Genomic DNA, 56,217 nt, shown 5'->3' on the forward strand with positions numbered 1-56,217 from the left:
ATTGGAGATACTAAGCATGGTTTACCTCATGGTCATTGCTCTATGGCTTCACTCAAGGCTAACACATCGCCTTGACGACTTTCGGGTGTGCGACGACGCTTGATGGGCGCGCGAAAAGGAATTCTTATACCGAGCTCCCCATAGATGAACCAGCGGCACGCCGAAGGGAGCGTGAACTGGACGAAGCCAGTGAAGAGTCCTTTCCTGCCAGTGACCCGCCCAATTTCACCTTGGATGAGGAGGGAAAGGGTGCCTGAAAATATTCCCAGGGTGATTTCAAGATTTAGCTGATCTACACATTGCAAGAAAATTATCGTTCAGAAATTGATTAAAGTTAATGTGAGGGTGTTCGGTAGCTTGGGATACTAATTTCCACGGAGCAGTAACATCGGAACAAGCCAAGGACGGCTGCCATGGAAGACAGGCCAGGACGGCACTGCATGGAAGACAAGCCAGGACGGCACTGCATGGAAGACAAGCCAGGACGGCGCCGCATGGAAGAGCGACGAGGTGGTAGCCCAGCCTTTGTAAAGGTTGGGCTATTTTTTTATTTTTGTAATTATGCGAAGCATTCGATTGCCTGCTATCCTAATCTGAGTTAGGATTTTTTATTAGTTTATTAGTTTATTAGTTTATTAGTTTATTAGTTTATAAGTTTATAAGATTATAAGATTATAAGATTATAAGATTATAAGATTATAAGATTATAAGATTATGAAGTGAGAAATTTATTAAAAATATAAGGTGCCTAGTTAATAAGCTGCAGAATTTTCAGGAGCATACTTCTCAAGAAATTAAAATTCTTGAGAAGGCCATTGTTAGTGAGAAGTTTTTTGCTAGGGATGAAGACATTATCCGGCAAGGTGAATCCCCCAAGCACGTTTACCTTGTGATGGAAGGGTGGGTGAGTCGCTTCAGAAATAACCATGCTGGAAAAAAGCAGGTGCTCAATTACCAGCTTCCAGGGGATTTCTGCAACCTCCATACGACATTGGCCAAGAAGATGGACCATACTATTTCCGCTCTGGTTCCTTCAAAGATCGGTTTTATACCCCATCATGAAATTTATAATATCTATGAAAATCATCCGCATCTTGCTCAATCCCTGAATTGGACATCATTGATCGATATATCAATTCTTCAGGAATGGCTGGTCAATCTAGGCCTGCGCTCCTCCGATCAACGCCTGGCACATTTGCTCTGTGAGCTCCTTATACGTGCGCGTGCCGCCGGTTTGACGGATGACCATCGTTTTGAATTACCTTTGACACAGGCGCAACTTGGCGAGGCCATAGGTATCACGCAAGTACATACCAACAGGGTGATGCAGAGGCTTCTTAAAGAAGGACTAATTACTTTCAAGAATAAGAAGTTTCACATTGATGACTGGAATGGCATGAAAGAGTATGCGGATTTCGATGCGCTTTATCTGCATCTGGAATGTGCCGATTCCAGCTTGGAAAAAGATATCTGAAAAACAAATAGTCTTTGGCCCTGCAAGCAAGATGGTAAAGCAGAAATTTTTAATATTCCCTCCGGGCCATTCATGACGGTGGGGCTAGCTCGATTTTTCACGCCAACCGCTCTTCCAGTCTTTCCAGAAATGCCTTGATACGCGCGGCGTTGGTTCCCATATCGCTACGGCCGATACGCGAGGCGGATCGCATGTCGACACGTACCCCGTCGTCGGTTTGGGTCAGGCGTATGACCACATCGTCTTGAAAGCCGAACCAGGCCGTGGTGGCGGTGGCTTCGATTTTGTCGTCGGTGACGGCGGCTAGTTGCCAACCGGCATTTTCGACTTCCGCCTGTGCGGCACCAAGTACCGTTTCCATCGAGGCTTGCACCACTAACGGTTCGACATTCGGATAGGCCTGGCGCTGCTGACGCGCGGTGGCCTCGCCGGGGTAGTCCACTGCATTGGGGGCTTCTTCCCGCGCCTGAGCCAGTGCCTCGAAGGCGGGCGGGTCTTGGGTATCGGTGGTAATGTCATGGATCGGCGGCACGGCCTGGGCACGCTGCCAGTGTTGCCAAGGTACGCTCAATAGGGCAATAGCCCCGAGAATGGCGAGCCCGCTGAGTAGCGCCGGTGCCGTGCGGCGACAGATCGCCGCGATAAGCAGTGCGACCAGGCCTATTGCAGCGGCGCCAATAGTGGCGTAAACCCCGAAGCGCAGCGTATTGAAGGCCTCTCCCAGCGTGAATAGCTCCAGCCGATAGGCCGGCCCGGCCCCGGCTATCAATAATCCGCCAAGCAGTAACGCCAGCAATGCCAAGCCTGTCGCAAGCGTCGGCAAACGACCCCCACGGTTGGTTGTTTTCATCGATTTTCCTCTCTCAGAAGCCGCCGCTAGCCGGTAGTGGATGACAGCTGCCCCAGGCCGCTGATTCGGGTGACTTCACGGGTAACGGCGTCATCCAGCATGCCGCGCCCGCTTTCTACCAGCGAAAGCCAGTGGCGCGCGCGGGTAATGCCAGTGTAGACCAGCTCACGGGTGAGAATAGGGTTGGGGGCATCGGGGAGCAGCAGGGCGGTATGCGTGAATTCCGAGCCTTGGGACTTATGCACGGTCATGGCGAAAACGGTTTCCACCGCCTGTAGGCGCGAGGGCAATACCCACTTGATGCGTCCACTGCCGTCGTTGGCGGAAAAGGCCACACGCAATAGCTTGCGGGCAGGCGCTTGAGGGTTGGGCAGCGCCAGGCTGATGCCGATATCCCCATTCATCAGGCCCAGGCTGTAATCGTTGCGCGTGACCAGCACCGGGCGGCCTTCATACCAGCCGTGCTCGAGCTCATGGTCGCCGGCTTCGAACAGCCTTGCGCGGCGCAGGGCTCGGGCGATACGTGGGTTGAGTCCTTCCACTCCCCAAGGGCCCTTGCGCAGGGCGCAGAGTAGCTGAAAACTGCCGTGGGCTTTCAGTACATCCAGTGCCCAGGCGTCGAACAATGGGCGCTGGTGTTCGAGCGTTGCCAATGGCGGCGGCCGCTTGGCGGACAAGGTTTCCAGATAGTGGCGGTAGCCGGTAGGGGGAGAAAGTAACGAGCCCTTGCGATCATGCCGCCCTTGCCCATGGTTGGGAAAGCCGCCGGGGTTGCCGTTGACCACCAGCCGCGCCAACGCCGGATCGTCCGCATTTTCGAGGCGCAGCTGGCTGATATCCACGTAGCTTTTATGCTGCTCGTCGGGTTGAAATACCTTGCGCACCGCCCGGCGTTTATCCGCTGGGCTGTGGCTTTCATCCAAGGGGCGATTGACTGCCTGGGCAAGGCGACCTATGCCGCTGTCCGCATCGAAGCGGTGGCTGACCCGCAGCATGGCAATGGCCTGGTCCAGCGCCTGGCCGTCTTTCGCCCGATAGGCGGCGGGAATCGTGGTGCCGGTCATCTGTTCGAGCCAGGTACAGGTGTCGGGGGTGTAGCGAGCGCTTACTGCGTTCTGACATAGATCGCCCAGCACGGCACCCGCTTCCACCGAGGCGAGCTGATCCTTGTCACCCAGCAGTACCAGCCGAGCGCGAGACGGCAAGGCATTGAGCAGGGCGGCCATCATCTCGATATCCACCATCGAGGCCTCATCGACCACCAAGACATCCAGTGGAAGAAGGTTACCCGCATGGTGGCGAAAGTGGCGGGTATCGGGGCGTGAGCCGAGCAATCGGTGCAAGGTGCTGACCTGGGTGGGAATGGCCTGGCGCAGCCGGTCGACGCCTTGCTCTACCCCTGAGGTGTTGCCGCCAAGGCTTGCCAGGCTGTGTAAATCAAGCTCCTCGACCTGCTTGGCGATGGACTCGTTCAGGCGTGCCGCGGCCTTGCCGGTGGGCGCGGCAAGCTTGATGCGCAGTGGGCGCTCACTTTCCTCTTCGCCCAGCTGCAATGCCTGAAGCAGGGCCAATAGCTTGACCACGGTAGTGGTCTTGCCGGTGCCCGGACCGCCGGTGATCACGGCGAAAGGCGAACGACAGGCCAGGGCGCAGGCGAGTTTCTGCCAGTCGAGCGCCTCAGCCTGGGCCGAGGGAAACAACGCCTCCAGCGCCGCCGGCAAGACGTTTGAAAAGCTGGCTTGGGTAGGGGAGTGCGTCCAGGAGGGCTGGTCAAGCCGGGTACTGATCTGCCCACGAATATCCTGCTCGTATTGCCAGTAACGGCGCAAATAAAGCCGGGTGGTGCCGGCGATATCCCGGCGCACCAATGGCGTGGTACCGCTGCCTTCGGAAACGCCATGCTCGATCAGGACGGGATGTGCCAGAGCTGCCTGCCAGGTTTGCTGGGTCAGGCTGCCGAGCACTTGGCTGGGCAGCGGCGGTGGGTCGTTGAGGTCGTCACCTTCCGGGGGCAGCGAAAGCGCCAGGTCCGGGGCGGCCAGCGTGGTCGCAAGGTCCAGACACACATGGCCGCGCCCCAGCTGATGGCTGGCGAGCGCTGCGGCAAGTAACAACAGCGGCGGGGCGTCTTGCACTTCGCGATGCAGAAAAACCACCAGCGCACGGTCCAGCGCCCGCAACCAATCGCGCTCCACCCAGCGTTCGAGCAGGGCGAAGAGTTCATCGACGCTGTTCAATGCCGGGTGGGGCACGACGGGCTCATCCAGGCCTTCGAACAAGTCTCTCATGCGCTTCTCTCCGTGAGCTCTTCCCGGCCCTGAAGCGACGCCTGACCTTGAAACAGTGCATCGAGCCGTTCGATCAACGCCCGAGGCGGACGCTCGGCATAGACACCGCGGCTTTCGGGCTGGTTGGTACCGCGCAGGAATACCGTCAGCGAGCCACCGATGTGGCGGTCGTAGTCATAGTCGGGCAAGCGCGACTTGAGCAAACGATGCAGCGCCAGCAAATAGAGCGCGAACTGCAGGTCGTAGCGTTTCTCGGCCATGGCGGTAAGCATCGCGGCCCGGCGGTAGGCGTCGTCATCCACGCCCAGGTGGTTGGACTTCCAGTCGGCCACGTAATAGCGGCCCTGGTATTCGAATACCAGATCGATGAAGCCTTTGAGCATGCCGTTGAGCGTATCGGCATCCAGCGACGGGCGTGGCGTCCCCGAAAGGGTGTGAGTGCTGACGATGGCATCGAGCTTTCGCGTGTCGACCCGGTGCGAGGCGAACCAGAATTCCATTTCCACCTGGTAGGCGCTGAGTTCGCGCAGCTGCAGCGAAGCGCCATCCGCCACACCGGGCAGCGGCAGGGGGGTGGCCGGCAGGGCTTCGAACCAGCCATCGAGGGTGGCGAGCCACGGGGTCCAGCCGCGCAGCTGGCAGCGCCGGGCGAGCATGTCGCGGCGTGCGGCGGGGTCGCCTGCCACCTGAGCGAAGCCTTGGCGGCCGGCCCATTCCAAAAGCCCATGCAGGAAAGTGCCGGGGCCGGGGCCGCGGGGGAAACGATGCAGCGTGGGCGCGAGCGGCCCGGGGTAACGGCTGCTGTCCTGGGGCTCTTCGAGCACTTCGAAAACATTGGCTTCCTGGGCGGTGGCGGGCTCCAGCGAGGCGGAAATCCGCAATGCCGAGTAACTGGCGATCCACCAATGCTCGCGGGCGGGGCGCAGGGGAATCAGGGCGTCGCCCAGCAGAGTGTCGTCCTGGCTGAGATCGATCCGCTGTGCCGTGACGGGAGGCGCCGCTGAGAGAGTGATGGCGCCGCAGGCCTTGTCTTCCCCTCCCTTGAGCGCGGCCAGCGCCTCGCCGAACTTGTCTGCCGCGATGGGCTTGCCGTCGTTGAGCATCTGGCCGATGGCGCTGTCTTCCAGCCCCTTGAGCGGCGCCATGCCCAGCCAAGTGGCGTGGCGGGCGCGGGTCAGGGCCACGTAAATCTTGCGCAGATCCTCGCCCAGGCGCTCGCGGTCGGCAATCGCCACTGTCTGTTCATCGGCCGATAGGCTGATTTGCAACCGGCCCTGGGCATCGTGCCAGCGCAGCGGTGAATCGCTCGCCTTGGTGGGGCGTTGATTGCAGATGAACGGCAGGAACACCAGCGGGTATTCCAGCCCCTTGGACTTGTGAATGGTGATCACCTGCACCAAGTCGGCATCGCTTTCCAGGCGCAGTTTGTGGGCGTCGCCTTGGCCTGTCGGATCGGCGATGGCCTCGGCCAGAAAGCGGATCAGCGCATGTTCGCCGTCGAGTTCCTGGCTGGCGTGCTGCAGCAGCTCCCCCAGATGCAAAAGGTCGGTGAGGGCGCGCTCGCCTTCGCCTGAGGCACCGCTTTCCAGCAGCCGTGCGGGAACCGCGAAGTCGTTCATCAAGCGGCGTACCAGCGGCAACACTCCCTGGCGTTGCCACAGCTGATGGTAGCCGCGAAATTGCATGACCCGCGCTTCCCAGGCCAGGTCGTCCTGTTCCTGGGAACCGCTCAAGGCATCCAGGGTTGCCAGATCTAGCCCTAATGCCGGGCTTGCCAGGGCGGTTCTCAACAGGCGGTCGTCACTGGGATCGGCGCAGGCGCGTAGCCAGGACTCGAGCTGAGCGGCGATGGGGGAGGTGAATACCTTGTCCTTGTCGGAAAGATAGACACTTTTCACTCCGCGACGGGACAGTGCCTGGCGGATCGCCCGCGCCTCACCCAGGCCGTTGACCAGCACCGCCATGTCCGAAGGGGCAAGCGGCTGGAATTGTTTCTCGCCGGTGAAACCGGCCCGACCCTGACGGCCTTGAGCCAACAGCTCGACCATGTAGGAGGCACAGCGTTCGGCCATGGCCGTTTGATAGGCACCCTTGGCCAGGGGCTCATCGGCGTCCAGCTGCCACAGGGTCATGGCCGCCAGCGGCTTGCCGTCCAGGGTAAGCGAGTCCTTGCGCCCCTTGGCGGTTACCGCATGAAAGGGCACCGGGTTGGAGGCGTCTTCCTCCTTGAACAGAAAGGCCCCGCTGGGGTGCTGGTCGGCATGGCTGAAGCAGTGATTGACGGCGTCCACCATGGCCGCGCAGGAACGGTAGTTGGTGCCCAGGGTGACATGGCGCCCGGCGGTATCGCGCCGTGCTTGCAGGTAGGTGTGAATATCGGCGCCCCGAAAGGCGTAAATCGCCTGCTTGGGGTCGCCGATCAGAAAGACGCCATTGTCGGGCCGGTTTTCACCGATGCGGTAGACGCAATCGAAAATCCGGTACTGGACGGGGTCGGTGTCCTGAAATTCATCGACCAGCGCCACCGGGAACTGCCGGCGTATCTGCTCGCTCAAGGCGTCGCAATTGTCGCCTTCAAGAGCGCGGCCAAGGTGGAGCAGCAAGTCATTGGGGCCCATTTCGGCGCGGCGTTGCTGCTCGTGGTCGAGGCGCTTGCGACACCATTGCACCGCATGCGTCAGCAAGTCGGCATGGGGGTCGGGCAGCGCATCGAGCTCGGCGGGCAAGGTGGCCAGCGCGACGAGCGCCGGATGGGCGGGTGGTTCGCCCTTGAGCCAGATTTCCGCCATGCCCTCGGGGGTCAGGCGTTTCCAGGCGGCGGGGGTCAGGCCTGGCCAGATAGCCTCACTCGCGCTCCAGTCGCGCAGCGCGCCCAGCCAGCTGCTGCGGCTTTTCACATTGAAGCTCTGCCCCTTGAACGCCTTCTGTTGGGCGGCCTGTTCGAATAGCTCGACAAGCTGCTCGACCCAGGCGGCCCAGGGTGCCTTGAGGGCGTCCAGACGTGCCTTTATCTGCGCTTGGCTGGTGGCGATGGCCGCGTCGGGAGGCGGCGCCTTGGCCCCCAGGGCCGCGCATTCGGGCAGCAGGTTTCGCAAGGTGGCGTGCAGGGCTTCCGGCGACTCCCAGTAACGGCAAATCACGCTCAATTCGTCGCTCGCCAGGGGGTAGTAGAAGCTGCGCCAGTAGTCGCGCACCACCTCCTGTTCGAGTTCGTTCTGATCGTTTTCCAGGTTGAGCGAGAACAGGCTGCCGCTGTCGAAGGCGTGCTCGCGCAGCATGCGATAGCACCAGCTGTGAATGGTGGACACGGCGGCTTCGTCCATCCATTCGGCGGCGAGTTGCAGGCGCCGGGCACAGGCCGACCAGCCGGCCGGATCGTAGTCCTGACGCAGTGCCAGCAGTAGCTCGTCACCTTCGGGCTCGCGTTCGGGTTGCAGGAAGACCTCGGCGGCCTCGACGAGCCTTGCCCGAATCCGCTCACGCAGCTCCTGAGTGGCGGCATTGGTGAAGGTCACCACCAGAATTTCCGGGGGGGTAAGCGGCCGGGCATAGGCGGCTTCATCGTCGGCATGGCGGGCGCCGAGCACCAGGCGCACGTAGAGCAAGGCGATGGTAAAGGTCTTGCCGGTACCGGCGCTGGCTTCGATCAGGCGGCTGCCGTGCAGCGGAAACCTCAAGGGGTCGAGTTGGCTGATCTCGCTCATTTCCCCCCTCCCTTTACCGCCTGATAAACCGGCGCCAGCAACCGCTGGGTCAGGCTGGCGAAATCGTATTCGGCAAAATCGTGACCGGCAGGGCTTTCCGGGTGACGGTTGGCTTCGGTCAGCGCCGAAAAACGCTGCCAGCGGTGCGCCAGGTAGGGGTTACGGGCGACTTCGCCGGAAGCGAAATCATCTCCCTCATAAGCCTTGGCGGCGGCGCGCCAGGCATCGCTCTGGGCATCGCTGTCCGGCGTGCCTTCCTTGGCCAGCCAGGCAAAAGCGGTGGCCGGTGCCAGAGGCAGCGGCATGCGCATACCAGACTGCCAGGTGGTGATCAGGCTCTCAAGATGCCGGCGAGCGGCTTCGGCTTCCAGCGGTGCCAGGGTGACGTTTCCTGCCTTAGAAAGAAGTTGCGTGGTCATGGGGCTTTCCAGGTTACCCGCCAAATGCGAAACCCAGGGACGCAGCAAGTGATGCCAGTGGTAGGTTTTTTTCTTGATCAGGCTGCTGCTGAGTAGCAGCAACCGGCAGCGGTTGCCGTGACTATCGGTGCGTATGGCGTCCAGCCAGTCCTCCAGCGGTGGCGAGCCGGGGTGCGAATAATACACCGGCTGTGGTTCCTCCATGGCATGGGGCCACTCTTCCAGGGCGTTCGCGTAGTCCTCGAACAGCGCCGCCATGGGGTCGGCGAGCTGCTGGCGCATACGCTCGGCGAAGGCGCCCATGGCCAATACACCCTGGCCTTGCAGGCGTTCGAGTGTGTCGTGCAATGCCTGCTCACGCGGCTGGCCGTTGTCGATGGCGTGGCGCTGCGCCTGGATCAGGGTATCTTGCAGCTGCCAGTTTTCCAGGCCGTTCAGGGTGAAGGGTTCCTGGTCGAGGCTCAGGATATCCTGCTGTTCGAGGTAGATCTTGAGCCGGGTGGTGAAAAACGCCTTGGTCGGGTCGCGCAGAAAATTGCCCAGCTGGCTCAGCGTCAGGGGGTTATCCTGCTCGAAAGCGGCCAGAGGGCCTTCGGTTTCCGCGTCTTGCGAAAGCTTATTCGGAAGGTCGCTGAGTACCAGAGGATCGCTGTGTACCTCGCGCCATTCATGGGCATAGGTGATCAATCGCTGGGCGGCGACATCGCAAGCGGCGTGTTGCGCGGGGCTGGGGAAGTAGACACGGCTGAACGGCTGCAAGGGGTGTTCGGTGGTCAGGGCCGCGAGCAACGCTTCCCCGGCGTCTGCATCTGCCTGGCTGTCTCGCCAGCCCGCCTTGAGATGGTCGCGCAGCTGGCCGACCAGCACCGAAGGCGGCTTGTCGGAGTTATCCACGATGCTACGTCCCACCCAACTGAGATAGAACTGGTCACGCGCCGAAAGCAAGGCCTCCAGAAATAGGTAGCGGTCATCCTCGCGGCGCGAGCGATCGCCGGGGCGGTAGTCGACGTTCATCAGATCGAAATCCAGCGGGGGATGGCTTCTGGGGTAGTCGCCGTCGTTCATGCCCAGCAGGCAGACGCGCTTGAAGGGAATCGCGCGCATCGGCATCAGGGTGGCGAAGTTGACCGCCCCGGCCATGAAGCGCTGGGAGAGACTGTGCTCATCGATCTGTTCCAGCCAATGTTCGCGGACGATGGCCAGCGGCAGCTCATTCACTAGCCCGGCTTCCTCGGTGCTTTCCTGAAAACGTTGCAGGGCGTCTTCGAGCTGGGTCAGCATCAGGCTGTCGCGCGCGTCCTCGGCGCGAAAACAAGCTTCCAGTAGACCGCGCAAGCGCTGTGCCCACTGTTGGGCATCGCTCGGGCTCTGAAGCTTTTCCCACCAGTCCTCCAGCGTTTCGAGCAAACCGGCCAAGGCGCCGGCCAGGGCGGCTTCCAGGCCGCCGATATCATCGAAAGGCTCGATGCCTTGCCAGGCGCCGCTTCCGGCATTGCCCAGGGTGTAGCCCAACAGCAAACGGCGTAGGCCGAACGCCCAGGTGTTCTGTTCCATGCCCTCAGGCAGGTCCAGGTTGTGACGCTGGCCGCTGTGCAGCCCCCAGCGAATGCCGGCGCCTTGAATCCAGCGCGCGAGAGTCGGGAGGTCACTTTCCTGGATACCGAAGCGTGCACGCAGTGCAGGTACCTCCAGCAGGTCCAGAAGCTCGCTCACCGACAGGCGCAGTTCGGGTAGGCGCAGCAGGGTTTCCAGGGCAATCAACAGCGGTAAACGGTGGCGGCTACCCTGGTCGGAAAGCGTAAAGGGAATATAGCGCGGGTCGTCGCGTTCGAGCCGGCCGAAGACCGCCCGTATATGCGGGGCATACTGGTCGATATCCGGCACCATCACGATGATGTCTCGGGGGCGCAACTCGGGGTCGCCACTAAAGGCGGCGAGCAGCTGGTCGTGGAGTATTTCCACTTCGCGCTGGGGGCCATGAGTGACATGAAACACGATGGACGCGTCCTGACGGGGATCAGCGTTCGGCCAGTGCTCGCGGGTTTCCGCTAAGGGGCGCAGTTCGCGGATGTCGTCCTGCAGTTGATGCAGCAGGCGGGGCTTGTCCGACTCATCGACGAAGGGTTCGAACAGATCGATACGCAGCGCCTGATGTTCGAACAACCCCTGATAGGCACCGGCGTCGTCGTGTTCGTCGAGCAGGCGCAGGTAATCGCGCCCCTGCTTGCCCCAGGCCGCCAGCAGCGGTTGGGCGTGCAGGTGCAGATCGGCTTCGCCATCGCCTGCGCCCAGCACATCCAGGCGTTCGGGCATACCGCTCTTGCGCCGTTGGCGACGACTTGTGGCTCTCAAAAGCTCCTTGTGCTCGATGATATCGGCCCAGTAATACTGGCAGGGATTATGCACGCACAGCAGCACTTGGCTGAAGCGGGCGATGGCGGCCAGGGCTTCCAGGGTTTGCTGGGGCAGTGAGGAAATGCCGAACACGATCACCCGGCGCGGCAGGCCGGGCGGAGGTTGAGACGCGCTGAATGCCTGGGTGGCGTCGAGAAAGCGCCGATGCACCTGGGCACGGCTCGAAGAAATGTCATCCTGGGCGATGTCGTTGGCGACACTTTCACAGACAGCCCGCCACAGCGCCGGTTGCCAGCGCTGAGCATCGTCCAGGGGCTTGGGTTCGCCATGGGCGCCGAGCAAGGTGTCCTGTCCTTCGGCCCAGACTTCCAGCCAGTCGGCGCGATAGACCTGATATTGGTCGAAAAGGTCGGCCAGGCGCTCGGCGAGTTGATGGTGCTTGCGCAAGTCGTTATCACCATCCAGAAACTGGCGCAGCGCAGCGAACTCTTCGCGTTCGACCAATTCCGGCAGCAGGCGCAGCAATCGCCATACCAGGCGAGACTTGTCGAAGGGCGAGGTGGTGGGCACGGCGTCTGTTTCGCCCCCACCTTCATGGGCGTTGAGCACCGAGCGATACGCCTGCCACAGAAAGCGTGCCGGCAAGCTGATATCCAGTGCGGCGGCGATACCCGCCCCGCCCTGGGCCGCGTCTTCGGCCAGCGCCAGTTTCAGCCACTGGCCGATGCCGTTGCTCTGTACCAGGATGGTCTCGTTTTCCAGCGGGCCGAGAGGATGGCGCTGCATCCATTCCACCGCCAGGCCGCGCAGGTCTTCCATGCGGTTGCCATGGATGACCATGAAACCGGGTGTAAGAGCGGCGGCAGTGCTGAGCATGGCGGTTCCTTCGCGAGGTTTCGGGGCTAGTCAGGCAGTTTCGGGGCTGGTCAGGCAAGGCGTATGGTGCCATAGCATAAGGGTCGAGTCTGCTATCAACTCGATGCCTCTTGGGACGAGTGGCAATTGGATCGAGTGGCAAGCGGCGTTGCAAGACCAGCGGACTTGGCTAAGGTGAGAAGTGACTACGTGCTTTTATCGAGACAGAATTTTAACAGGAGTCAATATGCCTAAGGCGAACAATAAACAAGCCCGTATCGAGCCTATCTATGAGGCCGACGATCTGCATCAGAACGTGATCGGTTGGCATGTGATAGATGAAACGGAGCCCGAAAACGAGGTGGTGGTCAGTGAACATGAAACACAACAGGAGGCGATCGAGGCGGCCAAGGAATTTGAACAACGCGAAATTTGAAAGCGCTAGGCTTCATCAATCCGCAGTCTAGGCCATTCAAGGCACAGAATAACAAGCGCGCCATAGGCGCGCTTGTCGTTCGAGATAGGTGGGTATAGCAACGTCGCACTGGTCTTATGGTGGCGTGAGCTCCGGTTCGATGGTGCGGCGCAGGATGAGCAATTCATCGAGGCTCAAATGTTCCAGGCGACCGGATAGCAGGTCGCTAATCTTCTGCACGGGAAGGCCTGCACGCTGAGCGATTTCACGGCTTCCCAATTCCGAGGCGGCAATCAGCCGGGTAAGAATGCGCATCAAGCGCGTGCGTTTTTCCAGTTCCCTGACGTCGAGGTCAGGGCTGCTTCGCGGAGGATCAACCAGATCCGTGCCAGCGAACGAATGTGCCGTACTCATGGTGCTCCAATAGGCAATTGCGACAGGCACAGAATGCCGCTAATCGCAGCGCATTTTCAATGGAAAAATGATGAAAATTTCATTGCCGAGGCAAATGCCCTGCGAATGGCTGGCTCTGGTAGACTGTGCGCCTTATTTTTCGGGTGTCATTGCACCGCGTTTTCTCGATTGGCCGCTTGGCCGAGGAGTTATGGATGTCGTCGAACAGCTCGCCCAAGGTGGGTGTGATCATGGGGTCAAAGTCGGATTGGCCGGTAATGGAACATGCCGTCGCCATGCTGGAGCGTCTGGGCGTGAGCTATGAAACCCGTGTGGTATCGGCACATCGCACCCCGGATTTGCTGTTCGACTATGCCAAATCCGCCGCCGACCGTGGCCTTCAGGTGATTGTGGCCGGTGCCGGTGGTGCAGCGCACCTGCCGGGGATGGTGGCCTCGCAAACGCCGCTTCCTGTCTTGGGTGTGCCGGTGGAGTCCAAGGCGCTCAAGGGACTGGATTCATTGCTCTCGATTGCTCAGATGCCGGGAGGCATTGCCGTGGGCACGCTGGCGATTGGCAAGGCAGGTGCCACCAATGCCGGACTTCTGGCAGCGCAGATCGTCGGCTTGCATGATAAGGCCGTGCGCGAGGCCGTCGAGGCGTTTCGTTCCGAGCAGACGCAGAACGTGCTTGATAACCCGGACCCGCGTCCCACCCCCGAGTCACAATGAGCCTGAACCGCAATGAGGATAGCACCATGAATATCGGCATATTGGGAGCTGGCCAGCTGGGCCGGATGTTGGCACTGGCCGGTTATCCTCTGGGTAATCGGTTCACGTTTCTGGACACCACTGGCAACCCCAGCGTGGGCATTGGGGAGGTGATTGTCGACCCGGAAAACACCCAGCTCGAGACCTTTCTCGACCAGGTGGACCTAGTGACCTACGAATTCGAACATTTGCCCGTCGAGCTGGTACGCGAGATCGAAGCGCGCAAGCCGGTGTATCCAAGCAGCCGTGCGATTGCGGTATGCCAGAACCGGGTGGAAGAAAAGACGTTGTTCGAGCGCCTGGGCATTCCCACCCCGGCCTATCGGGTGGTGGAAAGCGCCGAGCAGCTGAAAGCAGCAGCCCTTGAACTGGGTTGCCCGGTAGTGGCTAAGTCGGTCACCGAAGGCTATGACGGCAAGGGGCAGGCGGTACTCAAGACGCCCGAACAGGCCGAGCAGGCCTGGGCCGAGATCAAGCATTCCAAGCTGATCGTCGAGGCTTTCGTCGATTTTGTGCGTGAGGTCTCGATGATCGCCGTGCGCGGCCGCGATGGCGACGTGGTGTTTTATCCCATGGCGGAAAATGTCCATGTGGACGGTATTCTGCGCTACTCCCTGGCGCCGCTGCCCGATCTGGACGAAGGCGTTCAGCAAACCGCCGACAGCTATATTCTGTCTTTGCTCGATGAACTGGATTACGTCGGCGTGCTGGCGCTGGAGTTGTTCCAGACGCCTGATGGCGGACTTCTGGCCAACGAGATGGCACCTCGGGTGCATAATTCGGGCCACTGGACGCAGAACGGTGCCGTCACCAGCCAGTTCGAGAATCATTTACGTGCCATTCAAGGTCTGCCCCTGGGCCAGACCGCCGCACTGGCACCGACCTGCATGGTCAATGTCATCGGTCGTGAAGGTGACAGCGCTGACATCCTGGCGTTACCCGATGCCCATCTGCATCGTTACGACAAAAGTGAGCGCCTCGGTCGAAAGCTGGCCCATATCAACCTGGTGGCGCCCACCCATGGTGAGCTTCTGGAGAAGGTGCGTCGCTGCGCCGCTTTATTGCCGGAGGCTTCCGCGCCGCGCTTCAGCTTCGAGTAGGCCTAGGCTGCTATTTTAGGCGCCCATCTTTAAGCGCCTATGATACCGCCGTCCTCACGGCTGATGACCAAGGTGGCCGAGCGGGGAAGGGCCTGTCCGCCTTCGGGCCAATGACTGGATAACTCGCCACTGGCGAAGGCTTCGGCGCTGGTGCTTGCGCCGGGGTACTGGACATTGACGAACAGGGTGCGTTGGTCGGGGGTCATGATCACGCCGGTAATTTCCTGGCCGACTGGGCCGGTGAGAAACCGCTTGATCTCACCGGTTTCAGGATTGGCTGCATGGTGCAAAAAGCTCGCCTCGGAGTCGTCCGATATGATGACAATGCAGACCGTATTTCAGGCAACAAGGCCCGGATTTCTGATCTTGGCCCCGCTTTGTGCCCTGCTGGGAATCTTGCTGGCGGTGCACCAGCCTATCTTGCTGGCTCCCTTGGAGATCGTGTTAGTCATGGTGGGCGGGTTGTTGGCTCATGCTGCCGTCAACCTGCTTAACGAATACGAGGACTTCCATTCGGGGCTCGACCAGATAACACAGCGCACGCCATTTTCAGGCGGTAGCGGCGCTCTGCCAGCCGAACCCACGGCAGCACCGGCGGTATTGAGTGCGGGGGTGGCAGCGCTAGTTGGCGTGGTGGCTATCGGGGGCTACTTTTTCTGGGTGCGAGGTTGGCCGGTGCTGGCTTTCGGGACTATCGGGCTGGTGCTCGTCGTTACCTATACGCGCTGGATCACGCGTTCAGCATGGCTTTGCCTGCTGGCCCCGGGAGTGGGATTCGGCTTGGCAGTGACTCTGGGCGCACTGATAGCGCTCGGTGGCCGAGTCGATTTGTCGGCACTGATGGTATCTGTGGTGGTCGGGCTGCTGGTAAGCGAGTTGTTGCTGCTCAATCAGTTCCCGGACAGCGAGGCTGACCGACATATTGGGCGCCGGCACCTGCCGATCGCGATTGGACTGCACCGCGCCGCTTGGCTGGTGGTCGTGATGCTGCTTGGGAGCTATGCAGTGACAGGACTGGCCGTGCTGACCGGATGGCTACCAGTGGCAGCCATGTTGTCCTGGCTAACACTTCCTGGTGCGCTTTGGCTGGCCTGGCAACTGCCTGGGGCACTGAAAGATCGGTCGCGTCTCGAGCCTTTGATGGGGCTCAACGTGGTGGTGTTGCTGGTGACTCTTGCTTTGCTGGCGGCAGGGCTTTGGTTAGGTTGGCCCTGACGCTCGGGTTCGTGGAGGGCGAAGATGGCGTAGGACATCGACGGCTACAGCGGCGCCACCCTGCGCGGCAACAAGGTTCGCTCGGCGTTTCGTGACGCGCTCAACCGCAGGGTCTACAGCTGACCTTTCACCGCGATTGTTGGGCGGCTATCGAGACAGGTAGCCACCATCAATCAGCAGTTCGCTGCCGGTGACGAACTTGGACTCGTCTGACGCCAGGTACAGCGCGCCATAGGCGATATCGTCTGGTTCGCCCACATGGCCAATGGGGTGTAGCGCATCCAGTTGTTTACGAAATGCCTCGACCCCTTCCGGCGATTCCTTGCCCAAATTTTCCACCAATGGTGTCCAGATAAACCCTGGATGAATCGAATTGACGCGAATATTATCCTTGGCATAGAAGAGCGCATCGTTCTTGCTCATCACCCGTACCGCCCCCTTGGAGGCATGGTAGGGCGGAAGGTCGGCAGCCCCTACAATGCCGTAGATCGAAGACAGGTTGATGATGCTGCCTTGCCCGGCTTTCTGCATGAAAGGAATCGCGTGCTTGGTGCAGAAAAATACCCCGTTGACGTTGATCGCCATGAGGTTGTTCCACTCTTCAGCCGTTACCTCATGCGTCGGCTTGTTGGGTCCCGAGATCCCCGCATTGTTGACCAGAACATTGAGGCTGCCGAAGGTGTCGGCCACCTCAGAAAATACGTTTTTCACTTGTTCTTCGCTGGACGTATCGAGGTGCCAATACTCGGCGGTACCACCGGCGTTGTTGATCTCCTCAACGACTTTTTTACCTTCTTCATCCTGAATATCCGTGACCGCCACCTTGGCTCCCTCGCGTGCCAATAGCAGGGAAATAGCGCGGCCAATGCCAAATACGCCACCAGTGACCAAAACTACTTTATTTTCCACACGCTTATTCGAACTTGCGTTGCTCACGGTCTTCTCCTTTTTTCAGCAACGAAGCGAAAGGCTCCATTTTAAACTGTTTTTAAAGTTCTGCTTTTGTAACGCAGTGCTATGTATTGATGTGATTCAAGTCTAGTCCAAACCGTTGGTCTTACAAAAAATTGGTCTTACAAAATAAAGCGTCAGCCAGCCGTAGGCTCTGGACTCATGCGATACGGACTTTCCAATACGACGCTCTCAACTATGCTGGAGTATGCATTGCAGTTGTTGTGTGAATGAGACCCTGCTTGAGGGAGGAAAGGATGCAAGACACCAATGAAGGTAAAGGCACCCAGCGTGGGCCGAAACGTCGCGAAGAAACCGGTGCGTCTAAACGTCCCTTGGCGCCGCGGCCAGTGACATCGGAGCTGCCTCTCCGCAAGCGCCGCCATGCGGCCAGTGGCGGACAATGGGAGGCCAAGGGTGAAGGCGATATTTTTAGTGTCACCGACCGAACGGCACATGCCGCCCTCGGCCGAATGACGGGTGGGGTTTCGCCGGTGGCTCTCATGCAGTCCTTCAGCGATTGGGCCTGGCACTTGAGTCTCTCCCCGGGAAAACAGGCCCAGCTGGGTGTCAAAATGGCACGCAAAGCAGCCCGGCTATGGGGATTTTTACCTAGCGCTGTACAGGGCGAAGGATGCAAGCCTTGTATTGAACCCCTGCCCGAGGATGATCGATTCGAGAGTGAGGCGTGGCAGAAATGGCCCTACAATGTCATTTACCAATCATTTCTGTTAAATCAGCAATGGTGGTACAACGCCGCCGTGGATGTGGATGGCGTCACACCGCACCACGAGGATGTGGTGGAGTTCGTGTTTCGGCAAATCCTTGACGGACTTTCACCGAGCAACTCGCCATTGACCAACCCCGAAGTGACAAAGCGGGCTCTGGAAACCGGGGGCAGCAATTTCGTCAGTGGCTATTTGCATTTCCTGGAAGATGCGCGGCGCCTTTCGGCGGGTGAACGACCGGTCGGCGCCGAGAAATACCGTCCCGGCGAAACGGTAGCGGTGACGCCGGGCAAGGTTATCTACCGCAACCGCTTGATGGAGCTGATTCAGTACAGCCCCACCACGGACAAGGTTCAAGCAGAGCCTTTGCTGATCATTCCTGCCTGGATCATGAAATACTACATCTTGGATCTTTCACCGGATAATTCCCTGGTGCGCTGGCTAGTGGGGGAGGGATACACGGTGTTCATGGTGTCATGGAAGAACCCCGATGCTGAAGATCGCGATATGGGGATGGAGGATTATCGCAGCCTCGGCGTGATGGAGGCCCTCGACGCCGTCAATGCCGTGGTTCCGAATCAGAAAGTTCATGCCGTGGGGTATTGTCTGGGAGGAACCTTGCTGTCGATTGCGGCCGCCGCCATGGCACGTAACAAGGACGATCGTCTGGCCTCGTTGAGCCTGCTTGCGTCAGAAACGGATTTCGAAGAGCCCGGCGAGCTGGAACTGTTCATCGACGAAAGTCAGGTGAGCTTTTTGCAGGACTTGATGTGGCAGCAGGGCTATCTGGACAAATGGCAGATGCGCGGTACCTTCGTGTTCCTGCGCTCAAATGACCTTATCTGGTCCGCTTGGGTGAAGTCTTACTTGATGGGAGAGCAGCTGCCGATGTTCGATCTGATGGCCTGGAGTACCGATGCCACTCGCATGACCTACCGCATGCATTCGGAATATCTGGAACGGCTGTATCTCGAAAATGCACTGGCTGAAGGCAACTACTGGGTAGACAACCACCCGGTGTTGTTAAGCGATATTCAGGTACCGCTTTTCTCGGTGGCCACTCGCACCGACCATATAGCCCCTTGGCGCTCCGTCTATACTATTCATTTACTGGCAGACACGGACATTACCTTTATCTTGACCAGTGGCGGGCATAATGCCGGCGTCGTCAGTGAGCCGGGAAAAACCCATCGTGTCTATCAAATTGCCGATACGCCTAGCGATGCATCTTACGTGGATCCCAACACCTGGCGAGAATTTGTTCCAGAGCGCCGAGGTTCCTGGTGGCCTGAATGGAAAGCCTGGTTGAGGGAACGTTCCAGTGGTGAAACCACGTCGCCACCCTCCATGGGGGCGCCGAAATTTGGCTATCAACCAATGGACGATGCTCCGGGGCGGTACGTGCTGCAGGAGTGAGCGCTTTGGAATATCTCGAACAGCCCGCTTCAAAACTTGGCTGAAGCGGGCTGTTGTATGGCAGAACAAGTACGAAATAGCTAATTTGAAGGGGCTAGGCGCTTATTCTTCCTCACCGAAATATTTCTGGTGGATTTCGTCGTAGGTGCCGTCTTGCTGCACCTCGTCCAGGGCTTCGTTGAAACGCTCGGCCAAGGCTTCATCGCGCTGACGGAAGGCGATGCCGAAACCGTCACCGAAGTACTCCTTGGGTTCGGTGATCTTTTCGCCGACCACTTGATAGTCACGGTTCTCGCTATCGATCAAGGTGGCTTTTCCTACGGGGTAGTCCAGAAAGACGATATCCAGGCGCTCGGCTTCCATATCCAGCACCATATCATCAGCGGTGGAGTAGCGGTTGATATCGGCCACGTTGCCATACATGTCAGTGACGTAATTGTCCTGCAGGGTGCCGCGTTGCACGCCGATGGTCTTGCCTTCGAGGCTTTCCTTGGTGGTTTCTTCCAGTTCGCTGGTTGCCGGAGCGAACCAGGCGGAAGGCGGCGTGAAGTAAGGGTCGGAAAACAGCACGGTCTGGCGGCGTTGATCATTGATGGTCATCGACGACATGATAGCGTCGTAGTTACGCGCCAATAACCCGGGAACGATGCCATCCCACTCCTGCTCGATCCATTCGCAGGTCACCCCGACCCGCTCGCAAAGCTCGTTACCCAGGTCGATGTCGAACCCGGTCAGCTCACCCTCGGGAGTACGGTATTCCATCGGCTCGTAGGGAACATCGACGCCGATACGTACATGATCATAATCGCGTGCCTGAGCGGTGGTGGCGGCAATTGCCAGGCCGAGTAGAGAAACGGTCAACAACTTCTTCATTATTTGACTCCTGTCGAGAGAGGTTCACCTGATGGTGATCAGCATTAACCTAACCCAGGATGCGAGCGAGGCAAAGTATTTGGTTAACGCGGAACCAACGTTTGTTTGAGCCAGGCGCGCTCGGCTCAGCTGAGTGGCCTGAGGTGTGCCAGCAATTTTTTCTCCAGAAAGCGAAAAAAATACAGGATCGCGAAGGTCAGGCACAGGTAAATTGCCGCCACGAACAGGAAGGCTTCGAAAGGCGCGTAATACCGTGCATAGACGAAACGGGCCGCCCCGGTCAGGTCCATCAGGGTGACCACACTGGCGATGGCGCTGGCGTGCAGCATGAAGATCACTTCGTTGCCATAGGCAGGCAGCGCCCGCCGAAAAGCGCTGGGGAGAATTATGCGGCGCATCATCAGATTCTGTGACATGCCATAGGCGCGCGCGGCTTCAATCTCGCCGCGGGCGGTAGCCTTGATGGCGCCGTGAAAAATTTCCGTGGTGTAGGCCGCCGTGTTCAAGGTGAAGGCAATCAGTGCGGGATAGAAGGCTTCACGCAGCAACGGCCAAAGAAAAGATTCCTGAATACCGTCGACGAATACCACGCCGTAATAAATGATATACAGCTGAATCAGCAGCGGTGTGCCGCGAAACACATAGGTGTAAAGATAAATCGGCAGACGAATCCATTGATGCTTCGAGCCGCGTAGTACCGCCAGTGGCACCGCCATTACCAGGCCTATTACCAGGGATAGAAATACCAGCTGGGTGGTGGTTACCAGGCCTTCCCAATAATAGCCCAGGGTTTGGGCGGTAAAGATTAGGTTGCCGGCTAGAATATCGTTGAACCAGGTGGAAATGTCCAGCATGTCAGTGCCCTCCGAAGCCGATGTTGTAGCGCTTTTGTAGCCGCGCGAAGATCCATTCGGAGACGCTTGCAATCACCAGGTAGGCCGCGGCCACCGGCAGCAGAAAAACAAACGGTTCATGGGTGGCGCGTGATGCTTCTGCAGCTACTCGCACCATATCGGTCAAACCGATGACCGAGACCAGAGCGGTGGTCTTTAGCAGCACCATCCAATTGTTGGAAAGCCCGGGAAGGGCGTGGCGCATCATTTGCGGAAAGCGAATGCGGCGAAACAGCAGCCAGTTATTCATGCCATAGGCACGGCCAGCTTCTATCTGGCCGTTATCCACCGCCATGAAGGCGCCCCGAAAGGTTTCTCCCATGTAGGCGCCGAAGATGAAACCAATGGTGAGCACCCCGGCGGCAAAGGCGTTGAAACTGATGTAATAATCTATCCCAAAATTATCGTAGAGCATGTCACTGATGACATTGACCCCCATCTGGCCGCCGAAAAATAACAACATCATCAGCACAAGGTCCGGTACACCCCGAATCAGTGTGGTGTAAACGGTGGCGGTTGCATGGACCAACCGGTTGCGGGACATCTTGGCGCTGGCGGTAACAAGCCCCAATACCAGTGCCAGCGCCAGTGACAACAGCGCCAGCTGGATAGTGACCCCGGCACCTTCGAGCAGGCGGGGGCCGTAACCTTGCAGGTCGAGCATGCTAAGCCTCGCAGGAGTCAGTATTTAGGTGCCAGAAATTGTTTCAGGCGCGGGGATTGAGGGTTATTGAGTACTTCCTTGGGATGGCCGGCTTCTTCGACGAGCCCCTGGTGCAGGTAAATCACCTGGCTGGATACATCGCGAGCAAACCCCATCTCATGGGTGACCACCACCATGGTGCGGCCTTCATCGGCAAGGTCGCGCATGACTTTGAGCACATCCCCGACCAGTTCCGGATCAAGGGCCGAGGTAGGCTCATCAAATAGCATCACTTCGGGATTCATCGCCAAGGCGCGGGCGATGGCACCGCGTTGTTGCTGCCCACCTGACATTTGGGCAGGGTAGGCATCGGCACGCGCAGTCAACCCGACACGTTCGAGCAGGGCGCGAGCGTGCTCGATAGCCTCTTTTTTAGGTTGGCCTAACACATGAACCGGAGCTTCTATGATGTTTTCCAGAAGCGTCATATGAGCCCAGAGATTGAAGCTTTGAAATACCATGGAAAGCTTGGCACGCATGCGTACCACTTGTTTCCAGTCCGCTGGTTCGCGGCCGTAACGCGTCTGCTTGAAGCGAATTTCTTCTCCGTGAAGCAGCAGGTCGCCTTCATCAGGTTGTTCCAATAAATTCATGCAACGCAGAAAAGTGCTCTTGCCTGATCCCGAGGCTCCGATCAAGGTGATGACATCACCTTTATGGGCTTTCAGTGAGAGACCCTTGAGCACCTCTGTCTCGCCGAAGCGCTTCTTGATGTTGCGCACTTCAAGGGGAATAGGCGTAGCGGCCATGACATAGGCTCCAATACGGGTGGTTGGCGCGAAAAGGAGGCGATTCTAACAGCCATGGCGTCAGAGAGGCGTCAACGGTAGCATTTTGATTATTCGACTTTAGTGGTAGACGTTGCCAGCAGTGCCGCGCGTTCGCCAAGCGCCACTCGAGCGTTGGGAAATACCACATGGAGCGGTGCTCCCTCCACACGAAACTCACCTGTCGCACTATCCCAAGCCAGACAGGCACCTGGTGGAAACGCCGTAAAGTTGGGAATAGCCTCGGAAAAACACAGCTGAAAGTCCACTGAATGGCGCCTTATCTCGTGGGTCACCTGGAAGAACGCCATGCTCTGGGGGTCTGCGGTGGCGGGCGGCTCCCCTTTTACCAAGGCCTTTAATAGCCCAAGGAAGGGCTGGAGAGACTGGAGGTCATTGTCGCCGAAGGGCGCAACACGGCCGAGTTCAAGAGTAAACGATTGGGCGCCGTGGTAGTGTCGCGAATAATGAGAAAACGTCCAGCTGGGCTGATGTTGACGCAAGACGGCCTGGATGTCGGCCGCGGCCAGCCATTGCCATTGCTCAGGCTGAGTAGGCGTTTCGGCAAACGGTTCAACCACAAAGCGCGGGTAACGGCTCTCACGAATGGCGGTATGCAGATCATAGTGCAGGGCAGGAAAACCGACATGTGATTGATAGAATGTATCCACGGCCGCCATGAGTTCCCGAGCGCGGTTGGGTTCCTCCCCAACATCTTCAAGACCGCGTTTAAAAAGACGGTTGAGGTTAGTGGTAATAAAGCGTTCGTTGTTCACCAGCGCTGTCAGGTTGCCCAGAATGATCAGTACCGGCGCCCCTAGAGAAAGTGTGCCGGCCTCAAGCCCTGCCAGCAATTCGCCGACAAGCTCCACCGGGGCGGTTTCATTGCCGTGAATGGCGGCGGAAATGATACAGGCGTGTGCGTCAGGGCGTGGTTGAGTAGGGATAAGTTCCAGAATGCCCGGGGCAGGGGAGTAATAACGCCCCAAGGGCAAGTTGCCGCTCAAGACGCTGGTCTCATCGCCACCCAAGGCTGCATCCAGCCAATCGTTTAACATTCAGGCATCTCGTTGTCGCTGCATTTCTTGCTGGTATTCGTCGGCCAGCGCTGTTTTTTGGTCGTCGGCAATGCCACGCCCGGCTAGCTGGAATGCTTCCTGTTCTTCCTCATCGAGATGATGAGTCACCAGATGCTGAAGCTGCTTGGCGTGGGTCAACCAGCTGGTGGCGCTGTAGTCAGTCTCATCCAGGCATTCGAGCAATTCATCGATTTCGTGATGCTCGGCGATGCTGTGACGGGCCTTTTCCTGAGTCAAGTCAACTTCCAGCATGGGTATGTAAAGCGCCCGCTCTTCGGCTGCGGCGTGGGAGTGCAGCTCTGTGCGTATTCTTTTATAAAGCGTATCGCGTTCCTCGCTGGCACCCTGAGTGGCAACCAGCTGGCTGAGCAAGTCTCGCTGAATCTCGTGGTCTTGGCGTAGCGCTTCGAAAATCGTCATGACTGTGCCTCCCATTGAATCAACGTTCTCTATTAATAGCGACAAGGAAGAAAGAGCGCAAGCCGGGCACATATCACTGGCTGGGCGAGTTCTATCGAGAAAATCGCATCAAGGCATCGAAAACCTTCGCTTTTTTCAGCCGTTAACTCGTCTATCTTGAAAGCTGGTGTTTTGGCCATTTGCCTATGAGCACCCTCTGATATCCACAACAGCTATCTATCACAGCTTTCCATTACAGCAAGGAGTCAGTTCATGACTAAGGTTCTGGTACTTTACTATTCCATGTACGGGCATATCGACACCATGGCAAAGGCCGTAGCGGAAGGCGCCAAGGCCGTCGAGGGAGTGGAAGTGACGCTCAAGCGTGTACCGGAAACCATGGACCCTCAGGCTTACGAGAAGGCCGGCGGCAAACAGGACTTTGATACTCAGGAAGCCACCCCTGCGGAACTGGCCGACTTTGACGCCATCATCGTGGGAACGCCCACGCGCTTTGGCAACATGACCGGACAGATGCGCACCTTTTTCGATCAGACCGGCGGGCTGTGGTTCAGCGGTGCACTGCGCGGCAAGGTGGCCAGTGTCTTCACGTCCACCGGTACCGGAGGTGGAGAGGAGATGACCATTACCTCCACCTGGACGACGCTGGCCCACCACGGCATGGTGATCGTGCCGATCGGTTATGGTATCGAGGAGCAGTTCGATATTTCCCAGGCCAGTGGCGGAACGCCCTATGGAGCCTCCACCATGGCCGGCGCCGACGGCTCGCGCCAGCCCGATGAACGCGAGCTCAAGATCGCCCGTTTTCAGGGCGAATATGTGGCAGGCATTGCCGCAAAGCTTGCAGGCTGATGCCGACCTGCCGGGCGGGCCCATCCTGTCAATGACCGTAGCCACGCAGGTCCCGATCCGCTGGGCCATCATGAAGGCTGCCACCAGTGCCAAGGGCGCCAGGATGCCGGTGAGCATGGGGTAGCGCCGATAGGGCACCGTGTCTCGATTGAGCTCCTTGGTCCGTCAAGTTGACTTGCATTTGACTTGTATCAAGGTGCTCCCAGATGACCCGGGCAGACAATACGACAATACGACAATACGACAATGCACTAAGCTCTAGGTGTTGTGAAAAAAGTTATTCTCTTAGAGGTTTAAGTTATGAAAATGACGCATTCATTGGCGGGTTCTTTGCTGGCGGCAACGCTCTTTTCCGGCCCTGCCTTGGCTGAGGAAGACGTCCCCGCCTACCGGGAGACGCAACTGGGACTCTACGTCACGGCGAGCGAGGCCTATGAACTGATGCAGGACAAGGAGCGAGCCGTCCTGATCGACGTGCGCGATCCCATCGAGATCAAGTTCACCGGCTTCGCCGAGCCCACTGATATCCATGTGCCTTGGGTGCTGGCCGACCGGAGAAACTTCGATGAGGAAGCGAAGACCTGGCCAATGGTCAGGAATGTCGATTTCGAGACCCAGGTGCGCGACGAACTGGAAGCCTTGAACGTGGCCGAGGACGACCCGATCATCGTCATGTGCCGCTCCGGCGCCACTCGCAGCGCCCCGGGCGCCGACATTATCACTGAGATGGGCTTCAGCCAGGTCTATTCGATGACCGATGGTTTCGAGGGTGGCAAGCTCGAGGAGGGCGACTCCAAAGGCGTGCGTGCGGTCAACGGCTGGCGCAATTCCGGCCTGCCCTGGAGCTACGAGATCGACCCCGACGTCGCCTGGCGCGCGGCTGAGTGAACGCCATCAGGAGGCCTTAGCCGCCGCTGGCTACCGGCTTGTTGGGTCTGCTTTGTCGCCAACTCGGGTTTCAGGGCCTGATGGTTAGAGATGGTGACGCCTTGTCGCTTGGCAAATTGGGAAAGACTGACTTCCGTCCAGGCGCTGGCGAGCCTCAGGAATGTTGGCGCTGATGTATCTTGTGCTGGTATTGCCGGCGCTGGCCAGCACCGCAGACCACCATGAATTCGAGACACTGCAGGGGCCTTTCGAGAGGGGTGAGGAAGTCACCAAGGCTTGCTTGAGCTGTCATACCGAGGCAGCACAGGAGGTGATGCAGCGGTGGACGGCGGAGACTTTCGCTGCAGCACCTGTCATCAGACCGAGAATCATGCGGTGCCCGGTAGCCGCATTCAGGTTTCGGCGGTGGACCACAATCGGGCGATCCGCCGAGGTGAGGACACCGATCGAAACCCGGCCACCTGCCAGGCGTGCCATGGCAATGCGCCTCACGAGGAGGGCGCAATGGCTTCGCGCCTCAACGAGCATACCCGGGCGCTGGCCTGCCAGACCTGCCACATTCCCACCTTCGCTCGCGGTGGGGTGCCTACCAAGATGGGCTGGGACTGGAGCAGGTGGCCGGGCTGCACGCCCTGGGCGCCTTCCTGATGCTCGCCTTCGTGATCATCCACGCCTACCTGGCCACCGTGGGCCACACGCCCACAGCGCATATCAAGGCGATGATCACCGGCTGGGAGGATGTACATGACAAGGAGGTGATCAAGCGCAGATCCTGAAAGTGAGAGACGTGAGTGGAACGACGACGGCCACCACCAAGGTGGTGGCCGTCGCGCCATGACAAGGTAAGCCCGCTCAGGCAGTGATGTGCTCGGCGATGGCGCGTCCCAGGCTCTGGGTGGTGCCTTTACCGCCTATGTCGGGCGTCAATAGCTGGGCGTCCCCGCTTTCCAGTACCGCTTCGATAGCCTTTACCAGCGTATCGGCGGCCTCCTGATGACCTAGGTGCTCAAGCATCATCGCCCCCGACCAGATTTGACCAATGGGGTTGGCAATGCCCTTGCCGGCGATATCCGGGGCGCTGCCGTGAACCGGCTCGAACAGGCTGGGGAAATTGCCTTCCGGATTGATATTAGCCGAGGGAGCGATGCCGATGGTACCGGTACAGGCGGGGCCGAGATCCGAGAGAATATCGCCGAACAGGTTGCTGCCCACCACCACATCGAACCAGTCCGGGTGAAGCACGAAGTTGGCAGTGAGAATGTCGATATGGAACTTGTCCACAGCGATTTCCGGATAGCCCGCGGCCATCGCCTCCACGCGTTCATCCCAGTAGGGCATGGTAATCGAGATGCCGTTGGATTTGGTGGCCGAGGTGAGCTTCTTTCGAGGGCGGGTGGCCGCCAGTTCAAACGCGTACTTGAGCACGCGGTCCACGCCCGTGCGCGTCATGATCGTATCCTGAATCACTACCTCGCGTTCGGTACCCTCGAACATCTTGCCGCCCACGCTCGAGTATTCACCTTCGGTGTTTTCGCGTACCACGTAAAAGTCGATATCGCCCGGCTTACGTCCGGCCAGCGGGCCCTTGATGCCAGGCATCAGCTTGCAGGGGCGCAAGTTGATGTACTGGTCGAAGCGCCGACGGAACTGTAAAAGCGAGCCCCATAGCGAGATGTGATCGGGTACTTTTTCCGGCCAGCCCACGGCCCCGTAGAACAACGCATCGAAGTCCTTGAGCTGCTCGAACCAGTCGTCCGGCAGCATCTTGCCGTGTTCGAGATAATAGTCGCAGCTGCCGAAGTCGAATGTCTGAAACTCAAGCGCAATATCGAAGCGTTCGGCGACTGCTTTCAATGCGCGCAGCCCTTCGGGGATGACTTCGGTACCGATGCCGTCACCGGCGATCACAGCAATACGGTGACTCATAGAGGGGCACTCCTTAAACTGGCACCCAGGCCAGCCGTTATATTAAGTTCGCTGAAGGCCATGAATCGAGGAGTCATGACATTTTGGTGGAATCGAATATCTTGTCGGCGCTAGCGGCGACAAAACCTTGAAACAGCGTGCCATCCGCTTTTGGATAACGCTTGGCGAATTCGTAGTAGCAGGTGGCGATTTCTTCTACCTGGCCGTCGGCAAAGGTGAACGGCTGACGGTCGGCAAGTGTCGATCCCTGCTCCAGTAACGCCTCGGGTGACCCCTTGACCCGGCCCCCGGATTCGTTGATTTTCAACCCCAGCGATTCGACCTTTTCGAGCAGCTTTTCCACGCTGTCGTAATGCGTTAGATGATTGACGCTGATGGTGAAGTGATTGGCCCTTAGCCCGATGATCGAAAGCCAAGCCGCGTATTCGCTCTCTCCCATCAAGAGGCGGTATTCATCGAAAGTGGGCGCTTCCCATAGGCGACCGCTCCACAGAATCTCGGGCGTGTTGACTGAATCCGGATCGACCTGCGCCACTAGGCGGTCGATGACTGCTTGAGACTCCAGAGAAAGTTCATCGCACTTCAATTCGGAAAGAAATACCCTCGGCTGGTCCTGCTGGGGTGGAAGGTAGCCCCAGGCACGCAAGTACTTGGCTTCGAAATCATAAGGCTCAAGCGGCGTATACCCCAGTGCCAACAGATGAGGTTCGAGAGCCGCCAAGGTGATCGGGCCGCGGTCGAAGGTGCGAAAGGCCACGTGATCGTTGACGATGGTTTCACCGTCTTCGATCAAGGCGTCATGGATACGCTTGGCCTGGGGCGTCATGGCGGTGTAGTCGTGCCAGAGGTGCTGGAAAAACTCATCGATAGTCATAAAAAAATAATCCTTGAGGTATCCGGTCTAGTCGAGTCGTTTCGGGTCTTGGCTGTCTGGCTACCGCTTAGCTTGTTCTATAGGAAGCTTGTTCAGCGAAAGAACACGTCAGGCGGCGGAGGCTGGAGGATTTGGGCATGCATTGCCTTGCTCCACCTCGATCAAGTCGTCTATCGGAAAGTCCAGCTCGGCGGCACGTTGTCGCAATCGCTGCTCGACTTGGGGGTCGAGTTGCGGAGTCCGCGAGAGTATCCACAGGTAATCGCGATTGGGTCCGGCCACCAATGCCCAGTCGTAGTCTTCATCCAGTTCAAGAATATTGTACCCACCATAGAAAGGGCCGAAGAAACTGACTTTCAACCTTCCAACGGTCTTGTCTTCTATGAAATAGGCCCGTCCTTCCGCTTCGTTCCAAGTACCCTCCTCCAGATTGTAGCCACGATTGATGACGCGCACCCCCTCGTCATCGCGCAGGCTGTAATCTGCAGTAACGCAATCCAGCCCCCGCTCGAAGGAATGATCCAGGCGGGCGATCTCGTACCATTGGCCAAGATAGCGCTCGAGCTCAAAGCCAGTGACCGCCTCGGTGCCCTTGGGGATGCCGGTACATCCGGAGAGCGTCACCCCGGCGATACTTGCGTATAACAATTTGCGCATTAGCTGGTCTCCTGACTCAAAAAATTAACGAAGGTGATGAATGACGGCGTAGGGTCAGTCGCGGGTCTCGCGTAACAGAAAGCTCAAGGGGTGCAGGTAGAGATAGGCGATTACCGCCACCCAGAATGCGCAGGTAGCGAGCACCACCCAGCCGAAAAACGAATCCACGTAGGCCAATTGCGAGTCGACCAGTAAAGGAAGCCACCAGAAGGCGGAGGCGCCCACCAGCAGTGAGGCGATAATCGCGCCATAACAGCGATAAACCAGAAATTGGTAGCCATGAATATAGGCGGCCAAGTGCAGTCCCAGTAGAATAATCAGCGCAATCGCAAGCGGCCATACATAGGGCTGAAACGTATCAATAAGAGAGTTCAAAAAATAAAGGTTCATCGATTTACGCGGGATACTCCCGGCTTTTAGCCGGGCAGGGGTAGCGCAATGTACGTCAGTACGCCTTGGCTACCGCCTTTCCCACGCCTCCTTGTGTGTTTTGAGTGGCGGATGTCAGGGAATGGTGGTGGGTGTCGATGTCTTTGATTCTTTTATCGCCTATCTTGAATATGGTAATCAGGATAGTCACCCTTCATCGTCGGGCACGCAAGTGTTGGGCGATAAGGGTGGGAAAAAGCGACAACCAGGGAGCCAATCGTTTGAACATACTCATGTTTACCAATACATATTGTCCAATCGTGGGTGGCGTCAGTGAGTCGGTCAAGCGGCTTAAATCTCGCCTTCAGGCGCTGGGGCATCAAGTATTGGTGGTGGCGCCCAAGATGACAGGGCAGCCGAGGCATGAATCCGATGTGATTCGAGTGGCAGCGGTTCAGCATTTCAACGGCAGTGATTTTTCACTGCCGGTTCCGATTCCCGGCCAGCTTTACGAGGCGATAGAAGCGTTCGCCCCCGATATCGTGCATTCCCATCATCCCTTCCTGTTGGGTGATACTGCGGCGCGAACTGCCGAGACCTACGGCTTACCCTTGGTATTCACTCATCATACGCTTTACGAACACTATACCCATTACGTGCCTGGGGATTCACCGCGCATGCAACGCTTCGCTGTGGCGTTATCCACGGAATACACCCACCTATGCGATGCGGTTATCGCACCCAGCGAGAGTATCAGGGATTTATTACACAGGCGTGGGGCAAACCCGGCGGTGCATGTGGTGCCCAGTGGCGTCGATACGCAGCGCTTCTTGCAGGGAGATGGCGCCGGGTTTCGCCGACGATACAAGATTCCAGCAAAGGCTTATGTGGTCGGGCATGTGGGCAGGCTGGCGAACGAAAAAAACCTGCCTTTTCTGACCGAGGCCATTGTGCAATTGCTGCGCAAGCAGCCGGAAACCCACTTTCTTGTGGTGGGGGAAGGCGATGCACGCCTGGCCATGCAGCGTGCGGCCACCGAGGCTTCAGTGGTCGAACGCTTTCATTTCACCGGTAAGTTGCATGGCCAAGCCCTGATCGATGCCTACCATGGTATGGATGTATTCGCTTTCGCCTCGCATAGCGAAACCCAGGGAATGGTGCTGGTAGAGGCGATGGCTGCCGGGTTGCCGGTCGCTGCGATCGATGCACCCGGCGTACGTGAAGTGGTGGAACAAGGCCGAAACGGTTGGCTTCTACCCAGTGACGACGCAGGCGCTCTGTGTGAAGTGCTCGCCGGCATGAGCGAAAAGGCTTCGTGTGAAATGTTGCGCCAGGGCGCGCTGAATACCGCACGAGGTTTTGATGAAGCCTGCTGTGCGGCGCGCTGTCTGGACGTCTACCGAGAGGTGATCGCTACGGAGAACACCACCCATCAGCATGTCGATACTGATGCCTGGGGGCGGGTGCGGGGCCGGTTGGAAGCGGAGTGGCAACTGCTTTGCCACCGCGGGCGAGTACTGCGCCTGGTGTTTCAGGACAAGCCCGAAAGCGACCTGCTGGCGCCTTCCAAAACGCCGGAAACCTTTCGCAAGTAGTCGGCTGGCCTCCATCCATCTCAATGACGCAATCGCCGTTGACGACGACGAGCGGCGTAACGGTTCAGGCCCCACATCGCCACCACGGCCAGCGCCAGACCGCCCACGGCAAGCCCCAGTTCGAAACGGTTTTCAGCGGTAAGAAGCGCTTCAAGCTGGCTACTCAGTAGCATGAGAACTGCCAGGCCCGGCACAATGCCCAGGGTAGAACCGATCATGTAGGCGCGAAATTTCAGGTGAAAGGCGCCGGCCATCATGTTGGTCAGGGTAAAAGGCGCCAACGGCAAGAGGTTTATCACGATCATGGTGCGAATGCCGCGCCGCGATAAATAGCGTGACATACCCCGTAAATGGCGGCCGCCGTAATGCAGCAAGGCGTCGCGCCCTAGCCAACGGCCTACCCAGTAGGAAGCCGCCGAGGACGCCAGCGTACCCAGCAGAGCGTAGCCGAACCCCCAGGTCGGACCAAAAAGCAAGCCGGTGCCCACCACCAGCAAGCTGAGTGGCAGCATGATCAGCAAGGCAGCGGCATAGATGAGCATGACCACCAGAAACATCCAGGGTGCATTGCGCCAGCGAGAAAGCTGACTGGCAAGCTCTGCCAAATATTGGGCGGTGAGAAAATCATGACGACTCAGCCACTGCCACATAACCCCCAGCAGTAGAAGCGCCAGCCCTCCAATGATTACCTTGATTAATCTGCCTTGCATGAAAATGACGCCTATACGCGCAGCCGAAGCCATCAGGATACGCTAACGTATCCTGAGCTGAACTTTTCCTCAATAGTTGGGGTGCTTGGCCTCAGGGACTGGGTTTGACAGCGGGGTTAATCAGTTTATCAGTCAGTGAACGTCGCCTGAATCACCGGCCAGGCGGGCCGGCCGTCACGGCTGGTGACGCCGTCGAGCATCGCTTCGACCTGGTCGAGATTGCCGCGAATCCATTCGTTGGCCACGGTGTCTGAATCTCGCTCCTCCTGGCCGAACTGCTCAATCATCCAGCTTTGCTCTTCGGCCGTGAACGCGAAGCCTTCAAAAAATGCTTCCAGGTTCGGGTGCTCATCGGCGAACTCGCTGCGCATTACCGTCAGGACGTCGCTCTCGCCGTTGTTCTCGCCGAACAGGTCTTTCGGATCGTCCAGATAGCGCATGGGTAGTTCAAGGTTCATCCAGTGTGGTGTCCAGCCGACCCAGACGATCGGTTCTTTGCGTGAAATCGCATCTTGCGCGGCGGACAGCATGCCGACCTCGCTGGTATCGACGAGGCTCCAATCGCCCAGGCCCCAGACGTCGTTGTCGATAGCATCGTGTAAAATCTCGCTGGCGGCGGAGCCTGCACCAAAGCCGTGAATCTGGCCGTCAAAAAGGCCTCGGTTGGCATCCAGGTCGGCGAAGCTTTGCACGCCCGCCTCGTAGGTATATGCCGGTACCGCGAGGGTCATCTGAGCGCCCTCTACATTATGCCCCGCATCGCGGATGACCCCGGATTCCTGGCGCGGATAAAACATCTCGCGCTGAGCGGGCAGCCAGGCGCCCAGGAAAACGTCGATGTCGCCGCTTTCCATGCCTTGATAGATCACCTGCAGGCCAATCTCATGCAGGCGTGTGTCGTAGCCCAAGGGAGTCAACAGCTGTTCGGCAATGGCGGTCTTGACGGTAATGCCGGGCCAGGCCGGTACGCCGAAATCAAGGGTGGCATCGTCGCCGTAAGCGCTGGTCGTGCTCAAGCCAGCGGCACTCAGCGCTACGGCTAAAGTGGTTTTCGTCAGGGAATGTTGCATGTGTCTCTCCTTGCGTCGTCGTTATAATGGGGCGCGATCAATGAAGTTGGCGAGCGAGCACCCGTAACCGTGACTCAAGCATGTCGCGGTCGAGGTAGGTGCCCTGCAGATGGCGCTGGCCACTGTTGGGGTCGAAGGCACGCCGGCCGTGGAGCACGCGGCGGTTGTCGAAGGCGATCATTTGCCCGGGCTCCAGGGTGAACTCCAGCTGGTGCTCATCGCTGTGGAACAGCTCCCAGAGCGTGCGATAAGCGCGGTACCAGGCGTCCATTTGCTCGGCCGGCAGATGCAGGGTATCGCGAATCCAGTTGTTGAAGCGCAGCTCGCGCAGGCTGCCGTCGGCGTTGAGGTCAATCAGCGGGGCGCGCATGGCGATATCGTGGGCCTCGTCCTGAAAACGAAAGTCGATCGGCGTTTCGCTCAGGGTTCGCAGCGCGCTCGGGTCCTGCGCGCGCAAGGCTTCGACCACGCGAACGCCGTCGGCAAACAGCGATTCGCCGCCGCTTGCGCCGTTTTGCAGGCAGTAGAGCAGCTGAATATCTGGCGGATGATGCCAATTGGGCAAATCAATGTGCAGCGCCAAGCCCACCGCCGTATAAGCGGCGTTGTTGGGATTGGGTTTGGAACGTACATCAAAGCGGTCACCGAAATTGGTGGCACGTTGGGGGCCGATTTTTTCCGCCAGGCGGCTCACTTCTTCCTCTACCAGCGGCCCGTCGGTGAGCAGCGCCAAGCCGTCACGCAGTATCGCAGTGAGCCAGGCTTGTTCGCCTTTCTCGGTCAGAAAAGCCGCATGCTCGATGCGTTCAGGCGTAAAGTGGTCGCGCCAGGCGCTAGCTTCAGGCAGCACGTTCGGCAGAGCGACTTCCGGACGGCGTTGGTGAAGCCAGCCGCCATGAAAGGCGCTGCGATGGCCGTCGGCCCAGGTTAACCGCAAATGGCCGTTGATCACGTTCATTTCAGGGGCGACCGCAATCGGTACCAGCGGGATATACAGTCGCTCGCGGGTTTGCGGATGGCGGCACTCGGCGCAGGCGCAATGGTCGCGCAGCCATAGCCAGGGGAGCTGTGTGGTATCGCCGTTTTGCCACTTAAGCTGGATGCTGCCTGTGTCGGGTGTCGCTGAGGCCAGACGGGGGCCGTCGGCATAGGGAAATAGCTCCTGCATGTCAGGAGCGCCAGGTGTCGCCACGCTGTTCATTGTTGCTCTCCGAGAGAGATCGATCCCGAAGGAGCAATCCCGAAAAGGTCGGTTAAGTTGGCACGGCGCCGTAGTGTGATGACTAGGATGCGGATTGACAGAGGTGGTGACAAACAATCAATCTGGCAGCTAAGGCCGAGCTCAGCTTATAGGTAACTTTTTCATGAACAGTCTTCCGCCCTTGATATGGCTACAGGCGTTTGAGGCGGCGGCGCGAACGTTGAGCTTTACCACCGCTGGACACGAGCTTGGCGTGACACAAGCGGCCATTAGCCAGCGTATCCGATTGCTGGAGGATCGCCTGGGACAAAAGCTGTTCGTTCGTCATCCCCGGAGCCTGTCGTTAACCCCTGCCGGCCAGGCGTGGCTACCGAGCATTCACGATGCCTTTGCGCGGCTGCAGGAAGGCACCTCGGAAGTGTTCGGACATACCAGCGGACAGCCGGTGACGCTACGCGCGACGCCGGTGATCCAACAGGCGTGGTTGGCGCCACGTCTGGTGGTCTTTCATCGCCAGGCGCCACAGGTGGCGATTCGCACCGTCAGCGCGATCTGGCCGGATGATTTTGGCCCGGAAGGCGCGGACATCGAGATTCGCTACGGTCGTGGCGACTGGTCGGGGGTGGAGATGTGCTCGCTAGGGGCAGAGTCGCTATTGCCTGTCTGCTCGCCGGCACTTGCCAAGACGTTACCCAAACCGGAAGCCTTGGCGGGGCATACGCTGATTCACGCGGTGGGGTTTGGCAGCGGCTGGGCTGCGTGGCTTGCGCAAGCGGGAGTGGCTGAGGTAGAACAGCATTGTTTTGCGCTGACCTGCGACAATCAGGTGATGACACTGGCTCTCGCGGCGCAGGGCGGCGGTGTCGCGTTAACGCACCGACGGCTTTTGCAGCAGCGTGCTGACTTGGTCGCGCCGTTCGATTTGCCGCTGCCCAGCGACGAGGGCTTCTGGCTGGTGCGCCCCAGCCGCCGTCACGTGAGCGACGAGGCGCAGCAGCTATGGCAGTGGCTGTGCCATGATCTGTCGTGACTTGTCATACGAGAGGCAACGCACGGAACGCGAGGAGAGCAACGATGTCGCGTCCTGACCTGCTTGAGCAGATTTATACGATTGTCGATCAGATTCCAGCGGGACGGGTGACGACCTACGGGCGCATTGCGGCAATGACCGAGGGCGCCACACCGCGAATGGTGGGAACGGCGATGCGTAAACTACCCGAAGGAAATACGCTGCCATGGCATCGCGTGGTATCGGCGACACGCCGCGTGGCGGATCATGGCGGCGCGCAACGTCAGATGGAAAAACTGCGCGAGGAGGGCATTGTGGTCGATGCTCATCGCCGCATCCCCACGCATCTATTCTGGCCTTAGGTGATGGCTTGTTACTGGTCGTCGAGATTGGCCCCGGACTTCCACGACCAGTCACGCCAGCGCAGATCGAACAGATCCTTGCGGCGATCCTTCAGGTTGGTCACCGAGCCTTCGGCCCGCACCACAGTCAGGCGGGTAAGATCCAGATCCGAGAAGAAGATCATTTCGGTGTTGGGGGTGGTTTCCGCCAATACCGCATCGTGGGGAAAGGCGAAATCCGATGGCGAAAATACCGCTGACTGGGCGTACTGGATATCCAGATTTTCGATTGACGGCAAGTTACCCACGCTGCCGCATAGCACCACGTAACATTCATTTTCAATGGCGCGCGCCTGAGCACAGTGACGCACACGCAGATAGCCGTTCTTGGTGTCGGTCCAGAAGGGCACAAACAGGATGTCCATGTCCTGGTCGGCGAGCAGACGGCTGATCTCGGGGAATTCCACGTCATAACAGATGGTAATCCCCACGCGCCCGGCGTCGGTGTCGAAGACCCTCAGTTCATCGCCACCTTCGATCACCCAGTCGCGTCGTTCCTGCGGGGTGATATGCAATTTGGCTTGGCGTTCAACGTTACCGTCGCGATGGAACAGATAGGCGATGTTGTAGAGACGGTCGTCGTCGCCTACTTCGATCATCGAACCGCCAATAATGTTGATGTTGTAGGAGATCGCCATGCGCGAAAGTTCAGTCTTGAAGCGTTCGGTGAAGCCGGCCAGAAAGCGGATGGCCCCCAGTTGGTCCTGTTGGGCGGAACGGTCTTGCAGCCCCATCAGCGGGGCGTTGAACAGCTCGGGGAAAACGGCAAAATCGCTCTGGTAATCGGACAGAGCATCGACGAAGTATTCAATCTGTTGCAATGCCGCTTCGACCGAGGCGAACTCACGCATTTGCCACTGCACCGCGCCCACGCGCACCTGAGTGGGGCGAGTTTCGAGTACGCTTTCGGCGGGCTCGTACAGAATGTTATTCCACTCGAGCAGGGTGGCATAACCCCGCGACTGTTCATCTTCCGGCAGGTACTTGTGCAACAGGCGCTTGACCTGAAAGCCGTTGGCCAGTTGGAAGGAGAGAATCGGGTCGTAGATTTCCTTGCGCGAGACTTTTTCTATGTACTCGGCGGGGGAAAGTGAGTCGGAGTGCTGGTGATAGCCGGGAATCCGCCCGCCGGCGAGAATCGCACGCAGATTCAGTGAGCGGCATAGCTCCTTGCGCGCTTCGTATAAACGCCGTCCGAGACGATAGCCGCGATAGTCGGGGTGAATCAGTACATCCAGCCCATACATGGCGTCGCCATCCTCGTCGTTGAGGATGATTTCGCGGTGGCCGATCAAGTCGTCGTACTTGTGCGGATTGGAAAAGTCGTCGTAATCCACCTGCACGGTCAGGGCCACGCCGATCAGCTTGCCTTCGTCTTCGATGGCGATCTGGCCGTCGGGAAATTCCTGGATCAGCTTGTCGATGGTGCGTTTGGGCCAGGCGCCCCCGATGTCATGATAGACGGCATCCATCAGAGCCTTGAGCGGCTCGTAATCTTCGGGGGTCAGGTTGCGCAGATTGAGATGCAGTTCTTCGAGGGACATTACTCACCCCTTTTTCGAAAATAGATCGACCATCCTAACATGTCGCATCCCTTCGACCGGAAGCCCGTTGGCACTCTTTACCCGTTACGGCTCCCCAGCTTTACGCATTACAGTCTTAGCTTTACGCAACAAAAAGCCCCGGCGGCCGGGGCTTTCTCGCATTGCAGGGGGTTAGCATTAAAGATCAATCATCGGGATCATTGGCCGAATCCACGCCGCTATCCGGTACTACCTCCCCATTCTCTACCTTGCTTTGGGGATCGATCATGGCGTCGTCAGGGTCATTCGCGCTATCGACGCCACCTTCTGGATCGAGCACAGGCTCGTCGGGGTTCACTTCACCACGAGCCTCGGGATCATAAGGGACGTCGGTAGGATCATTGGCCGAATCCACACCACCGTTCGGGTCGATGTCTTCACCGGGCTGCTCTGCAACCGCCATGCCTGACAATAAACTGAATGTGCCAACCAGTGCCGCAGCCTTGAGGATATGTTTCATGACAACCTCGTATCGTTTGGGTTAAGGGGCATTAGCATCCATTCATTATAGTGACGACTTTTTTTGGATGATGATGTAAACCTAGCTGGCTTATCTGGCTTTTCAAGTATTGTTGCATCATCAAGAAAGAGACGTTTCCTCATCAAGACAGAGACTCTCGGGTTCGAGGCAGGCGGTTCAGTGGCTGGGTCAGCAGTTGCGCCATGATTACGCCGGCAAGTATTAACAGGCCACCGACGAGATGGAAGCCGGCCACGATTTCGCCAAGAAATGCCATGGCAATCAAGGCGCTGAACAACGGCATCAAGTTGATGAAGATGCTCGCCTGGTTGGCACCTATCTGGCGTACCGCCCGCATCCACAGGAAGGTGGTAATGATGGAAGCCGGGATGCCGGCATACAGGATCAAACCGATATTAGCGGTACTGACGGGCGTCATCGGGCCGAGAAGATAGCCTGGCAGCAAGAAGAGTACGGCAAAGCACACCTGGGCATACAGCATTACCCAGGGTGGCAGTGCCATCGGCCAGCGTTTCAGCATCACTCCATACAGGGCGTAGCAGCTGGCGGCCACTACCATCAGCGCATCACCGAATGCCACTTCAAAGTGCAGCAACGAAAGCGGGTTGCCACGCCCCAGCAGCACCGTTACCCCGATAAATGCCACTATCCCACCGGCGATGCCGCCAAGCGTCGGTGCGACACGCAGGATCAGGGCGCTCAGCAGTACGGTGAGAAGGGGTACCATGGCGGCCAGGATGCCCATGTTGGTCGCGCTGGTGGTTTCCGCCGCCACGTAGGCCAACCCTTGCCACAAGCCCATGCCGAGCAAGCCGAGAAAAGCCAGTTTCGGCCACTGGCGGCCGAGTTCTTCCCGGTGACGCCATACTGCCGGCAGCACGAAGGGCGTCATGACGGCAAGGGCCAACACCCAGCGCAGAAAGGCGATACTGGTGGGAGCAATGGCACCGACGCTGAGCTGGTTGATGGTCATGTTGCCCGACCAGATCAGTACGGTGGCCAGGGGGACCAGAAAGTAGATCAACGGCATGGGATGTTCCTGTTGGCAAGCTTGGCAGGGGCTGTACGTCACACTCAGGATGGCATACGCTTGTTTGAATTTCGATTGGACGCTACCAGTATCGACTGGTTACTTCGATTGGTTACTCTACTAACAAAAGAGACTCTATCATGTCGCAAGCGTCTGCCTACCCCCATCTGTTTCGTCCTTTGAATGTCGGGCATCTGACACTGCCCAATCGTATTCTCATGGGCTCGATGCATACCAATCTGGAGGAGGTGCCGGAAGGCTTCGAGCGCTTGGCGGTGTTCTATGCCGAGCGGGTGCGCCATGGGGTGAGCCTTATCGTAACCGGGGGTATCGCCCCTAATCGGGAAGGTGCGGTATTCGAGAACGCCAATGCCTTGATAGATAACGATCAGCTGCCGCCTCATCAAGAGATGGTCAAGGCGGTACATGAGGCCGGAGGCTACATTTGCATGCAGATATTGCATGCCGGTCGTTATGCTTATTCTCCGGATCTGGTGGCGCCTTCGGCGCTTCAGGCGCCGATAAACCCCTTCATGCCGCGCGCCTTGAGCACCCAGGAAGTTGAGCAACAAGTCGATGATTACGTGCGCTGCGCCGCCCTTGCCCGGGAAGCCGGTTACGATGGTGTGGAAGTCATGGGGTCGGAAGGCTATCTGATCAACGAATTCATCTGTCCGCGTACCAATCACCGCGAAGATCAATGGGGCGGAAGTTTCACCAATCGCATCCGCTTCGCCGTGGAAATCGTGCGGCGAATTCGCGAGACGGTCGGCAAGGATTTTCTAATCATCTTTCGCCTTTCGATGATCGACCTGGTGGCGGATGGCAGCACCTGGGAAGAGGTAATCGCCCTAGGGCGGGCCATTGAAGCGGCCGGTGCCGACGTAATCAATACCGGTATCGGCTGGCACGAAGCCCGGATACCCACCATCGTCACCAGTGTGCCGCGTGCGGCGTTTACGCAAGTCACGCAGCGCCTGAAAGCTGAGCTTTCCATTCCCCTGATCACCACCAACCGTATCAACATGCCGGAAACCGCTGAGCGGGTATTGGCGCAAGGCCATGCCGACATGGTGTCCATGGCGCGCCCGTTTCTCGCCGACCCGGCCTGGGTGGAAAAGGCCCAGGCGGGCAAGTCGCAGGAAATCAATACCTGTATCGCCTGCAATCAGGCCTGTCTGGATCATACCTTTGCCGGCAAGTTGACCTCCTGTCTGGTCAATCCGCGTGCCTGCCATGAAACGGAGTTGATGATTGAGCCGGCGAGCCGGATCAAGCGAGTGGCGGTGGTGGGTGGCGGCCCGGCGGGACTGGCGACGGCGGTAACGGCCGCCGGCCGTGGTCACGAGGTGGTGCTGTTCGAGCAAAACGCCGAGCTTGGCGGGCAGTTCAACTACGCGCGCAAAATTCCCGGCAAGGAGGAGTTTTCCGAAACCCTGCGCTATTACCGGGTGATGCTCGACAAATACGCTGTGGAAGTGCGTTTGAACACACAGGCCGATACCCAGATGCTGAGAGACTTCGATGAGGTGATACTGGCTACCGGGGTGCGCCCTCGCGAGCTGGCCTTGCCCGGCAGTGACCACCCCAGCGTGCTGAGTTATGCTCAAGCGATCACCCACCCCGAACGCGTGGGTCGGCGTGTGGCGGTGATCGGTGCCGGTGGCATCGGTTTCGATGTCTCGGAACTGCTTTCGCATCAGGGCCACCCGACGCTGGATGTCGACGCCTGGTGCGATGAATGGGGCGTCGACCTGGACGTTTCGTCGAGAGGTGGGCTGAAGGCCCCGCAACCGCCTGAGGTGCCGCGAGAAATCACCATGCTCCAGCGCAAGGCTTCCAAGCCGGGCAAGTATCTGGGCAAGACCACGGGCTGGGTGCACCGCGTTTCTCTCAAGCAACGGGGCGTCACCACCCTGGCGGGCTGTGACTACCTCAAGATCGATGACCAGGGGCTGCATATACGCCAGGATGAGATTGCCCGGGTATTGACGGTTGACAGCATTGTGGTATGTGCCGGGCAGGAGTCGGTACGTGAATTGTTGGCACCATTGAATGCGGAAGGTGTCGCGGTGCATATCATTGGCGGCGCCGATGAGGCCGCCGAGCTTGATGCCAAACGCGCCATCGAACAAGGCACGCGTCTGGCGGCAGCGCTGTAGTCTGCCGGGTGACGCTCGAAGGAAAGGGCGATAAGGTGACGTATCCGGCCAAGCGGTTATCCCGTCTTGGCCGTCCATGGCGCCGGTGGCACCCGGCTGGCGCCGCGACTACGCTTGCCTACAAGGACTTTTACTCATGACTTCGGAGTGCACTCCGCGCTTTCTTGCCAGCGACAACACTTCCGGCATCTGCCCGGAAGCGATGGAATACCTGCTCAAAGCCAACCAGACGGACGATCTGGCCTATGGCAATGATCACTGGACGGCTCGGGCGGCGGATCGTTTTCGTGAATTATTCGACTATGATTGCGAAGTGTTTTTCGTTTTCAACGGTACCGCAGCCAACTCCCTGGTGCTTTCAGCCATGGCGCGCAGTTATCACAGCGTGATCTGTCATGAACTGGCGCATATCGAAACTGATGAGTGCGGGGGACCGGAATTCTTCTCCAATGGGTCCAAGCTGCTTACTGCACCGGGCCCCAACGGCAAGTTGACCCCGGAAGGCATCGAGGCGCTGGTCACTAAGCGCAACGACATTCACTACCCGAAACCGAAAGTCATTTCGCTGACGCAACCCACCGAAGTGGGCACGCTTTATTCGCGTGAGGAATTGCTGGCCATAAGGGCGGTTGCCGACAAGTACGACCTGCGCCTGCACATGGATGGTGCCCGTTTCGCCAATGCCTGTGCCAGTTTGAACGTCACCCCGGCGGAATTGACCTGGCAGGTAGGGATAGACGCCCTGTGTTTTTCCGGAACCAAGAACGGCCTGGCCTTCGGGGAAGCCATCCTGTTCTTCAACCGTGACCTGGCCGAAGATTTTGCCTGGCGTTGCAAGCAGGCAGGCCAATTGGCCTCCAAGATGCGTTTCGTGGCGGCGCCTTGGCTAGGGCTGCTGGAAAGTGGCGCCTGGCGCACCAATGCGCAACACGCCAATGCCATGGCAAGTTATCTGGCCGAAGGGCTGAGCGCCTTGCCAGGCATATCCCTGATGTTTCCCACCCAGGCCAACAGTGTGTTCGTGGAATTGCCGCCGGCGGTGATCGAGTTTCTGCGCCAGCGTGGCTGGACGTTCTATACGTTCATTGGGGCCGGTGGGGTGCGTTTTGTGTGTGCCTGGAATACCACCACTGCGCTGCTTGATAACTTGATTGCCGATATTCAAACCGCCCTGAGCTGATCCTTCCTCGCCTTCTCCGTTTGCTGCTCTGTTCAAATCTTCTGCTTTCAACGCAACCAATTTCCTTTCAGGCTTTCTTAGAATAGAACGAATAAAACAAAATTGGGTTGCGTTGAAGCGACCATCATCGTTATTGCTAATGCTGACTACGCTGATAGAAGAGGTACCTCGCGTTAGCCGACGCGTCGTATCGCCGAGGTTGGGCCAGAGGAGGCATCAATGAGCATCTTTGACCACGTTCAAAATCGTTTTTCCCGTGTTCAGCAAGAAGACATGAGCCTGCAGGAGTACTTGGAGTTGTGCCGGCGCGATGCGTCTGCGTATGCCAGCGCTTCAGAGCGGATGCTTGAGGCCATAGGCGAGCCCGAAGTGATCGATACCGCCAAGGATCCGCGCCTCTCGCGGATTTTCTCCAACAAGGTGATTCGTCGCTATCCGGCGTTCGCGGAATTTCATGGAATGGAAGAAGCCATCGAGCAGATCGTGGCGTATTTTCGTCATGCTGCTCAAGGACTCGAGGAACGTAAGCAGATTCTCTACCTGCTGGGGCCGGTGGGTGGGGGTAAGTCATCACTGGCGGAACGCTTGAAGCTGTTGATGGAGCGTATTCCGTTCTATGCCATCAAGGGCTCTCCGGTGTATGAGTCGCCTTTGGGCCTGTTTTCTCCCGAGGAAGATGGCGAGCTGCTGGAAAAGGAATACGGTATTCCGCAGCGCTACCTGAAAAGCGTGATGTCGCCCTGGGCGGCCAAGCGGCTCAAGGAGTACGGTGGGGATATTTCCGAATTCCGCGTGGTGCGCCTGTACCCCTCGCGGCTGCATCAGATTGCCATTTCCAAGACCGAGCCCGGTGACGAGAACAACCAGGATATTTCCTCTCTGGTGGGTAAGGTGGATATCCGTCAACTGGAACTTTATTCCCAGGATGACCCCGATGCCTACAGCTTCTCTGGCGGGCTGTGTCGCGCCAACCAGGGGCTGATGGAATTCGTCGAGATGTTCAAGGCGCCTATCAAGGTGCTGCATCCATTGCTGACCGCCACTCAGGAAGGCAACTACAATCCCACCGAAGGGATGGGGGCGATTCCCTTCAACGGTATCGTCCTGGCTCACTCCAACGAGTCCGAGTGGCAGGCATTTCGTAACAACCGTAACAACGAGGCATTTCTCGACCGGGTGTATATCGTCAAGGTGCCTTATTGCCTGCGCGTTTCCGAGGAGATCAAGATCTACGAGAAGCTGCTCGAAGATTCCTCCTTGAATGCAGCGCCCTGCGCGCCGGACACCCTGCGCATGTTGTCTCAGTTCTCGGTGCTTTCACGGCTCAATGTGCCGGAAAACTCGAATCTTTTTTCCAAGATGCGCGTCTATGACGGCGAAAACCTGAAAGACACCGACCCACGCGCCAAGTCGATCCAGGAATACCGTGATGCAGCGGGTGTGGATGAAGGCATGCAGGGGCTTTCCACGCGCTTTGCATTCAAGATTCTCTCCAAGGTATTCAACTTCGATGGCACCGAGGTAGCGGCCAACCCGGTGCATCTGCTGTATGTGCTGGAACAGGCACTCGAGCGTGAGCAGCTGCCCAGTGAAGTCCATGAGCGTTATCTGGGCTTTATCAAGGAGTTTCTGGCCCCGCGCTACGTCGATTTCATCGGCAAGGAGATCCAGACCGCCTATCTTGAATCCTATAGCGAATACGGCCAGAACATCTTTGACCGCTACGTCATCTATGCCGATTTCTGGATTCAGGATCAGGAATACCGGGACCCGGAAACCGGTGCGCTGCTCGACCGTCAGTCGCTCAACGAAGAGCTGGAAAAGATCGAGAAACCGGCGGGTATTTCCAATCCCAAGGACTTTCGTCATGAGGTGGTCAACTTTGTGCTGCGGGCGCGTGCTCAGAACAATGGCATGAACCCCAGCTGGCAGTCTTATGAAAAACTTAAAGGGGTGATCGAACACAAGATGTTCGCCAATACCGAAGAGCTTCTGCCAGTGATCTCGTTCAATGCCAAGGCGTCGACATCGGATCAGCGCAAGCATGAGGATTTCGTGGCGCGCATGGTGGACCGCGGATATACCGAGAAGCAGGTGCGTTTGCTGTCGGAGTGGTATCTGCGAGTGCGTAAATCTCAGTGAGCCTTGCCGGGAGGTCACATGACCTATTTCATCGATCGAAGGCCCAATGCCAAGCACAAGAGCGCTGTGAATCGGCAGCGCTTTCTGGAGCGTTATCGTAAGCATATCAAGCGCTCCGTGGAAGAATCGGTCAACCGACGCTCGATCACTGACATGGAGCGTGGCGAAAAGATTTCGATACCCACGAAGGATATTTCCGAACCGGTGTTTCAACATGGCCAGGGTGGTTCGCGCTCGATCGTGGCGCCGGGTAACAAGGAGTTTCTCGAAGGCGACCGGATACAACGCCCCAAGGGGCAGGGCGGCCAGGGAGGAGGCCAAGGCGATGCCTCCAACCAAGGTGAAGGCATGGACGAATTCGCCTTCACCTTGAGCCGAGAGGAGTTTCTGGAGTTCGTCTTCGATGGTCTGGAACTTCCGCATTTGCAGCGCAAGCCGCTCAAGTCCCTGGATGAAGTGAAAATGGTACGGGCCGGCTTGAGCCGTGACGGTGTACCTTCACGTATCAGTATTACCCGCTCGATGCGAGAAGCCTATGCCCGGCGGATTGCCTTGCGCGCGCCGATCCGGCGTGCCTTGAAGAAAGCTCAGGAGGCGCTGCAAGCGGAAGAGCGCAAGGATTCCGTGTTACGTAATCCGGCGCGAATCATCGAACTCAAAGCGGAAATCGAGCGGCTGGAAAAACGCCTTGAGGCAATACCGTTCATCGACACCTATGACTTGCGTTACCACCAGCTCAGCGCTCAGCCGCAGCCGTCAAGTCAGGCGGTGATCTTTTGCGTCATGGATGTGTCGGGCTCGATGACGCAAAACCACAAGGATATCGCCAAGCGCTTTTTCCTGCTGTTGTATCTGTTCCTGGAGAAGCACTACGAGAAAGTCGAACTGGTCTTCGTGCGCCACCATACGGCGGCGCGGGAAGTGGGCGAGGAGGAATTCTTCTACTCACGCGAAACCGGCGGGACCATCGTTTCCAGCGCCTTGAGGTTGGTCGACAAGATCATCGAGGCGCGCTATCCCCCCGGGAAGTGGAACCTCTATGTGGCCCAGGCCAGCGATGGGGATAACTGGGACGATGATTCGGATGTCTGTCGGGAACTGCTGCTCAAGAAACTGATGCCGCAACTGCAATATTTTGCCTACGTGGAAATCACCCCGCATGAGCATCAATCCCTGTGGCAGGAGTACGAGGCAGTGGCTGAGGTGTTTTCCGACCGCTTCGCCATGCGCCAGATCGTCGAAGCCGGAGACATTTATCCGGTGTTTCGCGAGCTGTTCAAGCGTCGGCTCAGCCAGAGACAGTGAGACGACACTCAAGGAGTGCGCCATGAATGACAAACGCCGTCCAATTGCCAGCGGCTCTGACTGGAACTTCGCCATACTCCAGCGTTTCGATACGGAACTTGCGTGTCTGGCGGATGAATACCGCCTGGATACTTATCCCAACCAGATCGAAGTCATCACCACTGAACAGATGATGGATGCCTACGCCAGCGTAGGCATGCCGGTGGGCTATCATCATTGGTCGTTCGGCAAGCAGTTTCTGGCCGTGGAACAGGCCTACCGGCGGGGCCAGATGGGCCTGGCCTATGAGCTGGTGATCAATTCCGACCCCTGCATCGCCTATCTCATGGAAGAGAACACCCTGATGATGCAGGTGCTGGTCATGGCCCATGCCTGTTATGGGCATAATTCCTTCTTCAAGGGCAATTATCTATTCCGGGCCTGGACGGATGCCGAATCGATCGTCGACTATCTGGTATTCGCCCGCAAGTACATTGCCCAGTGCGAAGAGCGCCACGGGGTCCAGGCCGTGGAACAGCTGCTGGATGCGTGTCACGCCTTGCAGAACTACGGTGTGGATCGCTATAAGCGGCCATCGCCGATTTCGGCAGAAGAAGAAATACGTCGCCAAGATGAACGGGAAACCTATCTCCAGACTCAGGTCAATATGCTCTGGCGGACTATTCCTGAACCCCCGCGCGGTGATGCGTCGCTAGCGGGTGGCATGAGCCCGGAAAACGATCCGCTGGGATTACATGCCACTGGCCGGTATCCTTCTGAGCCACAGGAGAACCTGCTGTATTTCATCGAGAAAAATGCGCCACTGCTGGCGCCTTGGCAGCGCGAGATCGTACGTATCGTACGCAAGTTGGCCCAGTATTTTTATCCCCAGCGCCAGACCCAGGTGATGAATGAAGGCTGGGCATGCTTCTGGCATTACACTTTGATGAACCGGCTATACGACGATGGCTTAGTTGACGAAGGATTGATGCTGGAGTTTCTTCAGTCGCACTCAGCGGTTATCCATCAACCCGATTTCGATAGTCCCAATTTCAGCGGCATTAACCCTTACGCGCTGGGATTTGCCATCTTTACCGACATAAAACGTATCTGTGTGTCGCCAACCGAGGAAGACAGGGAGTGGTTTCCGGATATGGCGGGAAGCTCATGGCGCGAATCGGTGGAATTTGCCATGCGTAACTTCAAGGATGAATCTTTTATTCAGCAGTTTCTATCTCCCAAAGTGATGCGCGACCTGAAGCTCTTTCTGGTAGTGGACGATGACCAGGAGGAAACCCTGGAAGTGGGCGCCATTCACAATGAGCGTGGCTATCGGCGTGTGCGCGAAGCCTTGGCCATGCAATACGCGCTTTCGGTCCGTGAGCCCAATGTTCAGATAGTCGAGGCGGATATTCGAGGGGATCGTTCCTTGACGCTGCATCATGTCCAGGATGCACGGCGCCCGCTAGGACGGAGTGTCTACCCGGTAATGCGCCATCTGCATCAGTTATGGGGCTTTCCGGTCAGGCTTGACTCCTTTGAAGCGGAGCGTGTTACTCGACGGTACCATTGGCCGATAGAAGGGGAGGAGGTTCAGGCCGGTCGTTGAGCTCATCTACAGGAAGTAGATGGAGCTGCTATACAGAATTGCTACACAGACAATTGTCCCGCGTCTAAACGCGGGACAAAGGTACAGTTGCTTAAGATGCTTCAGGCAGAAACAGATTACATCTGAGCAGTCCAGGACTGGCACCAGCCCTGGGGTTCTACGCTGTTTTGCGGGAATAGCTGGCAACCTTCATTCTCTTCCACGAAGAACATGCAGTTATTGCAAAATTCGCCTTCGCTGTAGGCCGGATGATCGCTGGCTTCGCTGGCCACTTCGACATAATTCAGGGCTTGGGCGTTACTGGAGGAAGGGTCCAGGCGAGGTAATGTTTGGGCAAAGGCGGCCTTGGAAAGGATGCCGGCGCCCAGTGGCAAGGCGGCAAGGCCCATAAGGCTGTTACGCATGAACTTGCGACGGCTTTGATTAGCCATGGTGTCTCCTTAAACGTCACGGTCTGACGTATGGTCACGATTGATAGGGTGGTTTGCCCACCTCTTACTCCGATAACATCTGAACAACGGAGTCCCGGAACCTATGCTAGCGGAAGGCGACACGGTCTGCGAATACCTGTTTCAACCCAGCGACAATTAGTCACGGCCTGGGGCGAGTGCTGTGGCAAACAGAGGTGGGTGTTATACTCGCTGCGCATTTCTTTTTATGAAGGGTTCGTCATGCAAAATGCTGTCATCTTGATCAACACCGAGAAAGGCCAGGTGAAAGCGGTAGCCGAGCGCCTGGCGGACGTCGAAGGCATCAGCGAGGTCTATTCCACTTGTGGACGTTACGATCTGGTGGCCATTGCCCGGACCCGTGACTTTGAAAGCCTCGCGGAGTTGGTGACGGAACGTCTCAATGCCGTGGAAGGCGTGAGTGACACTGAAACCTTGAATGCAATGCAGGTGCATTCCCGCCACGATCTGGAAACCATGTTCTCCCTGGGCTGGTAACAATTATCGGATAAAAAAAGCTGTTGTTGGATAGAACAAACCGCCAAGCGGAGAAATCGATCTTGCGTAACTCACTATCTCGTTGGCGCCGCCGGGGCCGCAACCTCGGTGTTTCGCTGTTATTCGTGGTAATGGCATCGGGGTTATGGCATTTCCAGGAGCGCCAGTACCGCGATGACTACAACTGGATGGGCACGCCGACCTGGGAGTCTTTGCATCCCACCACCTTTCATCGTGTATTGCGTAATGACGGCTTTCTGGTGGGTTGGTCGGATGTCCGGGTCAACGCTCTTTGGGTCAGCTATCAGCTACATGCCGTGGAAGATGCGCGCATTGGCGCGCGACCGACTTTCCAGGCGGATTGGCGCACGCTATGGCCGATTGGCACCAACGAATATTCTGGCAGTGGTTACGATCGTGGGCACTTGGCGCCAAATTACGCGATCGCCGCGGTGCACGGGCGTGCAGCGCAGTTGCATACCTTTCGCATGAGCAATATGGCACCGCAGCGCCCCGACCTCAATCGGCAGCTATGGCAGCGACTGGAAGAGTCGGTGATGGATCATTTCGCCCCGCGTTTCGAGCAGTTGCAGGTGATTACCGGGCCGGTATTTCCGGAATCCTTCATGGATAACGTCTTCAATCGTGTCGGCCTGGTGGAAATTCCCGAAGCCTTCTACAAGATTATCGTGGCGCCTCACGCCGAAGCGCCGCAGGCATTGGCGTTCATCATGCCTCAGACCGCACGTGGTAATGAGCCGTTGGACGATTATCTGGTGAGTATCGATCAGGTAGAGGCACGTACCGGTTTGGACTTCTTCCCCAATCTGCCTCAGGACGTTGAGCAACGTCTGGAAAGCCGCATCGAGACGGACGGCTGGGCGTTGGAAGAGGTAGCCAAACGGCCGGGACGGTTTCAGTAGATAACGGATTGCTTGAAGGTCAATATAAACAGTGGCTAATACAGCAAAAAATTGGCGCGACAAGCGGGACTATACGGTTGGGACTATATGGTATGACTGGATGGTACGATGGGAAGATGACGCAGAAAGAAGGGGAAATAATAAGAAATGATGCGGTTGGACGGTACCATGAAGCATGGTGCCCAGGAGAGGACTTGAACCTCCACGTCCATACGGACACTAGCACCTGAAGCTAGCGCGTCTACCAATTCCGCCACCTGGGCGCATCATGTTGCTGCTTTTTCGATGTGATCGGTTGTGTTCGGTATGGTGCCCAGGAGAGGACTTGAACCTCCACGTCCATACGGACACTAGCACCTGAAGCTAGCGCGTCTACCAATTCCGCCACCTGGGCGCATCATGTTGCTGCTTTTTCGATGTGATCGGTTGTGTTCGGTATGGTGCCCAGGAGAGGACTTGAACCTCCACGTCCATACGGACACTAGCACCTGAAGCTAGCGCGTCTACCAATTCCGCCACCTGGGCGAACACAAGCCTGCCTACATTTTATGCGACTGTCTTCAAGTACAGCCTTCACTACTTCACCTCGCTGTGACCGAGGTAACCAGACATTCTTGAATAATATACTCAAAAACTAATGGTGCCCAGAAGAGGACTTGAACCTCCACGTCCATACGGACACTAGCACCTGAAGCTAGCGCGTCTACCAATTCCGCCATCTGGGCAAGTGGCGCGTATATTACCCGCCTGGTAATGGAATGCAAGCCTTTGACGGCGTTTTTTCTTGCCCTACAGGCGATAAACAGCAAGGAAGATGGTTGGGTCATTCAAACAGCGGCGCTATACTGCGGGCATGACCAATCATAGACTTGTTTTTTCCGACACATTCGCTGCTGGAACCTTGTGCATGCGACGCTTGGCGTCCGCGCTCCATCATCACTTCTCTTTAGAGCACCTGCTTCTAAATACTCTTCCCCTGCCGCCGCTGAGGATGCCGAAAGCATGACGCAATGGACTTTACGTGACGATCCGCACGCCGAACGCGAAGCGCATAAGTACGACAAACCCGCGCCTAGTCGCGAATATCTTCTAGCTGCGCTTGAAGAGTACGGCAAACCTATTACCCACGAAAACATGAGCCGGATGCTGGGCCTTGAAGATGAAGATCTTCAAGAAGCAGTACGTCGTCGCATGGCCGCCATGGAGCGTGACGGCCAGGTGCTACGCAATCGCCGCAATGCCTATGCCTTGATCGATAAGCTGGACTTGATCAAGGGTAAGGTGCTGGGCCATCGAGATGGCTTCGGTTTTCTGGTGCGCGATGACGGCAAGAAGCCCGACCTGGTGTTGCAGTCGCGGCAAATGCGTCGCGTCTTCCATGGCGACCATGTCCTGGCACGTGTCACCGGACGTGACCGCCGCGGGCGTGACGAGGCCACCATTTCCGAGGTGCTGACACGCAACACCCAGACAATCGTGGGCGTGTATCGGGCCAATACGCCTGAATTCGGCATCCTGATTCCCGAGAACCCTCGTGTCACCCAGGAAGTGATCATTCCTCACAGTGCCTGTGGTGGTGCCCAGGACGGGCAGGTGATTTCAGCCAAAATCGTCAAACAGCCAGAAACGCGCGTGCAGCCGGTAGGGGAAGTCGTCGAAGTACTGGGCGAACGCATGGACCCCGGCATGGAAATCGATATTGCGATTCGCAGTTACGATATTCCTGCCGAGTTTCCACCAGAGGTGCTGGATCAGATTGCTGGTATCTCGGCGGAAGTCGTAGAAGCCGACAAGGCCCACCGTATCGACCTGCGGGATACGCCGCTGGTGACCATCGATGATGAGTCGGCAAAAGACTTCGACGATGCGGTCTGCGCCTGGAAGACCAAGTCGGGCAGCTGGAAATTGCTGGTGGCGATTGCCGACGTTTCGCATTACGTTCGGCCGAGTGCAGCGCTGGATGAAGAAGCGCGTACACGTGGCACCTCGGTATACTTTCCGGGCCAGGTCGTGCCGATGCTTCCGGAGCTTCTTTCCAACGGTCTGTGTTCACTGAACCCGCATGTCGACCGTCTGGTGCTGGTCTGCGAAATGAATATTTCCAAGACAGGCACCATCAGCCGTCACCGCTTTTATGAGGCGGTAATGCGCTCTCATGCGCGCCTGACCTATAACAAGGTGGCGGCGATGCTCGATGAGTCGAGCAAAGAGGGCGAGGCGCTGCGTAACGAGCATTCCTCCTTGGTCAAGCCGATCAAGAACCTGCATGAGCTTTACAAGCTGCTCCGTCAGGCACGTGAAGAGCGTGGGGCGATCGATTTCGAGACCACCGAAACCGCGATCATCTTCAATGAAGAGCGCAAGATCGAAAAAATCGTGCCGCGCTCACGCAACGATGCTCACAAGGTAATCGAGGAATGCATGCTCGCGGCCAACGTGGCCACGGCACGCTTTCTCGACAAGCATGACCTCCCGGCGCTTTACCGCATTCATGAGCGTCCCGCTCCGGAGCGCCTCGACAAGCTGCGCCTGTTTCTCAATGAATTGGGGCTTTCCCTGGGCGGCGGCGACGAGCCCACCCCTCAGGACTACCGTACTTTGGCGGAGACGATCAAGGGTCGGCCGGATTTCGATATCATTCAAACCGTGATGTTGCGCTCGATGAGTCGTGCCGTGTATTCACCGCAGAATGACGGCCACTTCGGCCTGGCGTATCCCGCCTATGCTCACTTCACCTCACCGATCCGGCGTTATCCGGATCTGTTGGTTCACCGCGCCATTCGTTCGGTGATTCGCGGGCCACGCCAGACCAATACGGTGCTGCGTGCCGAAGGCGCGCCGGTCGAGCCGCCAAGTAAATGGTGTCCTTATACGTTCGAGCAGATGGTCGAGCTGGGTGAGCACTGTTCGATGGCCGAACGTCGCGCTGACGATGCCACCCGTGATGTCGAAGACTGGCTCAAGTGCGAGTTCATGTCCGACAAGCTGGGTGAAGTCTTTGAAGGGACCATCGCCACGGTGACCCAGTTCGGGCTTTTCGTGCGCCTGGATGAATTCTATGTGGAAGGGCTGGTGCACGTCACATCGCTGCCATCTGACTATTACCACTACGAAGCCGAAAAACATCGACTCAAGGGTGAGCGGACCGGTTCGAGCTATCGCTTGGGTGATGGCCTCACGGTGCAGGTCGCGCGTGTGGACATGGATGATCGTAAGATCGACTTCGCCCTGGAAAATGACAAGCCACGTCCTAAGCGTCAGCCGCGCAAAAGCCGCTCGGCGGACAAGAAGGAAGGCACCCATAATAGCGGTGAGGGTGCACGGCGAACTCGCCGCGGGCCACGCAAGACGTCACCCAAGAAGGGGTAAGTAATGAAACCGGCGTCTTCTCGTCAGCATCTCAAGGTGCCGAATGGCCTTGAGCTGGTATTTGGTGTGCATGCGCTGCGCAGCCTGCTCGATCGTGGTGAAGCTCCCCGTGAATTATGGGTGCAGCAAGGGGCGGGCACGCGCCTTGCGGCTCTAGTGGACGAAGCTCAATCCAAGGGAGCATTGGTCAAGGAACGGCCCCGCGAAGTGCTCGACCAACTGACCCAGGGCGGTGCCCATCAGGGTGTGGCGGCGTTCTGCTCGCCTTTGACACCCGAAGGCGAAGAGTCGTTGTGGCTCAAGTTGCGCGCCTGGCGGGCACCACAGCCGCCATTGTTTCTGGTGCTCGATGGTGTGACCGACGTGCATAACTTCGGTGCTTGCCTGCGCAGTGCCGATGCAGCCGGTGCGCATGGGGTGATCGTGGCCAAGGACAAGGCCGCTCCGCTCAATGCCACCGTACGCAAGGTGGCCTGCGGTGCTGCTGAAGTGGTGCCGGTCTATCAGGTCACCAATCTGGCGCGCACCCTGGCCAAGCTCAAGGTCGAAGGTGTATGGATTACCGGTACCGCCGGGGAAGCCGAATCCAGCATCTATCAGATCGACTTCACCGGCCCTGTCGCCCTGGTGATGGGCGCCGAAGGCAAGGGCATGCGCCGCTTGACCCGCGAAGCCTGCGATAATCTCGCCAAGCTGCCCATGGCGGGGCAGGTGTCGAGCCTGAATGTTTCGGTGGCCACGGGTATCTGCCTGTTTGAGGCGGTGCGCCAACGACAGCTTGCAAGTTAGTCGCTGCGCCCCTAAAATGCCTGCGCCCGTTTGCCTGACAAGCGGGCGCTATTCTACTTGATGCCTCCGGCGTCTCGTCGCTTGCTGCGATGACTCGAACGGAGGCATTTCAATCACCTCCTTGCTTCCCTGTCGTGGTGCCTCGGTAGCACGCGCATTGGAAGCTGCCAAACCGCAAGGAGATCGTATGCGTCATTATGAAATCGTGTTCATGGTCCATCCGGACCAGAGCGAGCAAGTGCCGGCCATGGTCGAGCGCTATACCAGCATTGTCACCGAAAATGGTGGTACCGTGCATCGTCTGGAAGATTGGGGCCGTCGCCACCTGGCTTACCCGATCAACAAGATCCACAAGGCTCACTACGTGCTGATGAACGTCGAGTGCGGCGGCGAGACTCTCGACGAAATCGAGAACATCTTCCGTTTCAACGATGCCATCATCCGCAGCTTGGTCTTGCGCTGCAAGGAAGCTGTCACCGAAGCTTCTCCGATGATGAAGCCGGCAGAAGAAAAGCGTCCGCGTCGCGAAGACAAGCCCCGCGAAGAAACTGCCTGATTTTATTATTTGCACGTTTGAAGGAGTTATTCCATGGCACGTTTTTTCCGTCGCCGCAAGTTTTGCCGCTTCACCGCTGAAGGCGTAAAGCAGATCGATTACAAGGATCTGGATACGCTGAAAGCTTACATCACCGAAACCGGCAAGATCGTTCCAAGCCGCATCACCGGCACCAAAGCACGTTATCAGCGCCAGTTGGCGACAGCTGTAAAGCGCTCGCGTTACCTGGCGCTTCTGCCCTACTCCGATAGCCACAAGTAAGTTGCTAGCGTGATGTTGGTACTCGCCCGATGGCTGATGCGCGGCATACCCTACGCCGCCGCCGGGGCTGCTTTGGCAACCCTGGTGCCTTGGCTATTCTGGCTGGGGGCGGCAATCGCCGCCCTGGCGACGCTGCGCCATGGCCTTGTGCCGGCGCTTCCTGTGGTTATCGCCGCCGCGCTACCCGCCGGCTGGTGGTGGTCGCAGGGTGATGTGATTCCGCTTGCCAGCGTACTGCTGGTGACGCTGATGGCCGTTATTCTGCGTGAGCGAATGCGCTGGAGTGAGGCACTGATTGGTGGCTCGCTGGCTGCCTCGGCAATGATCCAGTTGGGTGTTTTCACTCCGCCGGGTGACACCCGCTTGATGCTTGAGGAGTTGCGTAAAGGCTCCCCTGAGATTGATCGCATGCTGACCGAGTTCACCAGCCAAGGGTTTGATACTCAGGTGCTGGCTGAACTGGTCATCAGTGGCGTCACCGGGTTAGTGGTATTGCTGGCATCGATAGGCTGTCTGGCACTGGCGCGCAGCTGGCAGGCCGGGCTTTATAACCCGGGAGGCTTTCGCGAGGAGTTTCACGCCTTGCGCCTGGCGCCTCGGGAACTGGCCGTTCTGCTGGTGCTGGGTGTGGGGGGCATGCTGCTGGGAATTGCGCCGTTGGCCATGCTTGGGTGGGTACCTTTGCTGATCGCTGGCATTGCGTTGGTACACGGGGTTATTGGATTAAAAGGGATGAATGGCTTGTGGTTGGTAGCGTTCTACGCGCTGCTTATCACCACATGGCCCGCGATTCTCATCGTGCTGCTGTTGGGCCTGATCGATACGCTAGCGAATTTTCGCGCACGGTTGGCTCGCAGCAACTGACAAGAGGTTTACGAGATGGAAGTCATTCTGCTCGATAAGATTGGTAAGCTGGGCGGCCTCGGTGACAAGGTCACTGTAAAGCCTGGTTATGGTCGTAACTACTTGGTGCCTTACGGCTTGGCCGTGCCGGCCACCAAGGAAAACATCGAAGCCTTCAATGCCCAGCGCTCCGAGCTCGAAGCTCAAGCTGCCGAGCGCAAGGCCGAAGCCGAAGAGCGTGCAGCACAGCTCAATGAAATCGAACTGTCCTTGACATCGAAAGCCGGTGACGAAGGCAAGCTGTTCGGTTCCATCGGTCCGCGTGATATCGCCGATGCGATTTCTTCCGCGGGTATTGATGTGGTCAAGAGCGAAGTTCGCATGCCGCAAGGTCCGATTCGTCACACCGGCGAATTCGACATCGATCTGCATCTCCATCCAGAAGTGAATGCAGTGGTGCGTGTGGTGATTGTGGCTGAATAAGCCGCTTGATCTCGCCAGACCATCAAAGGGCGCGGGCTATCCCGCGCCCTTTGTCGTTCCGGGTTTATCAACGACACCCCAGTCACTGATTTACCCCTCAGGCTACCGGTTTGAACGATATCGAGCGTTCAAGGAGCAAATGATGCAGGACAGGTCTTCTTCCGACCAGGAAACGGCAGCGCTCAAGCTGCCTCCTCATTCGTTGGAGGCGGAGCAGTCGGTTCTCGGCGGGTTGATGCTGGATAACCAGGCTTGGGACAATGTGTCGGACCGGTTGGTGGCCGATGATTTCTATCGCTACGAGCATCGCCTGGTATTCAACGTCATGACCTACATGGCGGAAGCCGGACAGCCGCTGGATGTGGTCACGCTCTCGGAGGCCCTGGAAGCACGCGACCAGCTGGATACGGTCGGTGGCCTGGCATTTCTGGCCGAACTTGCCCGCAATACCCCCTCGGCGAGCAATATTCGCGCCTACGCCGATATCGTGCGTGAGCGGGCGACGTTGCGAAAGTTGATCCGTGCCGCCAGCCAGATAGCCGATGGTGCTTTCAGCCCCCAAGGGCGTCCTGCCGATGAACTGTTGGACGAGGCCGAGCGTCTGGTCTTCCAGATCAGCGAGGAGCGGCCTAAAAGCGGTGGTCCTCTCGGCATGAGCGAGCTTTTGACCAAGGCCGTGGATCGCATTGACGAGTTGTTCAATCTCAAGGGCGAAATGACCGGCTTGTCCACCGGTTTTCGTGACCTGGACGAGATGACGACCGGCTGGCAGCCCTCGGATCTGGTGATCATTGCCGGAAGGCCTTCGATGGGCAAGACCTCCTTTGCCATGAACCTGGTGGAACACGCGGTAATTTCCAGCGATAAGGCGGTGATGGTGTTTTCCATGGAGATGCCCGCGGAATCCTTGATGCTGCGGATGCTGTCCTCCCTGGGGCGAATCGACCAGACACGTGTGCGTACTGGCCAGCTGGAAGATGAGGATTGGCCACGGCTGACCTCGGCGGTCAACCTACTTAAAGACAAGCAGCTGTTCATCGACGACACTGCGGCGCTTTCGCCCAACGAGATGCGTTCGCGCATACGCAGGGTGGTACGCGAGCACGGCAACATGGCATTGATCATGATCGATTATCTGCAGTTGATGCAGATTCCTGGTTTTTCCGAAAATCGTACCGGGGAAATCTCGGAGATTTCGCGTTCGTTAAAAGGGATGGCCAAGGAATTCGGTTGCCCGGTGGTAGCGCTTTCCCAGCTTAACCGTTCATTGGAGCAGCGTCCGAACAAGCGCCCGGTGATGTCGGATTTGCGGGAGTCCGGGGCCATCGAGCAGGATGCGGATGTGATCGCCTTCG

General features: G+C 58.0%; 53 protein-coding genes and 4 tRNA genes (2 of these 57 running past the window's edge). 27 read left to right on the forward strand and 30 right to left on the reverse strand.

Annotated elements, in window-relative coordinates; translation table 11 throughout:
* Positions 1 to 18, reverse strand: the beginning of a protein-coding gene (gene arfB / locus GPM19_RS04820; RefSeq protein ID WP_160417759.1) for an alternative ribosome rescue aminoacyl-tRNA hydrolase ArfB. 396 nt of this gene lie to the left of the window's left edge; the window shows 18 of its 414 coding nt (coding positions 1-18); it begins with the start codon at positions 16 to 18; its stop codon lies off the left edge, out of view.
* A gap of 796 nt (positions 19 to 814) precedes the next feature.
* Here arfB and GPM19_RS04825 point away from each other — a divergent pair.
* On the forward strand, positions 815 to 1,474 hold the full coding sequence (locus tag GPM19_RS04825; protein ID WP_319928097.1) for a Crp/Fnr family transcriptional regulator: 660 nt from the start codon (positions 815 to 817) through the stop codon (positions 1,472 to 1,474).
* 97 nt (positions 1,475 to 1,571) lie between these two features.
* On the opposite strand, the gene GPM19_RS04830 is transcribed toward GPM19_RS04825, so the two are convergent.
* From GPM19_RS04830 to recC, 4 genes are read right to left on the reverse strand one after another with little or no spacing between them, the layout of a single operon-like run.
* Positions 1,572 to 2,324, reverse strand: coding sequence for a DUF1499 domain-containing protein (locus GPM19_RS04830; protein ID WP_160417761.1), 753 nt, complete (start codon positions 2,322 to 2,324; stop codon positions 1,572 to 1,574).
* Between the two features lie 26 nt (positions 2,325 to 2,350).
* Complete coding sequence (gene recD, locus GPM19_RS04835; protein WP_160417762.1) at positions 2,351 to 4,612, reverse strand: exodeoxyribonuclease V subunit alpha; 2,262 nt, start codon at positions 4,610 to 4,612, stop codon at positions 2,351 to 2,353.
* On the reverse strand, positions 4,609 to 8,316 hold the full coding sequence (gene recB, locus GPM19_RS04840; RefSeq protein WP_160417763.1) for an exodeoxyribonuclease V subunit beta: 3,708 nt from the start codon (positions 8,314 to 8,316) through the stop codon (positions 4,609 to 4,611). The genes recD and recB overlap by 4 nt, the downstream gene beginning before the upstream one ends.
* On the reverse strand, positions 8,313 to 11,966 hold the full coding sequence (recC, locus tag GPM19_RS04845; protein ID WP_160417764.1) for an exodeoxyribonuclease V subunit gamma: 3,654 nt from the start codon (positions 11,964 to 11,966) through the stop codon (positions 8,313 to 8,315). The genes recB and recC overlap by 4 nt, the downstream gene beginning before the upstream one ends.
* A 226-nt stretch (positions 11,967 to 12,192) precedes the next feature.
* On the opposite strand from recC, the gene GPM19_RS04850 reads away from it, so the two are divergent.
* Entirely contained in the window at positions 12,193 to 12,381 is a 189-nt protein-coding gene (locus tag GPM19_RS04850) for a hypothetical protein (protein WP_160417765.1), read from the forward strand.
* Positions 12,382 to 12,495: 114 nt separating this feature from the next.
* On the opposite strand, the gene GPM19_RS04855 is transcribed toward GPM19_RS04850, so the two are convergent.
* Entirely contained in the window at positions 12,496 to 12,774 is a 279-nt protein-coding gene (locus GPM19_RS04855; RefSeq protein WP_160417766.1) for an XRE family transcriptional regulator, read from the reverse strand.
* Positions 12,775 to 12,968: 194 nt separating this feature from the next.
* Between GPM19_RS04855 and purE the strand changes: the two genes are divergently transcribed.
* A complete protein-coding gene (gene purE / locus GPM19_RS04860; protein ID WP_160417767.1) occupies positions 12,969 to 13,484 on the forward strand; it encodes a 5-(carboxyamino)imidazole ribonucleotide mutase in 516 nt (171 codons plus the stop codon).
* A gap of 26 nt (positions 13,485 to 13,510) precedes the next feature.
* Positions 13,511 to 14,623, forward strand: coding sequence for a 5-(carboxyamino)imidazole ribonucleotide synthase (locus tag GPM19_RS04865; protein ID WP_160417768.1), 1,113 nt, complete (start codon positions 13,511 to 13,513; stop codon positions 14,621 to 14,623).
* A gap of 29 nt (positions 14,624 to 14,652) precedes the next feature.
* Here GPM19_RS04865 and GPM19_RS04870 read toward each other — a convergent pair whose 3' ends face one another.
* Entirely contained in the window at positions 14,653 to 14,913 is a 261-nt protein-coding gene (locus tag GPM19_RS04870) for an alkaline phosphatase PhoX (protein ID WP_227842161.1), read from the reverse strand.
* A 25-nt stretch (positions 14,914 to 14,938) separates the two neighbouring features.
* On the opposite strand from GPM19_RS04870, the gene GPM19_RS04875 reads away from it, so the two are divergent.
* Positions 14,939 to 15,838 carry a prenyltransferase gene (locus GPM19_RS04875; RefSeq protein ID WP_160417769.1) on the forward strand — a complete coding sequence of 300 codons (900 nt, stop codon included), beginning with the start codon at positions 14,939 to 14,941 and terminating at the stop codon, positions 15,836 to 15,838.
* A 147-nt stretch (positions 15,839 to 15,985) separates the two neighbouring features.
* Here the strand turns inward: GPM19_RS04875 and GPM19_RS04880 are convergent, their stop codons facing one another.
* Positions 15,986 to 16,774, reverse strand: a complete 789-nt coding sequence (locus tag GPM19_RS04880) for an SDR family NAD(P)-dependent oxidoreductase (protein WP_160417770.1) — start codon at positions 16,772 to 16,774, stop codon at positions 15,986 to 15,988.
* Between the two features lie 272 nt (positions 16,775 to 17,046).
* Between GPM19_RS04880 and GPM19_RS04885 the strand changes: the two genes are divergently transcribed.
* Positions 17,047 to 18,933, forward strand: coding sequence for a PHA/PHB synthase family protein (locus GPM19_RS04885; protein WP_160417771.1), 1,887 nt, complete (start codon positions 17,047 to 17,049; stop codon positions 18,931 to 18,933).
* 102 nt (positions 18,934 to 19,035) lie between these two features.
* On the opposite strand, the gene GPM19_RS04890 is transcribed toward GPM19_RS04885, so the two are convergent.
* From GPM19_RS04890 to GPM19_RS04915, 6 genes are all read right to left on the reverse strand, one after another.
* On the reverse strand, positions 19,036 to 19,806 hold the full coding sequence (locus GPM19_RS04890; protein WP_160417772.1) for a transporter substrate-binding domain-containing protein: 771 nt from the start codon (positions 19,804 to 19,806) through the stop codon (positions 19,036 to 19,038).
* 125 nt (positions 19,807 to 19,931) lie between these two features.
* A complete protein-coding gene (locus GPM19_RS04895; RefSeq protein WP_160417773.1) occupies positions 19,932 to 20,660 on the reverse strand; it encodes an ABC transporter permease in 729 nt (242 codons plus the stop codon).
* A 1-nt stretch (position 20,661) separates the two neighbouring features.
* Positions 20,662 to 21,363, reverse strand: coding sequence for an ABC transporter permease (locus GPM19_RS04900; RefSeq protein ID WP_160417774.1), 702 nt, complete (start codon positions 21,361 to 21,363; stop codon positions 20,662 to 20,664).
* Positions 21,364 to 21,380: 17 nt separating this feature from the next.
* Positions 21,381 to 22,151, reverse strand: a complete 771-nt coding sequence (locus tag GPM19_RS04905) for an ABC transporter ATP-binding protein (RefSeq protein WP_160417775.1) — start codon at positions 22,149 to 22,151, stop codon at positions 21,381 to 21,383.
* A gap of 89 nt (positions 22,152 to 22,240) precedes the next feature.
* Entirely contained in the window at positions 22,241 to 23,227 is a 987-nt protein-coding gene (locus GPM19_RS04910; RefSeq protein ID WP_160417776.1) for a succinylglutamate desuccinylase, read from the reverse strand.
* Positions 23,228 to 23,668: a hemerythrin domain-containing protein gene (locus GPM19_RS04915; protein ID WP_160417777.1), complete on the reverse strand. Its 441-nt coding sequence runs from the start codon at positions 23,666 to 23,668 to the stop codon at positions 23,228 to 23,230. It lies immediately after the preceding gene.
* Positions 23,669 to 23,920: 252 nt separating this feature from the next.
* Between GPM19_RS04915 and wrbA the strand changes: the two genes are divergently transcribed.
* Positions 23,921 to 24,520: an NAD(P)H:quinone oxidoreductase gene (wrbA, locus tag GPM19_RS04920; protein ID WP_160417778.1), complete on the forward strand. Its 600-nt coding sequence runs from the start codon at positions 23,921 to 23,923 to the stop codon at positions 24,518 to 24,520.
* Between the two features lie 300 nt (positions 24,521 to 24,820).
* Positions 24,821 to 25,408 (forward strand): rhodanese-like domain-containing protein, encoded by a 588-nt coding sequence (locus tag GPM19_RS04925; RefSeq protein ID WP_160417779.1) that lies wholly within the window; start codon positions 24,821 to 24,823, stop codon positions 25,406 to 25,408.
* A gap of 288 nt (positions 25,409 to 25,696) precedes the next feature.
* Here the strand turns inward: GPM19_RS04925 and GPM19_RS04930 are convergent, their stop codons facing one another.
* On the reverse strand, positions 25,697 to 25,885 hold the full coding sequence (locus GPM19_RS04930) for a hypothetical protein (RefSeq protein WP_160417780.1): 189 nt from the start codon (positions 25,883 to 25,885) through the stop codon (positions 25,697 to 25,699).
* 27 nt (positions 25,886 to 25,912) lie between these two features.
* On the opposite strand from GPM19_RS04930, the gene GPM19_RS15380 reads away from it, so the two are divergent.
* Together GPM19_RS15380 and GPM19_RS15385 are read left to right on the forward strand one after the other, a co-directional pair.
* Positions 25,913 to 26,056: a hypothetical protein gene (locus GPM19_RS15380; protein ID WP_227842163.1), complete on the forward strand. Its 144-nt coding sequence runs from the start codon at positions 25,913 to 25,915 to the stop codon at positions 26,054 to 26,056.
* Positions 26,023 to 26,184 carry a hypothetical protein gene (locus GPM19_RS15385; protein WP_319928093.1) on the forward strand — a complete coding sequence of 54 codons (162 nt, stop codon included), beginning with the start codon at positions 26,023 to 26,025 and terminating at the stop codon, positions 26,182 to 26,184. The genes GPM19_RS15380 and GPM19_RS15385 overlap by 34 nt, the downstream gene beginning before the upstream one ends.
* A 76-nt stretch (positions 26,185 to 26,260) precedes the next feature.
* On the opposite strand, the gene GPM19_RS04940 is transcribed toward GPM19_RS15385, so the two are convergent.
* The 4 genes from GPM19_RS04940 to GPM19_RS04955 form a co-directional block, all read right to left on the reverse strand.
* A complete protein-coding gene (locus GPM19_RS04940; protein ID WP_160417781.1) occupies positions 26,261 to 27,334 on the reverse strand; it encodes a tartrate dehydrogenase in 1,074 nt (357 codons plus the stop codon).
* 73 nt (positions 27,335 to 27,407) lie between these two features.
* On the reverse strand, positions 27,408 to 28,208 hold the full coding sequence (locus tag GPM19_RS04945) for a DUF1338 domain-containing protein (protein WP_160417782.1): 801 nt from the start codon (positions 28,206 to 28,208) through the stop codon (positions 27,408 to 27,410).
* Between the two features lie 108 nt (positions 28,209 to 28,316).
* Positions 28,317 to 28,865, reverse strand: a complete 549-nt coding sequence (locus tag GPM19_RS04950; protein WP_160417783.1) for a lipocalin family protein — start codon at positions 28,863 to 28,865, stop codon at positions 28,317 to 28,319.
* Between the two features lie 54 nt (positions 28,866 to 28,919).
* On the reverse strand, positions 28,920 to 29,240 hold the full coding sequence (locus GPM19_RS04955) for a hypothetical protein (RefSeq protein ID WP_160417784.1): 321 nt from the start codon (positions 29,238 to 29,240) through the stop codon (positions 28,920 to 28,922).
* Between the two features lie 287 nt (positions 29,241 to 29,527).
* Between GPM19_RS04955 and GPM19_RS04960 the strand changes: the two genes are divergently transcribed.
* A complete protein-coding gene (locus GPM19_RS04960; RefSeq protein ID WP_160417785.1) occupies positions 29,528 to 30,829 on the forward strand; it encodes a glycosyltransferase in 1,302 nt (433 codons plus the stop codon).
* Between the two features lie 20 nt (positions 30,830 to 30,849).
* Here the strand turns inward: GPM19_RS04960 and GPM19_RS04965 are convergent, their stop codons facing one another.
* The 3 genes from GPM19_RS04965 to GPM19_RS04975 all read right to left on the reverse strand — a co-directional run bounded on the left by GPM19_RS04965 (position 30,850) and on the right by GPM19_RS04975 (position 33,810).
* Positions 30,850 to 31,539, reverse strand: a complete 690-nt coding sequence (locus GPM19_RS04965) for a TVP38/TMEM64 family protein (RefSeq protein ID WP_160417786.1) — start codon at positions 31,537 to 31,539, stop codon at positions 30,850 to 30,852.
* 128 nt (positions 31,540 to 31,667) lie between these two features.
* A complete protein-coding gene (locus GPM19_RS04970; RefSeq protein ID WP_160417787.1) occupies positions 31,668 to 32,609 on the reverse strand; it encodes an ABC transporter substrate-binding protein in 942 nt (313 codons plus the stop codon).
* Between the two features lie 37 nt (positions 32,610 to 32,646).
* Positions 32,647 to 33,810 carry a TauD/TfdA family dioxygenase gene (locus GPM19_RS04975; RefSeq protein WP_160417788.1) on the reverse strand — a complete coding sequence of 388 codons (1,164 nt, stop codon included), beginning with the start codon at positions 33,808 to 33,810 and terminating at the stop codon, positions 32,647 to 32,649.
* Positions 33,811 to 33,973: 163 nt separating this feature from the next.
* On the opposite strand from GPM19_RS04975, the gene GPM19_RS04980 reads away from it, so the two are divergent.
* Both GPM19_RS04980 and GPM19_RS04985 read left to right on the forward strand, forming a co-directional pair.
* Positions 33,974 to 34,840 carry a LysR substrate-binding domain-containing protein gene (locus tag GPM19_RS04980; RefSeq protein WP_160417789.1) on the forward strand — a complete coding sequence of 289 codons (867 nt, stop codon included), beginning with the start codon at positions 33,974 to 33,976 and terminating at the stop codon, positions 34,838 to 34,840.
* Positions 34,841 to 34,884: 44 nt separating this feature from the next.
* Positions 34,885 to 35,181, forward strand: coding sequence for an MGMT family protein (locus GPM19_RS04985; protein ID WP_160417790.1), 297 nt, complete (start codon positions 34,885 to 34,887; stop codon positions 35,179 to 35,181).
* A gap of 11 nt (positions 35,182 to 35,192) precedes the next feature.
* Here the strand turns inward: GPM19_RS04985 and GPM19_RS04990 are convergent, their stop codons facing one another.
* From GPM19_RS04990 to GPM19_RS05000, 3 genes are all read right to left on the reverse strand, one after another.
* On the reverse strand, positions 35,193 to 36,764 hold the full coding sequence (locus GPM19_RS04990) for a bifunctional GNAT family N-acetyltransferase/carbon-nitrogen hydrolase family protein (protein ID WP_160417791.1): 1,572 nt from the start codon (positions 36,762 to 36,764) through the stop codon (positions 35,193 to 35,195).
* Between the two features lie 184 nt (positions 36,765 to 36,948).
* The gene (locus tag GPM19_RS04995) at positions 36,949 to 37,263 is read right to left on the reverse strand and encodes a hypothetical protein (protein ID WP_160417792.1); all 315 of its coding nucleotides are present in this window, start codon (positions 37,261 to 37,263) and stop codon (positions 36,949 to 36,951) included.
* Between the two features lie 142 nt (positions 37,264 to 37,405).
* Positions 37,406 to 38,314 carry a DMT family transporter gene (locus GPM19_RS05000; protein ID WP_160417793.1) on the reverse strand — a complete coding sequence of 303 codons (909 nt, stop codon included), beginning with the start codon at positions 38,312 to 38,314 and terminating at the stop codon, positions 37,406 to 37,408.
* Positions 38,315 to 38,454: 140 nt separating this feature from the next.
* Between GPM19_RS05000 and GPM19_RS05005 the strand changes: the two genes are divergently transcribed.
* The 5 genes from GPM19_RS05005 (at position 38,455) to GPM19_RS05025 (ending at position 46,691) form a co-directional block, all read left to right on the forward strand.
* Positions 38,455 to 40,476, forward strand: coding sequence for an NADPH-dependent 2,4-dienoyl-CoA reductase (locus GPM19_RS05005; protein ID WP_160417794.1), 2,022 nt, complete (start codon positions 38,455 to 38,457; stop codon positions 40,474 to 40,476).
* Positions 40,477 to 40,612: 136 nt separating this feature from the next.
* The gene (locus tag GPM19_RS05010; protein ID WP_160417795.1) at positions 40,613 to 41,656 is read left to right on the forward strand and encodes a threonine aldolase family protein; all 1,044 of its coding nucleotides are present in this window, start codon (positions 40,613 to 40,615) and stop codon (positions 41,654 to 41,656) included.
* Between the two features lie 219 nt (positions 41,657 to 41,875).
* Positions 41,876 to 43,798 (forward strand): PrkA family serine protein kinase, encoded by a 1,923-nt coding sequence (locus tag GPM19_RS05015; protein WP_160417796.1) that lies wholly within the window; start codon positions 41,876 to 41,878, stop codon positions 43,796 to 43,798.
* Positions 43,799 to 43,816: 18 nt separating this feature from the next.
* Complete coding sequence (locus tag GPM19_RS05020; RefSeq protein ID WP_160417797.1) at positions 43,817 to 45,103, forward strand: YeaH/YhbH family protein; 1,287 nt, start codon at positions 43,817 to 43,819, stop codon at positions 45,101 to 45,103.
* Positions 45,104 to 45,125: 22 nt separating this feature from the next.
* Positions 45,126 to 46,691, forward strand: a complete 1,566-nt coding sequence (locus tag GPM19_RS05025; RefSeq protein ID WP_160417798.1) for a SpoVR family protein — start codon at positions 45,126 to 45,128, stop codon at positions 46,689 to 46,691.
* A gap of 116 nt (positions 46,692 to 46,807) precedes the next feature.
* Here the strand turns inward: GPM19_RS05025 and GPM19_RS05030 are convergent, their stop codons facing one another.
* Positions 46,808 to 47,122, reverse strand: a complete 315-nt coding sequence (locus tag GPM19_RS05030; RefSeq protein WP_160417799.1) for a high-potential iron-sulfur protein — start codon at positions 47,120 to 47,122, stop codon at positions 46,808 to 46,810.
* Between the two features lie 240 nt (positions 47,123 to 47,362).
* Here GPM19_RS05030 and GPM19_RS05035 point away from each other — a divergent pair, with 240 nt between their 5' ends.
* A complete protein-coding gene (locus GPM19_RS05035; RefSeq protein ID WP_114486176.1) occupies positions 47,363 to 47,638 on the forward strand; it encodes an Lrp/AsnC family transcriptional regulator in 276 nt (91 codons plus the stop codon).
* A 62-nt stretch (positions 47,639 to 47,700) separates the two neighbouring features.
* Entirely contained in the window at positions 47,701 to 48,561 is an 861-nt protein-coding gene (locus GPM19_RS05040; RefSeq protein WP_227842164.1) for a DNA/RNA non-specific endonuclease, read from the forward strand.
* A 176-nt stretch (positions 48,562 to 48,737) separates the two neighbouring features.
* Here GPM19_RS05040 and GPM19_RS05045 read toward each other — a convergent pair.
* The 4 genes from GPM19_RS05045 to GPM19_RS05060 all read right to left on the reverse strand — a co-directional run bounded on the left by GPM19_RS05045 (position 48,738) and on the right by GPM19_RS05060 (position 49,286).
* A tRNA-Leu gene (locus tag GPM19_RS05045) sits at positions 48,738 to 48,824 on the reverse strand.
* Between the two features lie 44 nt (positions 48,825 to 48,868).
* Positions 48,869 to 48,955: transfer RNA gene (locus tag GPM19_RS05050), tRNA-Leu, on the reverse strand.
* A gap of 44 nt (positions 48,956 to 48,999) precedes the next feature.
* A tRNA-Leu gene (locus GPM19_RS05055) sits at positions 49,000 to 49,086 on the reverse strand.
* 113 nt (positions 49,087 to 49,199) lie between these two features.
* A tRNA-Leu gene (locus GPM19_RS05060) sits at positions 49,200 to 49,286 on the reverse strand.
* A 277-nt stretch (positions 49,287 to 49,563) separates the two neighbouring features.
* On the opposite strand from GPM19_RS05060, the gene rnr reads away from it, so the two are divergent.
* From rnr to dnaB, 7 genes are all read left to right on the forward strand, one after another.
* Entirely contained in the window at positions 49,564 to 51,930 is a 2,367-nt protein-coding gene (rnr, locus tag GPM19_RS05065) for a ribonuclease R (RefSeq protein WP_160417800.1), read from the forward strand.
* A gap of 3 nt (positions 51,931 to 51,933) precedes the next feature.
* The gene (gene rlmB, locus GPM19_RS05070; protein ID WP_160417801.1) at positions 51,934 to 52,719 is read left to right on the forward strand and encodes a 23S rRNA (guanosine(2251)-2'-O)-methyltransferase RlmB; all 786 of its coding nucleotides are present in this window, start codon (positions 51,934 to 51,936) and stop codon (positions 52,717 to 52,719) included.
* A gap of 187 nt (positions 52,720 to 52,906) precedes the next feature.
* Positions 52,907 to 53,275 (forward strand): 30S ribosomal protein S6, encoded by a 369-nt coding sequence (gene rpsF / locus GPM19_RS05075; RefSeq protein WP_114486127.1) that lies wholly within the window; start codon positions 52,907 to 52,909, stop codon positions 53,273 to 53,275.
* A 33-nt stretch (positions 53,276 to 53,308) separates the two neighbouring features.
* The gene (gene rpsR / locus GPM19_RS05080; RefSeq protein WP_114486126.1) at positions 53,309 to 53,536 is read left to right on the forward strand and encodes a 30S ribosomal protein S18; all 228 of its coding nucleotides are present in this window, start codon (positions 53,309 to 53,311) and stop codon (positions 53,534 to 53,536) included.
* 12 nt (positions 53,537 to 53,548) lie between these two features.
* Positions 53,549 to 54,400: a hypothetical protein gene (locus GPM19_RS05085; RefSeq protein WP_160417802.1), complete on the forward strand. Its 852-nt coding sequence runs from the start codon at positions 53,549 to 53,551 to the stop codon at positions 54,398 to 54,400.
* A gap of 15 nt (positions 54,401 to 54,415) precedes the next feature.
* A complete protein-coding gene (gene rplI / locus GPM19_RS05090) occupies positions 54,416 to 54,862 on the forward strand; it encodes a 50S ribosomal protein L9 (RefSeq protein WP_160417803.1) in 447 nt (148 codons plus the stop codon).
* 142 nt (positions 54,863 to 55,004) lie between these two features.
* Positions 55,005 to 56,217: the 5' portion of a replicative DNA helicase gene (gene dnaB / locus GPM19_RS05095; RefSeq protein WP_160417804.1), read on the forward strand. 176 nt of this gene lie beyond the right edge of the window; only the first 1,213 of its 1,389 coding nucleotides appear in the window; the start codon lies at positions 55,005 to 55,007; its stop codon lies beyond the right edge, outside the window.

The organism is Vreelandella zhuhanensis (assembly GCF_009793355.1).
GTDB lineage: Bacteria > Pseudomonadota > Gammaproteobacteria > Pseudomonadales > Halomonadaceae > Vreelandella > Vreelandella zhuhanensis.

Coding starts and splice junctions, on each gene's coding strand:
- GPM19_RS04975 (WP_160417788.1), bottom strand. CDS start 33,810: ATGAACAGCGTGGCGACACCTGGCGCTCCTGACATGCAGGAGCTATTT.
- GPM19_RS04830 (WP_160417761.1), bottom strand. CDS start 2,324: ATGAAAACAACCAACCGTGGGGGTCGTTTGCCGACGCTTGCGACAGGC.
- GPM19_RS15380 (WP_227842163.1), top strand. CDS start 25,913: ATGGCTTCGCGCCTCAACGAGCATACCCGGGCGCTGGCCTGCCAGACC.
- rlmB (WP_160417801.1), top strand. CDS start 51,934: ATGAAACCGGCGTCTTCTCGTCAGCATCTCAAGGTGCCGAATGGCCTT.
- GPM19_RS04910 (WP_160417776.1), bottom strand. CDS start 23,227: ATGTTAAACGATTGGCTGGATGCAGCCTTGGGTGGCGATGAGACCAGC.
- GPM19_RS04890 (WP_160417772.1), bottom strand. CDS start 19,806: ATGAAGAAGTTGTTGACCGTTTCTCTACTCGGCCTGGCAATTGCCGCC.
- GPM19_RS05010 (WP_160417795.1), top strand. CDS start 40,613: ATGACTTCGGAGTGCACTCCGCGCTTTCTTGCCAGCGACAACACTTCC.
- GPM19_RS04930 (WP_160417780.1), bottom strand. CDS start 25,885: ATGGCACGCCTGGCAGGTGGCCGGGTTTCGATCGGTGTCCTCACCTCG.
- rpsR (WP_114486126.1), top strand. CDS start 53,309: ATGGCACGTTTTTTCCGTCGCCGCAAGTTTTGCCGCTTCACCGCTGAA.
- GPM19_RS05005 (WP_160417794.1), top strand. CDS start 38,455: ATGTCGCAAGCGTCTGCCTACCCCCATCTGTTTCGTCCTTTGAATGTC.
- rpsF (WP_114486127.1), top strand. CDS start 52,907: ATGCGTCATTATGAAATCGTGTTCATGGTCCATCCGGACCAGAGCGAG.
- GPM19_RS05025 (WP_160417798.1), top strand. CDS start 45,126: ATGAATGACAAACGCCGTCCAATTGCCAGCGGCTCTGACTGGAACTTC.
- GPM19_RS05085 (WP_160417802.1), top strand. CDS start 53,549: ATGTTGGTACTCGCCCGATGGCTGATGCGCGGCATACCCTACGCCGCC.
- GPM19_RS04905 (WP_160417775.1), bottom strand. CDS start 22,151: ATGGCCGCTACGCCTATTCCCCTTGAAGTGCGCAACATCAAGAAGCGC.
- recD (WP_160417762.1), bottom strand. CDS start 4,612: ATGAGAGACTTGTTCGAAGGCCTGGATGAGCCCGTCGTGCCCCACCCG.
- rplI (WP_160417803.1), top strand. CDS start 54,416: ATGGAAGTCATTCTGCTCGATAAGATTGGTAAGCTGGGCGGCCTCGGT.
- GPM19_RS04950 (WP_160417783.1), bottom strand. CDS start 28,865: ATGCGCAAATTGTTATACGCAAGTATCGCCGGGGTGACGCTCTCCGGA.
- GPM19_RS04965 (WP_160417786.1), bottom strand. CDS start 31,539: ATGCAAGGCAGATTAATCAAGGTAATCATTGGAGGGCTGGCGCTTCTA.
- GPM19_RS04980 (WP_160417789.1), top strand. CDS start 33,974: ATGAACAGTCTTCCGCCCTTGATATGGCTACAGGCGTTTGAGGCGGCG.
- GPM19_RS05035 (WP_114486176.1), top strand. CDS start 47,363: ATGCAAAATGCTGTCATCTTGATCAACACCGAGAAAGGCCAGGTGAAA.
- GPM19_RS04895 (WP_160417773.1), bottom strand. CDS start 20,660: ATGCTGGACATTTCCACCTGGTTCAACGATATTCTAGCCGGCAACCTA.
- purE (WP_160417767.1), top strand. CDS start 12,969: ATGTCGTCGAACAGCTCGCCCAAGGTGGGTGTGATCATGGGGTCAAAG.
- GPM19_RS05015 (WP_160417796.1), top strand. CDS start 41,876: ATGAGCATCTTTGACCACGTTCAAAATCGTTTTTCCCGTGTTCAGCAA.
- recB (WP_160417763.1), bottom strand. CDS start 8,316: ATGAGCGAGATCAGCCAACTCGACCCCTTGAGGTTTCCGCTGCACGGC.
- GPM19_RS04855 (WP_160417766.1), bottom strand. CDS start 12,774: ATGAGTACGGCACATTCGTTCGCTGGCACGGATCTGGTTGATCCTCCG.
- GPM19_RS04990 (WP_160417791.1), bottom strand. CDS start 36,764: ATGTCCCTCGAAGAACTGCATCTCAATCTGCGCAACCTGACCCCCGAA.
- rnr (WP_160417800.1), top strand. CDS start 49,564: ATGACGCAATGGACTTTACGTGACGATCCGCACGCCGAACGCGAAGCG.
- GPM19_RS04940 (WP_160417781.1), bottom strand. CDS start 27,334: ATGAGTCACCGTATTGCTGTGATCGCCGGTGACGGCATCGGTACCGAA.
- GPM19_RS04875 (WP_160417769.1), top strand. CDS start 14,939: ATGATGACAATGCAGACCGTATTTCAGGCAACAAGGCCCGGATTTCTG.
- GPM19_RS05030 (WP_160417799.1), bottom strand. CDS start 47,122: ATGGCTAATCAAAGCCGTCGCAAGTTCATGCGTAACAGCCTTATGGGC.
- GPM19_RS04925 (WP_160417779.1), top strand. CDS start 24,821: ATGAAAATGACGCATTCATTGGCGGGTTCTTTGCTGGCGGCAACGCTC.
- GPM19_RS04970 (WP_160417787.1), bottom strand. CDS start 32,609: ATGCAACATTCCCTGACGAAAACCACTTTAGCCGTAGCGCTGAGTGCC.
- GPM19_RS05000 (WP_160417793.1), bottom strand. CDS start 38,314: ATGCCGTTGATCTACTTTCTGGTCCCCCTGGCCACCGTACTGATCTGG.
- GPM19_RS04900 (WP_160417774.1), bottom strand. CDS start 21,363: ATGCTCGACCTGCAAGGTTACGGCCCCCGCCTGCTCGAAGGTGCCGGG.
- GPM19_RS04995 (WP_160417792.1), bottom strand. CDS start 37,263: ATGAAACATATCCTCAAGGCTGCGGCACTGGTTGGCACATTCAGTTTA.
- GPM19_RS04960 (WP_160417785.1), top strand. CDS start 29,528: ATGTTTACCAATACATATTGTCCAATCGTGGGTGGCGTCAGTGAGTCG.
- GPM19_RS04945 (WP_160417782.1), bottom strand. CDS start 28,208: ATGACTATCGATGAGTTTTTCCAGCACCTCTGGCACGACTACACCGCC.
- GPM19_RS04885 (WP_160417771.1), top strand. CDS start 17,047: ATGCAAGACACCAATGAAGGTAAAGGCACCCAGCGTGGGCCGAAACGT.
- GPM19_RS04850 (WP_160417765.1), top strand. CDS start 12,193: ATGCCTAAGGCGAACAATAAACAAGCCCGTATCGAGCCTATCTATGAG.
- GPM19_RS04985 (WP_160417790.1), top strand. CDS start 34,885: ATGTCGCGTCCTGACCTGCTTGAGCAGATTTATACGATTGTCGATCAG.
- GPM19_RS05020 (WP_160417797.1), top strand. CDS start 43,817: ATGACCTATTTCATCGATCGAAGGCCCAATGCCAAGCACAAGAGCGCT.
- recC (WP_160417764.1), bottom strand. CDS start 11,966: ATGCTCAGCACTGCCGCCGCTCTTACACCCGGTTTCATGGTCATCCAT.
- wrbA (WP_160417778.1), top strand. CDS start 23,921: ATGACTAAGGTTCTGGTACTTTACTATTCCATGTACGGGCATATCGAC.
- GPM19_RS04915 (WP_160417777.1), bottom strand. CDS start 23,668: ATGACGATTTTCGAAGCGCTACGCCAAGACCACGAGATTCAGCGAGAC.
- GPM19_RS04865 (WP_160417768.1), top strand. CDS start 13,511: ATGAATATCGGCATATTGGGAGCTGGCCAGCTGGGCCGGATGTTGGCA.